31 protein-coding genes are annotated in these 42552 nt (G+C 36.3%); 19 read left to right on the top strand and 12 right to left on the bottom strand.

Annotated features, from left to right (window positions below; genetic code table 11):
• Positions 1 to 1127 precede the first annotated feature (1127 nt).
• The 4 genes from ACP6PM_RS34330 to ACP6PM_RS34315 all read right to left on the bottom strand — a co-directional run bounded on the left by ACP6PM_RS34330 (position 1128) and on the right by ACP6PM_RS34315 (position 3354).
• Positions 1128 to 1313, bottom strand: a complete 186-nt coding sequence (locus ACP6PM_RS34330; RefSeq protein WP_426591333.1) for a hypothetical protein — start codon at positions 1311 to 1313, stop codon at positions 1128 to 1130.
• A gap of 24 nt (positions 1314 to 1337) precedes the next feature.
• The gene (locus tag ACP6PM_RS34325; protein ID WP_426591341.1) at positions 1338 to 1817 is read right to left on the bottom strand and encodes a BsuBI/PstI family type II restriction endonuclease; all 480 of its coding nucleotides are present in this window, start codon (positions 1815 to 1817) and stop codon (positions 1338 to 1340) included.
• 253 nt (positions 1818 to 2070) lie between these two features.
• On the bottom strand, positions 2071 to 2331 hold the full coding sequence (locus ACP6PM_RS34320; RefSeq protein WP_426591331.1) for a hypothetical protein: 261 nt from the start codon (positions 2329 to 2331) through the stop codon (positions 2071 to 2073).
• Between the two features lie 9 nt (positions 2332 to 2340).
• Positions 2341 to 3354, bottom strand: coding sequence for a DNA cytosine methyltransferase (locus tag ACP6PM_RS34315; protein WP_426591330.1), 1014 nt, complete (start codon positions 3352 to 3354; stop codon positions 2341 to 2343).
• Between the two features lie 905 nt (positions 3355 to 4259).
• Between ACP6PM_RS34315 and nblD the strand changes: the two genes are divergently transcribed.
• From nblD to ctpC, 7 genes are all read left to right on the top strand, one after another.
• Positions 4260 to 4472 (top strand): NblD family protein, encoded by a 213-nt coding sequence (gene nblD / locus ACP6PM_RS34310; protein ID WP_426591328.1) that lies wholly within the window; start codon positions 4260 to 4262, stop codon positions 4470 to 4472.
• 340 nt (positions 4473 to 4812) lie between these two features.
• Positions 4813 to 5592, top strand: a complete 780-nt coding sequence (locus ACP6PM_RS34305; RefSeq protein ID WP_426591326.1) for a hypothetical protein — start codon at positions 4813 to 4815, stop codon at positions 5590 to 5592.
• A 1936-nt stretch (positions 5593 to 7528) separates the two neighbouring features.
• Positions 7529 to 8410, top strand: coding sequence for an alpha/beta fold hydrolase (locus ACP6PM_RS34300; RefSeq protein ID WP_426591325.1), 882 nt, complete (start codon positions 7529 to 7531; stop codon positions 8408 to 8410).
• Between the two features lie 37 nt (positions 8411 to 8447).
• Positions 8448 to 9839 (top strand): DUF2252 domain-containing protein, encoded by a 1392-nt coding sequence (locus tag ACP6PM_RS34295; protein WP_426591324.1) that lies wholly within the window; start codon positions 8448 to 8450, stop codon positions 9837 to 9839.
• A 2518-nt stretch (positions 9840 to 12357) separates the two neighbouring features.
• Positions 12358 to 13578 carry a (E)-4-hydroxy-3-methylbut-2-enyl-diphosphate synthase gene (gene ispG, locus ACP6PM_RS34290; RefSeq protein ID WP_426591323.1) on the top strand — a complete coding sequence of 407 codons (1221 nt, stop codon included), beginning with the start codon at positions 12358 to 12360 and terminating at the stop codon, positions 13576 to 13578.
• Positions 13579 to 14962: 1384 nt separating this feature from the next.
• A complete protein-coding gene (locus ACP6PM_RS34285; protein ID WP_426591322.1) occupies positions 14963 to 15151 on the top strand; it encodes a hypothetical protein in 189 nt (62 codons plus the stop codon).
• 93 nt (positions 15152 to 15244) lie between these two features.
• Positions 15245 to 16534, top strand: a complete 1290-nt coding sequence (gene ctpC / locus ACP6PM_RS34280; protein ID WP_426591321.1) for a carboxyl-terminal processing protease CtpC — start codon at positions 15245 to 15247, stop codon at positions 16532 to 16534.
• 139 nt (positions 16535 to 16673) lie between these two features.
• Here ctpC and ACP6PM_RS34275 read toward each other — a convergent pair whose 3' ends face one another.
• A complete protein-coding gene (locus ACP6PM_RS34275) occupies positions 16674 to 16865 on the bottom strand; it encodes a DDE transposase family protein (RefSeq protein ID WP_426591320.1) in 192 nt (63 codons plus the stop codon).
• An 85-nt stretch (positions 16866 to 16950) separates the two neighbouring features.
• Between ACP6PM_RS34275 and ACP6PM_RS34270 the strand changes: the two genes are divergently transcribed.
• Both ACP6PM_RS34270 and ACP6PM_RS34265 read left to right on the top strand, forming a co-directional pair.
• Positions 16951 to 18723: an iron uptake porin gene (locus ACP6PM_RS34270; RefSeq protein ID WP_426591318.1), complete on the top strand. Its 1773-nt coding sequence runs from the start codon at positions 16951 to 16953 to the stop codon at positions 18721 to 18723.
• A gap of 320 nt (positions 18724 to 19043) precedes the next feature.
• Entirely contained in the window at positions 19044 to 20813 is a 1770-nt protein-coding gene (locus ACP6PM_RS34265) for an iron uptake porin (protein ID WP_426591317.1), read from the top strand.
• 92 nt (positions 20814 to 20905) lie between these two features.
• Here the strand turns inward: ACP6PM_RS34265 and tnpA are convergent, their stop codons facing one another.
• Complete coding sequence (gene tnpA / locus ACP6PM_RS34260) at positions 20906 to 21289, bottom strand: IS200/IS605 family transposase (protein ID WP_426591316.1); 384 nt, start codon at positions 21287 to 21289, stop codon at positions 20906 to 20908.
• 220 nt (positions 21290 to 21509) lie between these two features.
• Here tnpA and ACP6PM_RS34255 point away from each other — a divergent pair, with 220 nt between their 5' ends.
• From ACP6PM_RS34255 to ACP6PM_RS34245, 3 genes are all read left to right on the top strand, one after another.
• Entirely contained in the window at positions 21510 to 23267 is a 1758-nt protein-coding gene (locus ACP6PM_RS34255) for an iron uptake porin (protein WP_426591315.1), read from the top strand.
• Between the two features lie 11 nt (positions 23268 to 23278).
• Positions 23279 to 24145: an amino acid ABC transporter substrate-binding protein gene (locus ACP6PM_RS34250; RefSeq protein ID WP_426591314.1), complete on the top strand. Its 867-nt coding sequence runs from the start codon at positions 23279 to 23281 to the stop codon at positions 24143 to 24145.
• 174 nt (positions 24146 to 24319) lie between these two features.
• Entirely contained in the window at positions 24320 to 25099 is a 780-nt protein-coding gene (locus tag ACP6PM_RS34245; RefSeq protein ID WP_426591313.1) for a hypothetical protein, read from the top strand.
• A 221-nt stretch (positions 25100 to 25320) separates the two neighbouring features.
• Here the strand turns inward: ACP6PM_RS34245 and ACP6PM_RS34240 are convergent, their stop codons facing one another.
• Positions 25321 to 26325, bottom strand: a complete 1005-nt coding sequence (locus ACP6PM_RS34240) for a glutathione S-transferase family protein (protein ID WP_426591312.1) — start codon at positions 26323 to 26325, stop codon at positions 25321 to 25323.
• Between the two features lie 34 nt (positions 26326 to 26359).
• Positions 26360 to 26800: a tetratricopeptide repeat protein gene (locus tag ACP6PM_RS34235; protein ID WP_426591311.1), complete on the bottom strand. Its 441-nt coding sequence runs from the start codon at positions 26798 to 26800 to the stop codon at positions 26360 to 26362.
• An 800-nt stretch (positions 26801 to 27600) separates the two neighbouring features.
• On the opposite strand from ACP6PM_RS34235, the gene ACP6PM_RS34230 reads away from it, so the two are divergent.
• Together ACP6PM_RS34230 and fusA are read left to right on the top strand one after the other, a co-directional pair.
• The gene (locus tag ACP6PM_RS34230; RefSeq protein WP_426591310.1) at positions 27601 to 27795 is read left to right on the top strand and encodes a zinc ribbon domain-containing protein; all 195 of its coding nucleotides are present in this window, start codon (positions 27601 to 27603) and stop codon (positions 27793 to 27795) included.
• Between the two features lie 736 nt (positions 27796 to 28531).
• Complete coding sequence (gene fusA / locus ACP6PM_RS34225) at positions 28532 to 30625, top strand: elongation factor G (RefSeq protein ID WP_426591309.1); 2094 nt, start codon at positions 28532 to 28534, stop codon at positions 30623 to 30625.
• A 556-nt stretch (positions 30626 to 31181) separates the two neighbouring features.
• On the opposite strand, the gene ACP6PM_RS34220 is transcribed toward fusA, so the two are convergent.
• Positions 31182 to 31466, bottom strand: coding sequence for a GTPase family protein (locus ACP6PM_RS34220; RefSeq protein ID WP_426591308.1), 285 nt, complete (start codon positions 31464 to 31466; stop codon positions 31182 to 31184).
• Here ACP6PM_RS34220 and ACP6PM_RS34215 point away from each other — a divergent pair.
• Complete coding sequence (locus ACP6PM_RS34215; RefSeq protein WP_426591306.1) at positions 31465 to 31695, top strand: helix-turn-helix domain-containing protein; 231 nt, start codon at positions 31465 to 31467, stop codon at positions 31693 to 31695. The two genes, ACP6PM_RS34220 and ACP6PM_RS34215, sit on opposite strands and share 2 nt — an antisense overlap.
• A gap of 593 nt (positions 31696 to 32288) precedes the next feature.
• On the opposite strand, the gene ACP6PM_RS34210 is transcribed toward ACP6PM_RS34215, so the two are convergent.
• Complete coding sequence (locus ACP6PM_RS34210; protein ID WP_426591305.1) at positions 32289 to 32573, bottom strand: hypothetical protein; 285 nt, start codon at positions 32571 to 32573, stop codon at positions 32289 to 32291.
• A 363-nt stretch (positions 32574 to 32936) separates the two neighbouring features.
• Between ACP6PM_RS34210 and ACP6PM_RS34205 the strand changes: the two genes are divergently transcribed.
• Positions 32937 to 35915, top strand: coding sequence for a Tn3 family transposase (locus ACP6PM_RS34205; protein ID WP_426591304.1), 2979 nt, complete (start codon positions 32937 to 32939; stop codon positions 35913 to 35915).
• Positions 35916 to 36148: 233 nt separating this feature from the next.
• Here the strand turns inward: ACP6PM_RS34205 and ACP6PM_RS34200 are convergent, their stop codons facing one another.
• Positions 36149 to 37042: a tyrosine-type recombinase/integrase gene (locus tag ACP6PM_RS34200; protein ID WP_426591303.1), complete on the bottom strand. Its 894-nt coding sequence runs from the start codon at positions 37040 to 37042 to the stop codon at positions 36149 to 36151.
• Positions 37043 to 37118: 76 nt separating this feature from the next.
• Between ACP6PM_RS34200 and ACP6PM_RS34195 the strand changes: the two genes are divergently transcribed.
• On the top strand, positions 37119 to 37580 hold the full coding sequence (locus ACP6PM_RS34195; protein ID WP_426591302.1) for a helix-turn-helix domain-containing protein: 462 nt from the start codon (positions 37119 to 37121) through the stop codon (positions 37578 to 37580).
• Between the two features lie 736 nt (positions 37581 to 38316).
• On the opposite strand, the gene ACP6PM_RS34190 is transcribed toward ACP6PM_RS34195, so the two are convergent.
• Positions 38317 to 39291, bottom strand: a complete 975-nt coding sequence (locus ACP6PM_RS34190; RefSeq protein WP_426591301.1) for a helix-turn-helix transcriptional regulator — start codon at positions 39289 to 39291, stop codon at positions 38317 to 38319.
• Between the two features lie 1072 nt (positions 39292 to 40363).
• Here ACP6PM_RS34190 and ACP6PM_RS34185 point away from each other — a divergent pair.
• Positions 40364 to 41707, top strand: a complete 1344-nt coding sequence (locus ACP6PM_RS34185; protein WP_426591300.1) for a TIGR03279 family radical SAM protein — start codon at positions 40364 to 40366, stop codon at positions 41705 to 41707.
• Between the two features lie 244 nt (positions 41708 to 41951).
• Positions 41952 to 42552: hypothetical protein (locus ACP6PM_RS34180; RefSeq protein WP_426591299.1), on the top strand; the 601-nt coding region annotated here is incomplete at its 3' end.

Genomic DNA, 42552 nt, shown 5'->3' with positions numbered 1-42552 from the left:
AATCGTTAGTGGTAAAAATATTACCAGGCAAAGTTTACTTGGTAGACTACTAGAGGGAAGTAAATATTTTCTGAAGTAGAGCGTTCGCGATAGCGTTGTGTCAGCAAATCGCCTTTGATCTTCCCTCGACTTTTAGCCAGTTTTCTGAGGAGATGAAAATTGCACTTCCATAATATAGATAGTCGAAAATTTGCCAGATAATTTTCCCAGATATTTGCTTTACCTAGAAGTAAGTAGATATTTTCTCAAATTGAGCAACTGCCTCTTGTATCCCTTCGACTATTTCCTAGTTTTCTGAAGATATAGAAATTCTACTCTAGATATATAGATACTCGAAAATTTGTCAGAGAATTTTCCAGAATATCTGCTTTACCTAGAAGTAAGTAGATATTTTCTCAAATTGAGCAAATGCCTCTTGTATCCCTTCGACTGTTTCCTAATTTTCTAAGGAGATGGAAATTTTACTTCCATCCATATATCCATATATAGGTAGTGGAAAATTTGTCAGAGACTTTTTCAGATATTTGCTTTAGCTAGAAGTAAGTAGATAATTTTCTGAAGTTGAGCGATCGCCTCTTGTATCCCTTCGACTTTTTACCAGTTTTCCTCAGCGATGAAAATTTTACTTTCATATATATAGGTAGGTGAAAGTTTGTCAGAGATTTTTCCAGAATATCTAGTCTATCTACAGGTTAAGTAGATATTTTTTGAAATTTTCATCCTGTGAAGCTCTAGTAAAGATATATGCTTGTTTTTCCCTCATCAAATCTTTCCATCCATCTCCTCAGTGGAAAACCATAAAGATTTTCATTCTCTTAAGCTCCAAAAAAATCGCGCCTCAAAGGATTTTCGGTTGCATCTCCACAAAAATTGTGATATTATAATTCCTATAATGGGCTTCTTGCCCCTACGCATGACTTTTTATTCAACAAGTTTCTTGGCTAAATATTATAATTACTTCAGCAAATTGCTTTCTAGTTTATCTGACTTATTCCATCTCTCAAAATATTAAAGCCATTCCAAAGCAGACAAATTTTTATAGGTAAGCCAAGAGTAATATCTCTCAACTTTCCTCTCTGTCTATCCCTACATAGATTTCTCTAATTTTCGGCTAATTAATTTCCTTTTTAATCTAGATTTTTAGCAGGCATCAAAAATGCAGTTATCAAAGCAATAGTACCCCCCAATAAACCCCAACCTAGCCAAATATTAAAATTCCCACCTCTGCTTTTTGCGACAAAAGCAGCAGCAGTACCAATAACACAATGTAAAATCATTAATATCCAGAATAATTGCCAGTTAATTTCATTCATAATTTTATTTCAAGTATTAGTTATTTAAGAATAAGGACCTAAAAATTTTTCACCGTCAAAATGAATTATATGGTCTGGTGCATCAACTATCCAAACTTCTGTTTCCCAAGCAATATCAGCAGCAAATTTGCGAAAAGTATGATGGTCTAGAAAAGCGGTGATAAAAATTATGTCAGCCTTACATTTTTCTGTCAATTTTTTCAGCTCTAATAAACGTACATTAGAAATTACACCTGAACTATGAACAGCTTCTATCAAATAAAGCCAATTTTTCTGCTGTGAGTAAGCTACTATATCGGGTAATTCACCATCAGATAATTCAAAAAAATTTAGTTCTGTCAGTTTAGTTTTTTGTAAATGTAAAAACTTCTTAGCCATATCGGCGACATATAAGACTTCTGCACCATAACCATATCTAGGTAAAAAACTTTCAATAATTGCTTTCTGTAATTCATTATGTTTGCCAGGGCTGAAATTTAAGACTTTACCAGAAGAAAATTTTATGGGAATTAAACTTATTTCTCGTTGACTAGAAAGTTGTTCTTCTAGAGTAACTTGATTAGATAAAAAAAATTCTACTTCTTCTTCCCAATTATCCGAACCAAAATTTTTAATTAAGTTTGCAAAATTATGACAAGGATAATAAGATTTCAGAGTTAATAACTAGAATAAAACAAATATCTATTAATATTAGTGAGTAGTTTTTAAACCTGTATCATAAAAAATATTTTTGTATAAAAGAATTTTAAATAGCTATCTATAAGGTACGAAAATGAATATTCGAGTACCTAATAATTTCTCTAGTTCTTAAAGCATGAGAATTATCAATTTTTGCCCATTCATTAGTTTTCTTAACGTTGGCTACAGCTAAAAAAGCCATAGCCATTCTTTCCAATCGTCTTTGAGTCATCCCCTCAAGAGGTACACCCAGTTTAGAAATAATATGCAAGGCTTCATTGATTAGCTTTTGCAGTTGTTTAGGTTTATCTGACTTAACATACTGGGGAATTTCAGACATTTTTATCTCTTAAAAAGGTAATGACAATTGTAAGGGAAGAATTTTTTGTGAAATTTCCTCTGGCGACAGTCTTTTACCTGATTCTAAATAACTCCTAATACTCCCTGCCAAATGAAAAGCAAATAAAGGAGGAACTGCATTTCCAATCTGATTAAAACAACTGGTTTCTTTTCCTACAAATTCAAACCAGTCAGGAAAACTTTGTAATCTTGCCGCTTCCCTTAACAACAACCGTCTTCTTCTCCCATCAGGCAATTTTATTCGGTGCATATCGCTAGTAGGAGCGGAAATATTTCGACAAGTTAAAGTTCTAGCAGGTTTGTCTAAATATAAATCGCGAGGTTGTTTACAACTAGAAGCTTTTTCATATTTTTCTACATATTTATCCATGCTTGGAGTCAGAAATTTTGACTCCGGAGGTGCGTCGAATGCCATTTCTCCTAATGCTTCTCCAACAGTTATTTTTTTATCTAAAACTTGAGGAAATTTAAACTCACTTTTATGCCCAACAACTATTACTCGTTGACGATTTTGAGGCACGCCAAAATCAACAGCATTTAACAATTTAACCTCAATAATATAACCCAAAGATTGAAGTGCTTGAGTAATTTCATCCAAATACCATTTATTCCGATAAAGCAACCCTCGTACATTTTCAAATAACCAAATTTCCGGCTTTAATCTTGCCACTGCATTAATAAAAATAGGAAAACCATCTCGCGAATCTTGTAAACCTTTTTGCTTTCCACCAACACTAAAAGGTTGACAAGGAGGACCGCCAATTATTACATTTCCAGGAGGTAATTCTGTTTCTGAAGTTAGAGTAATTTTAGTACAATTACCTTTTAAATTTTTATTATAAGTTGCACAAAAATCAGCATCTATTTCAAAACCATGAGTTGTAAAACCTTGGGCTTCAAAACCTAGAGATAAACCACCACATCCGGCAAATAAATCGATAACTGAATAATTAGCAAAAATAGCTGGTTTAAGTAAATTATTGATTTTATCTATATAGTTCATGTATGGAATTTACATTTTATTAAAGAAAAGGCAATAGAGAAAAGGTGTATTGAAACAGTTAACAGTTATCAGACATAGTAGTGGGGAATTCAAACTAACTAAAATCCGCACACCACTAATTTTAAAAATATAGTGAATATTCGGAAATTTGGGGATTGAAACAGTTAAAATTTAACTGATAATTCCTAATTTGATAGGTTTTATCTCTTTGTTTATTTTGCCAAAATTCTGCATATATCATCATATTTTATGTTTTTTTTTGTATAAAATAATCTAAAAAATCATGCTGATATTAGCTATAGCAATCCTAAATAGGTTGTAACAATTCAAAAACTAAAAATAAACTCTGAAACTCTTGCCCGTTCCCTATTCCCTATTCCCTAATTACAAAAAAGTTACAATATTTTTGACACGAATAAAATAGGATTGCTATATATAAACGCATCAAAATCTTTAGAGAAAATAGCTAACAAAATGGAAATAGCAAAATAACTTTATAGCGTTTCTCAATCTTTGTGAGGTACAATAGTTTTTTTTATTTTCTGTTGCCTGTAAAAGTTTTCCATAAAAACTCTAATTTTAGAACTAATACCAAATTCATGGATAGATAGTTACACTAAAATTCTCTGCCAAACTATGAAGATATTTGTGTTTCTCCTAATACATACCACCTACTACCTAGCAAGATTGTATGAAATTAGCATAACTCCCGATCAAAATGAGTATATCTCTAGATTGTTATGATTTTTATGTCCAACCACTTCTTTAAAATTTGAGATTTCTTTAACAATCTAAAATGCGCTTCCCTAAAATCTCACATTTGCGCTTAGACAAGATTTGCAAAATTGAGGAAAAAACGCTATATACTTAGAAGTTCATTGAGCCTTAAACAATAAATAATCACCATGTCAGAAAATCAGCAAGAGATTTGCCCAGTGTGTCAAGTCAAAATCGTGGGTGGAGATAAGGTATTATTTTCTTCTGGACCACCTGGTACTAGAGCCAAGCTATGGGCTCGTGTCTGTCAATATGTCCAGAAACATGGTTGTATAAATCAAGAACCAGATGCAGTTGGAAATGTGGAACCCGAAGATTACTATAATCCTGATATTTCCTAGTATCATTTCATCTTTACTTCTAACTCTTTTGCTTCTGGGGAAATAGGTCAAACTAACAAAAATTTTAATTTTAACATATTCATGGTAGGGATAAAATATCTTAATAGATAAAGTCCTGAGTTTTTTATAGGTTTAAGCAACCTTAACCTTTGATTTTTTGTTTTTGACTTCTGAGTTCCATTTTGGTGCGAAAAAGTAGTGGTATTTTGGATTTTTGTTGCATGAGTTTAGTTATGATATTAAATGGCTTCAGAAAATAGATACTCAATATTGTTCTTAATATGATGCCCTATATATTTTTTTAAATAGTGCTGATTTAATCATACAGTGAAATTAAATAATGAATCAGACTCTAGCGTTTATAGTAGGATGTATTCTAACGGGGGTCTTAATTGTCCTCTTACTTATGGGTTGGATTGTTTTTGGCAAGTCATCTCCTGATGAGCAGATGAAATTGTCAATACCATCTCCTTCACCCTCAGTAACATTTTCTTCTCCTCCTAAAGTTTCTCCTCTAGTAACTCCCCTACCTCAGCCACTACCATTAACACCCCCACCTATTTCAGTTCCTTCTGCTCCTGACTTCAAGGATTATAAGTTGGAACAACAAATTAGAAATCAATCTGAACAACAACGTTCAGCTTACGACCAACTGAAAACTCAACTACAACAGCAATTACTAGATACACGACAGTTGAAAACTCAGTTAGAACAACAGTGGGGAGAAATACAACAACTCAGACTCCAACAAGATCAACTAAGGCTGGAAAATGACAGACTATTGGTTCAAGTCCAACAGCAAGAACGTTTGATTTCTGGCTTAAGTCTACAGCAAGGTATAGATAATTATAATAAAAGGTCGTCAAATAGTTCTGCAAGTTATTTAGAAAAAGGTTTACTATGGTTTATTGGTGGAATAATCCTAGCTATTTTAGTTTTAGGTGGTGGCATTATTTTAATCGGGATAATTATTTTATTTGCCCAGCCTCAACGACGAGCTTCTTACAGTAGTAAGACTACGACCCAAAATATTAATGTTCCTTGGGAGTATACAATTTATGAGCAGGAGCCAACTAAATTTTTACCTCCTTATATTGATAGGAATAAACGGATGAAATAATCAAATGAAGTTGTGATTATTTGATGAATTATAAAATATCATACATACATAAATATATAGGTTAGGTTGCTATAATATCCAGTTTATAGAATATTTTATATAAGACATTCTTGCTTGCTACCCAATATTTTCCCCTTTTCTAGCAAATTAATTTTAATAGCTGTTTAAAACAATTTTTATGGGTAATAACATAGCTATAAAAATTATGTTAAATTGCTTAAATATCAAACCATTCATTTATGTTATACACAATCTCAGAAATTTTGCTCAGTAACTGCTGTAAATTAAATTTCCCAGAAAGAGGGAAGAAGACTGTATTTAGCAATAAAAAATAGATATAGCGTTTCTCAAGGAGCGTGAGGTACAGTTGTTTGTTTTATTTTCTTTGTTGGTGTGCGTTCCGCAAGTGAGCTGTCGTCGTTGCGGGGTCGCACCGCTATTCCCTGCTTCCGAAATTACCGAAAAATTAAGGTTTAAAGCCTCTCTTTCAAGGAGAAAAAAGCGGTCGTTTGCGGAGCAGTCCGTTAGGATGGGATGGAGAGGTCTCCTCGCCATATCCAATCGACCAAGAAAACAAAAAAATTCCTTTTAACCAATCCTCTTCTTTTAAAGAAGAGGTAATTATTAATTATTAGACATCTCCGGTAATCAAAAATCAAATCAATTATCCCGCATAAATCATCAATTATTTCTTCCTACTCCCTATTCCCTACTCCCTCTTTTCCGGATATCTCTATATAATAATTAATAATTAATTATTGAATACCCCCTACTCCCTAAAACCAAGGAATGTGCGTACCTCACCAGCATAGAAAATGATATATAGAGATAGGGATTATCATATTTAATGAGGTACAGCATTTTTTTCTATTCCCTATTACCTTCACTATTCTCCATTCCCTAAAATCCAAAACCTGCGTATTTCACCAAGGAGAAGAATTGCTATGTAGCAATCAACTAAGTGCCTAGACAAAATTAATTACCTAATTTTATTCCCTATGATTTTTACAATCTAGGCTTTTTAGTATTATAATATCTTTAATATATTGTGCATAACTACTTTATTAGGGTAAGCATTCAGCTATTAGCATTCAGCATTTCCTACCGAATGCGCTAGCATTCAGCTTTTGAACGTAATAACTTACCTGTACTTTGAGATTTTTTACACCGAAAATAGCTTCAAACCTAGTATTAGCAAGGGAAATACCTCACCGTGCTAAAAATAGCTAAAACCTAGATATATCAAGAAAACAGTTAATTCTAGATTAAAACATTACTGTATAAACTTTTGAACTGATTTTTAACCTATTTTTTTCCAAAGTCCAGTTACTAAGGTTAGCTGATGAACTTTTTTTCCTTCGGAATGCTGCGCAAATATAAGTTTGAATTCTCCTTAGAGACTAATTCTTCCTTTGGTCTGATAATGAGCTAATAACTTATAGCTGTTTTCGGCTTTTGCCTACATAAAACGCTATGCGACATGAAAAAGGTAGTTACCGAAAAATTTTGGTTTAAAGCCTCCCCTTGGATAGGGGATAATAAATAAAAATTTTCATGATTAGTCAATCCTATCCGTTTTCAAGGAGGGGTAATTATTAATTATTCATTAGACTTCTTGCAGAAGTCAGGGAATAGGGAATAGGGAATAGGCAATAGGGAGATGAAATTGTTGATTTTAGATCTTGAATTGATATAATTAAAACTTTTGCAAGAGGTCTATTATTAATTATTAATTATTAATTCTTGAAGACCTAGGAAGCTATCTGACGACTGAATGCTTACTTATCGGCAGAAAAGTAGTTACTACCAAATTAATCTTGAATTTAATTATAAATAGAAAGGGATTCAATCCACCAAAAATATATTCCCATTTCCTATTTTCTTCTTCCTTTGAGTATAGCAAGTTAAAATTTAAGCGATTATTTCGGAGGTATCAATGTCAATCAAAGAGAATCTTTTTCCAAGCAATTTTATCCTAGCAAATGGTATTAATCTCCATTATGTTACTCAAGGCTATGGCCCATTAATGTTAATGTTACATGGATTTCCTGGATTTTGGTATTCTTGGAAACATCAAATCCCTGAATTTGCTCAAAATTATAAAGTAGTTGCCCTAGATTTGAGAGGGTACAATGAAAGTGATAAACCTGAAAAAAAATCTGCTTATATCATGGCAGAATTTATCAAAGATATAGAGGGAGTAATTAAAGGATTAGGTTATGAAAATTGTGTTTTAGTAGGACATGATTGGGGTGGAGCAATAGCTTGGTGTTTTACTTATGCACATCCAGAAATGGTCGAAAAATTAATTGTAATGAATATTCCTCATCCTGCAAAATTTATGGAAGGATTAGGTACTCCAGAGCAACTTTTAAGAAGTTGGTATATATTTTTCTTTCAATTGCCTTTTTTACCTGAATTGATGTTTGAATTTGATGATTATCAGGCTATTGCTTCAGCATTTAAAAATATGTCGATTAATAAATCTGCCTTTACTGACGTTGACTTAGAAGCATATAAAGATGCAGCAGCTAAACGAGGAGCTTTAACTGCAATGATTAATTATTATCGTAATATTTTTCCTGGTTTTTTTAATCGGCAAGAGTGGGGAGTGCTACGAATTCCTACTTTAATGATTTGGGGAAAAAATGATACTGCTTTAGGAACAGAATTAACTTATGGTACGGAAGAATATGTGGAGAGTTTTCAACTTCGTTATATTCCTAACTGTAACCATTGGGTACAACAAGAACAACCTGAATTAGTGAATCAATATATGCGAGAATTTTTAAGTAATAATGATGAATCAGTTGAATAAAATTTTCCGAACTGGGTTGATAGTAATAATTTTAATTTTGACAATAAATGTTTTTTTTGTATTTAACCAAACTTTAGCTCAATCTATTAATAATAGTCAGCGGACTCAAAAAGTTTTGGAGTCTATTGAATTAGATACAGACTTAATTTTATCAGGTGCTAATCCCCAGAAACGCCAAGATTTAAAAGCTGAAAAATATGCTCGAATGTCTCGATCGTCATTTAAATTTTATCGAGCAACAAATTCTTTATTTTGGCAAGACTTTGTGCATGATAGTAGACTTAGTAAATTTGGTAATGCTAAAACAAAAACTTGGATTTTAGGTGATTGTCACGTTGATAATTTTGGCGCTTATAATAACGATAAAGGAGAAATTATTTTTGACCTAAATGACTTTGATGAGTCAATAATTGCTGATTATCAATATGATTTGTGGCGTTTAGCAACCAGTATTATTTTAGTGGCTGAAGATAATTATATTATCTCTAAATCTGACCAGAAAGAAATCATTGATAGCTTCAGTGAAAGCTATCTAGATGCCCTAGAATCTTATGTAGGTAATGATGATGAGACTCAGATATATTTTACTGAAAAAAATACCAGTGGAGAGGTGAAAAAGACTATAGAAAAAGCTGCTGAAAAAACACGACAAGGAATGTTATATAAGTGGACTAAAATTGTAGAAGAGAAACGATTATTTGACTTTGAAAATGAAGATTTAGGGATAGCATCTGATGCCAAAAAAGTTATTGAATCAGAAATGCTAGTTTATGGTGAAACCCTTTCTGGAAATCTAAGTTATGACTCAAAATATTTTAAAGTTAAAGATGTAGCTCAAAGATTAAATGCTGGATTAGGGTCATTAGGAACGCCACGTTATTACTTGTTAATAGAAGGAGAAACTGATGATTTAGATGATGACCATATTCTCGATATTAAACGTCAGTATCAACCTCCTGCTTATGAATTATTTAGCTTATATGATCGCTTAAATTATGACAGTATATTTGATAATACTGCCCAACGTCATGCCAAAGCTTATAAAGCTTTAATTAAACACGCTGATGATTTTTTAGGATGGATGGAACTTGTGGATAATAATCCTGCTGATGGAGATTTTTCTGGTGATTATTCTGTCCGAGAAATATCTCCTTATAAAAAGTCTCTTAAAACTAAAAGATTAAAGGATAAAGATAGTTTTATAGAAGTTGCTCAACAATGGGGAAAAATTCTGGCAACTGACCATGCTAGAGCAGATAAGGATTTTGATCAAAAATTAGTTCCTAATTCCTTAGAAAAACAAGTGACAAAAATCACCGATGGTAAGCATAAGAAATTTCGAGAATTAGTCGATGAAGTAGCTTTTCAATATGCGGAGCAAGTCAAAATTGATTATAGTAATTTTGTAGGTTTTGTAAATAGATATTAGTAGGAAGGAGGAAGGCTTTAGTTATCTAGGAGAGAAGGAGTAAATGCAGTCGAAACAAAGATTAGAAAATTTATAAATACTGAAACTCACTTAGAGATTACTTTTTACCGAATAATTATTAATTATTAATTAAATAATTCAGCTTTATTAGCCTCCCCTTTCAAGGGGAAAAAGCGGTCGGAAAGCGGAGCATGACCTTAGGATGGGATGGCGAGGAAACCTCGGCATATCCAATCTCCCCTCGAGAAAAGAAATAATATTTCTTTATATTCAATTTCCGTAGGGTTAAAACCCGAGGTAATTATCCACTATCCATTATCCATTATCCATTAATGAATTTTGCCTTTTGAATTCCCCGTAGCGCTATATTTCTTTTTTTTCTGTCTTCTTTCGAGTAAAGTATCTAGCTATTAAACTGAATATAGTTACAATATGATTGCAAGTGTATCTAAAATTATGAAAATATTTAAGTAGTCGTGCCAAATAAAATTCTTAGTTGAAAAAGGCAATAGACAATAGGCAATAATAGATTAACAAGATGTTTAATTAGGGTTTGCTGAATTAAAGATAGAATCCTGATGTATCATCAGTTTAAGTGGTGCTAAACCTGGAAAAAAGTGCTAAAGATTATGCAATTAATATTCATAAAGTTGAGATTTTCCGAGTCAGGTCAGGGAAAAATGCAGAAAAATTAACAACTGTAACTATTGCCTATTGCCTATTCCCCATTCCCCATTTCTTTCCTTTTTACCTATATAGTTATCAGTAAGCTTTCTAGTTTTTAATAAATAACAAATGCTCCCTGACTATAAAATCTAGCTCCTAAACACTTCAAAAACTTTTCTTCTCTTCTGCCTTCCTTCCTGCAAAGTGTAATACCAAATTCAGGCATATAGCAATCCTAAATAGGTTGTGACAAATCAAAAAGTAAATAAAAAAACTGAAACTCTTACCTTTTCCCTGTTTAATGTTCCCTATTCCCTAAAAAGCAGTAAAACTTTTGACACGAATAAAATAGGATTGCTATAGGTAGTTACAGTAAGTTGCTATAGGTAGTTACAGTAAAATGATGACAAAAGTGTTAGTAAATTTACTGCCGACGTAGAGGGTAAAAATCAAATTATTTCTTGGTGACAAAAAACAAATTTTTATAGTTATAAAACTATTTTTAGTCAATCGTGGAACAGTTGTACTCTCAAAAAAAATAAATATTATGAATTCTTACCGACTGAGTTACCCTCCAGGGAAAGGTTAGGGGTGGATTGACTCCTAAAAACAGAGCTAATGTAGCAATATTTGATTAAATTGGTATCAGTATTCAATCCAATTATAGCACTACAAAAAAGTATGAAAAAATTGATAAAATTAAAATCATTTATAGCCAATAGTTTTGACTTCAGCTAATAGCTGAATGCTATCCAGCAACAACCTTCCGAATCGTCCCCCCTACTTCTTATACCGTTTCACGGAAGTTATAAGTCAAAAGTCAAAAGTCATACATTATGATTTTATAAGCTTAAAACTTTGATGCTACAGTAATTTTAGGAAATTATTTAACTTTTAAAGTTAAAAACTATTTGTGACATCTTTAAAGTGAATTGGTATTAGCTTTATAGAAGCCATTTAGTATCTCCAAAAAAGAGGGAATAGGGAGAAGTAATTGATAATTTATGGGCAATAAGTGATTGAATTTAGAATTTTGGGAGAAGTCTAATACCAGTTTGATAAATGTTTACTACAATTTCTGGAGTAGGGGAGTAGGGGAGTAGGGGAGAAGTAAATATAAGAATAATTAATACTAACTGGTAAAAAAAATATAAAAGTTATTTACTTGTGTTAATTATTTAATAATTGAAGTTTCACTCAAGCATAGCATTCTTTTTTCACGCTTGGTATAATACACGCCATCTACCCACACTCCCCACACTCCCCACACTCCCCACCCCCCCATTTAAGCACACAATATAGATACCAAATGGGTTCTATAAAGCGCAGCATCCGCTTTTTTGTAGTAGCTAATATCTGGGTTACTCACCCGTCACAGATACTATTTCTCACAAACATTCATCAATTTGGGATTTTAATAGATGAGATTATCAAAAAAATTGGGTCATTTACCCCGCCTTGATCGGCGAAATGTTTTTGGAGAGTTGCTCACCCATCCCCGTTACAAAAACAACTTCTGAGTTCTGAGTTCTGAGTTCTGACTTCGTTAAACTGGCACACATCTAGCTACAACCAGGGTATCTGGCCATTAGCCAAGCGATCGCTACCTTGTCCAAATTGAGAAACCAAATTCAAAATCCAAAAATCATCTTATAAATAACTTGTATTTAGGAAATAATAGCCATAAATTATTGTCAGTTAAAGTTTTCAGCCCATATAATCAAAATTATTGACTTTTGACTTTTGAGTTTTGACTTTCGTGAAAGAGTATAAGTGACAATTATATGGCAACCTGAAAGATAGAAAACAATAGACTACTAAGCCGTTCGCTACAGAAAAATAACGATATATTATGCAAACCCTAGCAAACCCAACTAAAACTCCTATAAAGCAATCAGCCTTTGACACGACTATCCATCGGCGAAAAACCCGTTCTGTCAAAGTAGGTGACATAACCATCGGTGGTGGCAATCCAGTCGTTGTCCAGTCAATGATCAATGAAGATACCCTTGACATTGACGGTTCCGTAGCTGCTATTCGACGTTTACATGAAATAGGTTGCGAAATTGTCCGTGTTACTGTTCCTAGTATGGCCCATGCTAAATCTCTGGCAGATATCAAACAGAAATTAGCAGAAACCTACAAACCTGTACCACTGGTTGCCGACGTTCATCATAACGGCATGAAAATAGCCCTGGAAGTGGCAAAACACGTTGATAAAGTCCGAATTAATCCTGGTTTATATGTATTTGAAAAGCCACAAACTGGCAGAAATGAATATACCCAAGCAGAATTTGAAGAAATAGGTAATAAAATTCGCCAAACCCTAGAACCTCTGGTAGTCTCCCTCAGAGACCAGAATAAAGCCATGCGCATTGGAGTTAATCATGGTTCCCTAGCGGAAAGGATGCTATTTACTTATGGGGACACTCCAGAAGGTATGGTAGAGTCTGCCCTAGAATTTCTCAAAATTTGTGAATCTTTAGACTACTATAATCTAGTAATTTCTCTGAAAGCTTCACGGGTGCCAGTAATGCTCGCTGCTTATCGGTTGATGGTCAAGCGGATGGATGAACTAGGTATGGCCTACCCCCTACATTTGGGTGTGACGGAAGCGGGGGATGGAGAGTATGGTCGAATTAAGTCTACTGCTGGTATTGCCACACTTTTAGCAGAAGGAATAGGCGATACAATTCGCGTATCTTTAACTGAAGCACCCGAAAAAGAGATTCCAGTTTGTTATGGTATTCTCCAAGCCTTGGGTCTGCGGAAAACAATGGTAGAGTATGTAGCTTGTCCCTCCTGTGGTCGTACTTTATTCAATCTTGAGGATGTTCTGCATCAAGTGCGGGAAGCAACAAAACACCTGACAGGATTGGATATTGCTGTTATGGGTTGTATTGTTAATGGTCCAGGAGAAATGGCTGATGCAGATTATGGTTATGTAGGCAAGCAAGCTGGTTATATCTCATTATATCGTGGGCGGGAAGAAATTAAGAAAGTCCCCGAATCTCAAGGAGTGGAAGAATTAATTAATTTAATTAAAGCTGATGGCCGTTGGGTTGAACCCTAGTTTATAATTGAGATGTTTATGGTGGGAGTGTATTTTTACTGCACTCCTAAATTAATTATCTAATAGATTAAGCTAAACTTTTATTCCTATCAGTTATCCGAAATCTAAATCGGTTAGTTTGGATACAGATAACATGACAATTTATTAGTTTGATTGAATCAGATAAAAGGTTGTAATTGATATTTTGATATTTATATAGCAATCCGCGCATAGGTTGCAGGTAATCAAAAAGTAAATAAAAAAACTGAAACTCTTACCTGTTCCCTGTTAAGTGTTCCCTGTTTCCTGAAAAGCAGTAAGATTTTTGACATGAATAAAATAGGATTACTATAGTGACTTCGATATCATTTTCATTATTAAGAATTAGGGTTGGTTCAAGAAAGGGTTTGTTAAATGAAAATTCAATCCTTTATTTACTATAGTTGGAAACTGTATGTCTTAACCTACCGATATTAAATATTCTATATCCTATATCCTATATCTCTTAATCTTTAGTTTGATCGAGAGTCTCTAAATATAAATAAGCAGGGAAACAAAATTAATTACACATTTTAGAGGATAAAACCTTGGCTATATAGGCATTATTTGTATAAATAATTCTGTGTAGGTGCTTAGTTAGTTTAGATAGTTAAAAAAATATTCAATAACTTGAAAAACAAATCATAATTTTAGATACCTAAAACAAAGTTGAAAACAACTAAACCAAATTAAGATAATCAGGATAGGAAAAAAATCAACTCACGACTCACACAGAAACCGGGCGATTCGAGGAAATTTCACACCCATAGCAGAAAACAATAATTAGGGCAATAAACCTAGTTTCTTGTTTGGGTCGTAAGTCCTGAAATTGTCAAATTTCTATCCCCTAATATTTATCAATAGATTATTAGAATAGAAATTTGACTTGAAACTTACCGAAAAGGGTGAATCTGGGTAATAGTTATATATGCTAAATTGAATATAGCTATTGATGTAGTAATTATTGTTTGACATACCCCCGACCTTGCACTTACCGAAAAATTAAGGTATAAAGCCTCTCCATTAATGGAGAAAAAGCGGTCGTTATTGGATATAGCTATTGATGTAGTAATTATTGTTTGACATACCCCCGACCTTGCACTTACCGAAAAATTAAGGTATAAAGCCTCTCCATTAATGGAGAAAAAGCGGTCGAGGGATGGCGAGGTCTCCTCGCCATATCCAATCGACCAAGACAGCGGTCGGAAAGCGGAGCAGTCCGTAGGATGGGATGGCGAGGTCTCCTCGCCATATCCAATCGACCAAGAAAAGAAAAAAATTCCTTTTAGCCCAATCCTCTTCTTTATAATAATTGTTAATTATTAATTTTTGAAGGGACAACACGGGATTATTCAGCCTGAAAAATTTGGCCGCTGTTTATACAGAGGTGATGTCCTCCGTCTGTGTTGATAATAATATATATATATCATATTCTGGCTTTCATCCCAATGCTGAATTGAAAATTACAGCGCCGGACTTCGCGCCAGAAAAGTTAAATAGGCAATCAGCAATAGCACAGCCAGCAGTCAGCAGTAAACGTTTAGAAGGGGATTAACCCATCCTAGAACTTTCCGGTTTATAGAAACCGGAGATTTAAACCCAGAGCTGCTAAAAGCTAATAGCTAGTTAAATTCATTCAACAAACAAAATGGTTATAGCAAAACGTGGTCTTATCCTTGGTGCAACAGCATTAATGTTAACAGGCGTCACTGTGATTGGCGCTGGTATTCATCTTTCTTCTCAAGCATCATTAAATAATAACAATCCTAAAGAATTAATCGACCAAGTTTGGCAGATTATTGATAAAACTTATGTAGATGGTACTTTCAATCAGATAGACTGGAAAGCGACTCGCAGTGAGTATCTCGATCAAACTTATACCAGTGACGAACAAGCTTATGATGCAATTCGGGAAATGCTAGAAAAGCTAGGCGATCCTTACACTCGCTTCATGGACCCCGAAGAGTTTAAAAATATGCAAATAGACACTTCTGGGGAACTAACAGGTGTAGGTATTCAGCTAACCCAAGACCAGGATACAAAAAAATTGGTAGTAATTTCACCAATAGAAGATACTCCAGCTTTTGATGCAGGTATTCAAGCTAAAGATATTATTACCAAAATTGACGGTCAAAGCACTGAGGGAATGGATATTAATCAGGCAGTAAGTCTGATTCGCGGTCCAATTGGTAGTCAAGTAACTTTAACTATTAAACGAGAAAATCAGGAAATAGAGTTTCCTATTGTTCGGGCAAAAATTGAAATTCATCCTGTTAAGTATTCTCAGAAAGAAAGTTCTCTTGGTCAAGTTGGTTATATCCGCTTAAACCAATTTAGTGCGAATGCTGCTGGTGAGATGCGAGAGGCAATAGATGATTTGGAAACTCAAAATGTATCAGGCTATATTCTAGATTTACGTTCTAATCCTGGTGGATTGCTATATGCTAGTATCGAAATTGCTAGGATGTGGCTCGATCGCGGAGATATAGTTTCTACGGTAAATCGCAATGGTGTCACCGATCGCCAGAAAGCTAATAATAGGTCTTTGACAGATAAGCCATTAGTTATTATGGTAGATGGAGGATCTGCAAGTGCGAGTGAGATTCTTTCCGGTGCGCTGCAAGATAATAACCGAGCTACATTAGTAGGTACTAAGACTTTTGGTAAAGGGTTAGTGCAGTCAGTACGCGGTGTTGGCAAAGGTGCAGGGTTAGCGGTGACGATCGCTAAATACTTTACTCCTAGTGGTCGTGATATTAACCATGAGGGAATTGTACCAGATGTGGAAATATCTTTGACAGATGCACAAAAAGAAACTTTGCGAAAAAATCGTGACCAAATAGGTACTATTGACGATCCTCAATACGCAAAAGCATTAGATATCTTGACTCAAGAAATTGCTGGTGTGCAAAACAAGAAAGCTCAGTTTGGTAACTAGAGGACTGGGGAAGTAGGGGAGTAGGGGAGTCAGGGAGTAATTTTTTTGCCCTTGTCTGCCCAAAATTCTAACTTTTTTAGCTTTTTAGACCTAATAATAAGGTAAAAATTTAACTTCTGACTTCTGACTTCTGACTTCGTTAATGTGGTTTACACTTGCCACTTCTAATTAATCCTACACGACGGGCGATCGCTTCCTCAACAGAATTAAATGGACCCCATGTTTCTACAATATTGGGGTCTTTTTTTTGTTCCACCTCTTCAGCAGCTAAAATTTCACAGGTTTCCTCTGGTTTCTTGATTATATAGAATTTTGGTGACGAGTCGCTCATAAAACTTAATATTCAAGATAGTTTCCTTTGCGTATTAAAATCATAATGCTTTTCGTACCGCCAATAAAATTATCAAACTCAAAACATGGGATGTAAACATTATGTTCTAATATTTCCCCTAGTTTTAGGAATAGGATTTGTTTTATCTATTGCTCCCAGCAGTAAAGCTCAGAAGCAACTATCAAATAAAACTATTGACCAAACTGCCCAGATTTTAGAAAAAATACAGGAGTACAACTCACTCAACCAACCTCCGCCCAAATCTCAACCACTTGCCAACTCGAACCAGGAAACCACAACCACACTCAAGGAGCAAACTAACGATACTTTAGGACAAATAGAACAATATAATCAACTCAACCAACCTTCCGAAATATCTCCCCCATTAGAAAGAGTTAACTCTGTCAATCAACTGAGTGACGTTCTCCCTACAGATTGGGCCTACAGTGCCCTCCAAGGATTAGCAGAACGTTATGGTTGTCTATTAGCCTCCCCAAATGCTACATTTAGTGGCAATAGAGCCATCAGTCGATATGAATTTGCAGCAAATCTGAACGAATGTTTACAAGTTATTCAAAGTCTGATAGAAGAATTCGATGAGGGCTATATTTCCCAAGAAGACTTAGCAAAAAGCCAACGATTACAAGCAGATTTTGCCATAGAAATAGCCGATCTTAAGTCCCGCCTCAATGCCTTGGAAACTAGGACAGACATTCTGGAAGCTAATCAGTTTTCTACCACAACTTTGCTCAAAGGGGAAGTAATCTTAGCTCTATATGATGTTTTCAGTAGTGATGATGAAGAACAAGCAACTGTGACTACTGAAAACATTCAGACAGCTTTTGGCCATGCCGTAACCTTAAACTTTGATACTAGCTTTACAGGACAAGACTTCCTCAGAACTAGACTTAGAACAGGAAGGTTACCAGGAGTTAGTGGAGGTACACAAACAAATACGACCTTGTTTAACTTCGGTTTTGACACCAATGAGCAAGTAAGATTAACCGAAGTCTATTATATTTTTCCCCTCAATGGCAAGATGAGTCTTTATGTTGGAGCTGCTGGACTTGATTTTGATTTGATGGCTCGTGCCCTTAATCCTAAACTGGTCAGTGGTACAAAAGGTTCTCTTGCTCTATTTCCAGCTTACAACCCTACCATATATATTCAAGTAGGTGGTGCTGGTTTAGGTTATAGTTATCAAATTAACGATAACTTGAGATTAGACTTAGCCTATCTTGGAGGCGCTCCTGGTGGTGGTACGGGTAGAGTGAACGACCCGAGAGAGGGTGGTGGAATTTTTAATGGTACCTACAGTGGTTATGCTCAGTTTACTGGCTCACTCAACCAAGATTTGGATGTTTCTTTTGCTTATGTAAAAGCATATTATACAGCAGATTTAGTTAATTTAGCAGGTTTTACAGGTAGCAAAAATGCTCAACAACCTTTTGGTAAAGTAGCAACTTCAGCAGACCATTTTGGATTCCAAAGTAGCTATCGATGGGCACAGTTTACTATTGCTGGTTGGGTTGGTTATAGCAATGCTGAAGCAGAAGCAGGCGATCGCGAAGGAGATGAAGCAGATATTTGGCATTGGGCATTAACGTTAGCAGTAGATGACTTGCTATTTGAAAATGGAATGTTAGGTTTTTCTGTTGGTCAACAGCCAAAACTGACACATATTGACAATGGTGAAGATGACCCAGACACCTCTATACAATTTCAACTTTTCTACGATTATCAGATTACAAATAATATCAATATTACCAATGGTTTTTTTGTCGAGACAAAACCGGAGCATGATGATAGAAATGAGCCTCTTTGGGTAATTATTACGAGAACTACTTGGAGATTCTAAAAATTAAAACTAGCAAAAATGAACAAGTCGCTGAGGAGTCAGGAGTCAGGAGTCAGGAGTCAGGAGTCATAAGAAATAAAGGATTATGGAGCATGAATTTTTCAATTCGTATTCAATAGAACATTAGACATCTCCAGAAAAGAGGGAACAGGGAACACTTAACAGGGAACAGGGGGGAGTAATTGATAATTTATGGATAAGAATTGATTTTATTTTTCATTTTTGGAGATGTCTATTAGAAGAAAAGTTTTAATAGCGTCATTTGCGTATTAGAATCGTAATGCCTTTTTTAGCATCAATAAAATTATCAAATTAAAAATATGGGACGTAAACTTTATGATGTTGTAATTTTTCCCTTAGTTCTAGGAATGGGATTTGTTTTATCTATTGCTCCCAGCAGTAAAGCTCAGAAGCAACATGCAAAAAAAGATATTGACCAAACTGCCCAAATTTTAGAAAAAATAGAGGAGTACAACTCACTCAACCAACCTCCGCCCAAATCTCAACCACTTGCCAACTCGAACCAGGAAACCACAACCACACTCAAGGAGCAAACTAACGATACTTTAGGACAAATAGAACAATATAATCAACTCAACCAACCTTCCGAAATATCTCCCCCATTAGAAAGAGTTAACTCTGTCAATCAACTGAGTGACGTTCTCCCTACAGATTGGGCCTACAGTGCCCTCCAAGGATTAGCAGAACGTTATGGTTGTCTATTAGCCTCCCCAAATGCTACATTTAGTGGCAATAGAGCCATCAGTCGATATGAATTTGCAGCAAATCTGAACGAATGTTTACAAGTTATTCAAAGTTTGATAGAAGAATTCGATGAAGGTTATATTTCCCAAGAAGACTTAGCAAAAAGCCAACGATTACAAGAAGATTTTGCCATAGAAATAGCCGACCTTAAGTCCCGCCTCAATGCCTTGGAAACAAGGACAGACATTCTAGAAGCTAATCAGTTTTCTACCACAACTTTGCTAAAAGGGCAAGTCACTATGGCCCTGTATGACGCTTTCGGTAATGATGGTGAAGACGGTGCTACAGTAAGTGCTGATGACGTCCAGACAGCTTTTGGCCATGCCGTAACATTGAACTTCGATACCAGTTTTACAGGTCTAGACTTCCTGAGAACTAGGTTAAGAGTAGGAGATTTACCAGGATTGAATACAGAGACAGCTCATACTTTCTTAAACGCAGGTTCTCCACCTGACGACGTAGCACGACTCACAGAAGTATACTATATTTTTCCTCTCAACACGAAAATGAGTCTTTATATTGGAGCTGCTGGACTTGACTTTGATTTGATGGCTCCTGCACTTAATCCTAGACTAATTAGTGGTAATACAGGAAGTCTTGCCTTGTATCCAGCTTATAACCCCACCATCTACATTCAAGTAGGAGGCGCTGGTTTGGGTTATAGTTATCAAATTAACGAAAATTTTAGGTTAGATATTGCTTATCTCGGAGGGGGTCCTGGTGGTGGTACAGGAAGAGTAAACGATCCAAGAGAGGGTGGTGGAATTTTTAACGGTACAAATAGTGCTTATGCTCAGTTAACAGTCTCACCAAACCTAAATTTTGATTTTTCTTTTGCTTATGTAAGATCATATTATACAGCAGATTTAGTTAATGTATCAGGCTTTACAGGTAGTAGAAATGCTCAACGACCTTTTGGCAGAGTAGCAACTTCAGCAGACCATTTTGGATTCCAAACTAGCTATCGCTGGGCACCGTTTACTATTTCTGGTTGGGTTGGTTATAGTAATGCTGAAGCTGAAGCAGGCGATCGCGAAGGGGATGAAGCAGATATTTGGCATTGGGCAGTGACAGTAGCTATAGATGACTTAGTATTTGAAAATGGAATGTTAGGTCTTTCCGTTGGTCAGCAACCAAAAGTAACAGATATTGATGGTGGAGAAGATGATCCAGATACTTCTATACAATTTCAAATTTTCTACAATTATAGAATTTCAAATAATATAGATATAACATCCGGTTTTTTTGTTGAAACTGAACCAGAGCATGACGACCGAAATGACCCAATTACAGTATTTGTAACTCGAGCTACTTGGAGATTCTAATGTTAAAACTAACAATTATGAACAAGAAACTATATATTCTGATTATTTCATGGCTAGTATTTTTACCAGTAAATTGGGTTTAAAGCCTCCCCCTAAAAGGGGGACTTTCCTCCTTGAATGAACTTTTTCAGAGTTTCAAGTGCTGCGCCTCCAACTGAAGCCACAAAATATGAAGGACTCCAAAGCGCGGTTTTGTGAGGCTTCTGATATCCTGCTGCTCCATATAATCTACTGGAAACACTTTTAAGATGATTAACTATTTGAGATATAGACAATTTGGGTGGGTATTCAATAGCTGCATGAACATGATTGGCTTCCCCATTAAACTCTAATATCTTGAAGTTCATCTTCTTAGCTACAGTTTCAAACGAATCCTTGATTAATTTTAATCCTTCTGCTGTAAATACACTTTTCCTATATTTAGTCACAGATACCAAATGTACTTTTAAGTCTAACACGCCAGAGGAAATAATCATTAAAAAAAAATTTGGTAGTGGTGCATAGTAATGGTAGAGAGAGTGTAGGGAGTTTGGGAGGTGTGGGAGGTGTGGGGAGTTTGGGAGGTGTGGAAAGAAATTAAAAAATATATATCTTCACCATTACTATACAGGACAACCAAAAATTTTTAATAGCGTCATTTGCGTATTAGAATCGTAATGCCTTTTTTAGCATCAATAAAATTATCAAATTAAAAATATGGGACGTAAACTTTATGATGTTGTAATTCTTCCCTTAGTTCTAGGAATAGGATTTGTTTTATCTATTGTTCCCAGCAGTAAAGCTCAAAAGCAACTATCAAATAAAACTATTGACCAAACTGCCCAGATTTTAGAAAAAATACAGGAGTACAACTCACTCAACCAACCTCCGCCCAAATCTCAACCACTTGCCAACTCGAACCAGGAAACCACAACCACACTCAAGGAGCAAACTAACGATACTTTAGGACAAATAGAACAATATAATCAACTCAACCAACCTTCCGAAATATCTCCCCCATTAGAAAGAGTTAACTCTGTCAATCAACTGAGTGACGTTCTCCCTACAGATTGGGCCTACAGTGCCCTCCAAGGATTAGCAGAACGTTATGGTTGTCTATTAGCCTCCCCAAATGCTACATTTAGTGGCAATAGAGCCATCAGTCGATATGAATTTGCAGCAAATCTGAACGAATGTTTACAAGTTATTCAAAGTCTGATAGAAGAATTCGATGAGGGCTATATTTCCCAAGAAGACTTAGCAAAAAGCCAACGATTACAAGCAGATTTTGCCATAGAAATAGCCGATCTTAAGTCCCGCCTCAATGCCTTGGAAACTAGGACAGACATTCTGGAAGCTAATCAGTTTTCTACCACAACTTTGCTCAAAGGCAGAGTAAACATGATTCTGTCTGACGCCTTTGGTGATGATGGTGGAGAAGATACTATCTTGAGTGCCGCTGATACCCAAACAGCCTTTGGGTATAGATTCGCTCTCAACTTTGATACAAGTTTTACAGGCAGAGACTTCCTCAGAACTGCTCTAAGAGCTGGAGACCAAGTAGGAATAAATACAGGTACTCCTATACCCTTTAGTGTAAATTTAGACTCTTCACGGAAAGATGTAGCGCGACTAACACAAGCATACTATATTTTTCCCCTCAACAATGAAATGAGTATTTATATAGGACCTACTGGACTAAACTTCGATTTGATGACTCCTTCTCTTAATCCTAAACTAATTAGTGGTACCACAGGTACTCTCGCTCGATTTCCAGTTTACAACCCCACCATATACAGGCAAGTAGGGAGTGCTGGTTTGGGTTATAGTTATCAAATTAACCCGAATTTTAGGTTGGATGTAGCTTATCTTGCGAGTAGTAGAACAGTGAACAATCCCAGAGAAGGTGGTGGACTTTTTAACGGTACCAATAGCACTTACGCTCAGTTAACAATCTCACCAAACCTATATTTTGATTTTTCTTTTGCTTATGTCAGAGCATATTATACGGCAGATTTAGTTAATGTAACAGGTTCTACAGGGAGTCGCAATGCTCGACGACCTTTTGGCAGAGTGGCAACTTCAGCAGACCATTTTGGATTCCAAACTAGCTATCGCTGGGCGCCGTTTACTATTTCAGGTTGGGTTGGTTATAGCAATGCTGAAGCAGAAGCAGGCGATCGTGAAGGAGATGAAGCGGATATTTGGAATTGGGCAGTGACGGTAGCTATAGATGACTTAGTGTTTAAAAATGGAAGTTTAGGTTTTTCGGTTGGTCAACAGCCAAAATTGACTGATATTGACAATGGTGAAGATGACCCAGACACTTCTATACAACTTCAACTTTTCTACAATTATCGAATTTCTAATAATATAGATGTAACGTCTGGTTTTTTTGTTGAAACTAAACCGGAACATGACGAGAGAAATGACTCTATTTGGGTATTTGTGACTCGAAGCACTTTGAGATTTTAATTTTAAAATATATGAACAAGAAACTGAAAATTATTATTGCTTCATCCCTAGCATTCCTGGGGACTATTTTCCCGGCAAAAATAAGTCACGCACAAACAGAGGAAACTATCATTAGAAGAGAGTTGATCTTCGTAGGAATTAGAGAAGATGCCTATTGGTTTGGCTCCAGGAACGAGGACGGAAAACGGACAGGATATTGTAGAGATATTGCTTATGCTTTAGCTGAACGTCTCAGCGCCAATCAACTCGATCCTATCAGGGTAAGGTTTGTGACATCAACTGTCCAAAGTCGTTGGGATATGGTAACAAGTGGTAGGGTAGATTTAGAATGTGGTCCTAATACTATTAGTGCTGAACGTGAAGAAAAATATGGTGTGAATTTTTCTGCGCCTTTTTTTATCACAGCAACACAAGTTTTAGCTCAAAGAGGTAGGAAAGAAGAAGATGTGAATGCAGGTAATGCTATGGTTGGCGTAATTAGGAATACTAGCACTGAAATGGATCTAAAAAGCACTTATCCTGAAGAACAAATTGAGAATAAATTTTTAACTGAACAGCAAGGTGTTAAAGCTTTGTTGGATGGTGAAATTAGTGGTTTTGCTAGTGATGGAACTCTGTTGTTAGGTATAGCGGAGACAATGAACTTTGATATGGAAAAAGATTACACTTTTATTACTATCAATCAGGAAAATGGTCGTCCATTTTGTGCGGGTTATGGGTTCATACTTCCTGGAGGAGAAGAAAATTCTAGTTGGCAAAGGTATGTTAATGACTTTCTTGCTAACAATAAAAAAGCTCAAAGAATTCAAAGAAAATGGTTGGTGGATGACTTAAGTGAAAATAGTCAAATGCTTTATGATGCTTGTACTCAGGAATAGGGGATTTAGAATTCAGAATTTAGAATTTAGAATTTAGAAAATTGATTAGGGTGTGTTAATTAACAGGAATTTTTTCTATTGGTTGCATAGAAGTCAAAACCTTAGACAAAGAGATTAATAGAGGGAAAAAATAAAACCCCTCTATGTCAACTTTGTGTTTTTGACCGAATAATTATGACTACAATCAAACAAATATTGATGGGTATTGCGGTAGCAACTTCCGTGTGTGTATTACCCAATCATTCAGTTAATGCAGCATCTCTGATTAACTTTGAACCTCTAGATGGTAAACTTCCTGATGGAAGTGTGGCTATAGATAATATGGCAATTACAAATCAGTTTTCATCCTTGGGTGTAACTTTTGGTATTGACCGTAATTTGGATGGTTTACCCGATGCCGGACTTTTCCCAAGGTTGGAGGCGGTTGGCTATTCAGATCCTGTACCAGCTTTTGAATCAATAAAGGGAGGAGTATATGATATAGCTGCTCCTGGTTTTGAGAATAGGTTAGGTAGTTTTTTCCTACGAGGAGTTGGCTCACTAACCAAAGGTGAATCTCTTCTAATTTCTTACACTTCTCCAACAAATGCTGCATCGGCTGAAATTTGGGATATTGATGGTCATCCAGTAATAGGAGCTGAACAATGGGAAGTTCAAGCACTAGGATCTGATTTATCTGTGATTGATTCTATTGTCAGTCCTGCTGGTACTACTTTTGCCTTAGATGGTTCTCCTTGGCTTTGGTCTTTTGACCGCCCAGAAAAAGATATTTATGCTATTCGCGTAAACTATACGGGAGATACAAGAAATGTTGGACTTGCATTTGATAATTTTTCTCCACTGGCAGTAGAAGGTTCTGAACCCGAACCTAAGACCTCAGTTCCCGAAGCAACTTCTGCAATAGGTTTATTAATATTTGGTACTTTTGCTTATCGTTTGAGGAAAGCCAAATAATATCAAACCCCTAAATTTAGTAGGGGCGATTCGCGAATCGCCCCTACTGGCGGTAGAATAAATATTCTAGCATTTCTCTGTTTAAGGAAAAAAGAAAGAGTACAAAGTTTCTATCTTAACATCTGTCTTTTTCCTTCTTTCCTATTCACTTAGATCGTAAGAATTCAGAGATTAATAGCTGAACCCTTACCTTAAATTAGACCTCTCCAAAAATGCCAATTCTAGAAGGGCGCGGTAATAGTTTCAGAATCTTTTCCGGAGATGTCTATTGATGCGCGGTTATGAGGAGAATCTAAATCTATCTCTGGCCCAACTGGCACAATTTTAGTAGGATTAACCTTAGGATGACTCATGTAATAATGCCGTTTAATATGGTCAAAATTACAAGTTTCTTTTACCCCTGGATGTTGATAAATATCTTTCAGATAATTCCCCAGATTTGGATATTCCCAAATATGGCGTAAATTACACTTGAAATGAACATAATAAACCGGATCGAAACGAACCAAAGTAGTAAACAAACAAATATCAGCTTCAGTTAAGCGATCGCCACACAAATAACGTTGTTTTGACAAGACATCTTCCCAATAATCTAAAGCTGCAAATAAATCTTTTACCCCTTCTTCATAAGCTAACTGAGAACTAGCAAAACCTGCTCGATAAACACCATTATTAATAGGTTGGTAAATCTTATCAATAGTTTCTTCAATGTTATCGTACAAATCTTCAGGACATAAATTTACATCATTTTTAGTAATGCCATTAAACTCAGTATCAAACATCCGAATAATTTCACGAGATTCATTATTAACTATTGTACCTGTTTGTTTATCCCAAAGTACAGGTACAGTCACCCTACCACTATAATTTGAGTCTGCCTGAAGATAAAGTTGCCAAAGATAACTATTATTATTAACAGTATCAGGAATAGAGCCTGGTTCATTAGTAAATTCCCAACTATTTTGGTCAATTACAGCACCTACAACCGACAAACCAATAGCATCTTCCAACCCCTTAAGTTTCCGCATAATAGCAGTTCGATGTGCCCAAGGACAAGCCCAAGAAATGTATAGATGATAACGTCCTGCTTCTGCCTTAAAGTCACTAGAACCATCTGCTGTAATTTTATTCCGAAAAGTGGTTTGAGGGCGAATAAATCTACCTTGAGAATCTTCTTGTTCCCGTTCAGAGACCCACTTACCATCAATTAAAATACCTAAGCCCATTATTACCCCCTAAAAAATAATCACATCATATCAATTAAGTGTCAGTTTTCCTAGATTCTTTTCTCGCCTTTAATAACTCTAGATTTTTTTTGACAATAGTGATAGCTTCTTGGTTTCCCTCTTGGAGATATAATTCTCCTGCCTGTAATAAATTTGCTACACTTTCATCATCTTGACGTAGATTAGCAAAAGCCAAACCTCGATTATGATAAGCTTCAGCAATATTAGAATTAGTCTGTATAGCTTCAGTAAACTTATTGATAGCTTGTTGATAATTTCCTACTTGAAAAGCCTCACTTCCTTGTTGAAAGTTTACTGCTGTTTCTGGTGGTCTTAATGAAGATATTGATATGGGTTCTGTAAATAGGACAGAAATACTTCCTTGTCCACGATAAGCATATATCATGGCACCAATAGCAATGCTAGTTATTAATCCAAAAAATATTAACCAAGTCAGAAAATTTTCGATCTCCATATAGATAATGATATAGTTCTAAGTACATTAAAGCATAACTATTCAAACTTTAATTATCAATAACTCGATCTAGGAACGATCGCTCTTGCTGAGATACAGATTTAGAATTTTCGGGAAAAGGTAATTAGGGAACAGAAAAAAATACTGTACCTCATTCATAAGAGAACTACTATAACTTTGTTAACTTCTTCTGGAAGAAGTTAACATTTTTTATTCGATCGTCATAAATTGGTTACTAGGAATTTAGAATGCTTAAAATTAACAGCAAAAAATTGTCAATTATCTACCTTATGAAAGTTTCATAATTTTATTGAGCAGGGGAGTAGGGGAGTGGTGGAGAAGTAAAAATAAGAATAATTGAAATTAACCAGCTAGTAATTATCAAAAAAGTTATTCGGGCTGCCTAAATTACTTAATAATTGAATTTCTACCCAAGTAGAGCATTACTTTTGGTAATTGGTATTATTGAATGGTTAAAAAGCCAAAAAGAAGTAAAACCAGAAAAATCATAGAGCTATGATAGAGTCAAAATATGGAGTTAAATTTCGTTATTTAAAAAGTCACTATAATCTTTATAATTCAGGATAAATGAGTTGGTAAAAAGACAAAAAAATCTCCCAAACGAGATGGTAAACTTGTGAAAAATCAACATCAATAAATCGGCGTTGGTAATTGGTGGGATGATTTTATACTAGGGGTGATACCCACCAGTTACTCTGGTTAAATATTTAGAGGTATTAAAACAGATTACTTTTAAAGTTTCATCTCTTGATTTACCAACGCCAATAAATCTGTCATTTATGAGCATAAAGTTGAGAATAAATATAAACTGGAAAGCTAAGTATTATAGATGGGAGCCAACTACAAGTAAATGCTCTTGTTGTGGTTTCAAGGGTGGTAAGTTAGACCTTCAGGTGCGAGAATGGGAGTGTCTAAACTGTGGCAGGAAGCACGATAGAGATGAAAACGCAGCGATAAATATATTAGACATCTAGTGAAAATTAAAAATAGAATCAATTCTTATCCAGAAATTATCAATTACTCCCCTCCTGGGAGGGGTTACGGGTGGGTTAAGTGTTCCCTGTTCCCTCTTTTCCGGAGAGGTCTATTAGTCGCCGGAGGGCATCTCTCCTGCCTCCTGCGGAGGAGCTGCGCTAACGGAGGAGCTTCGCTAACGGAGACAAAAAACGGACGTGGAGATAAGCGTAAGACTAGCGCCAAGGTAGTAGCAGCCTGTGAAACGTCAACCCACTGAAGAGCTACGGCTCGGTAGGAATCCCCGTGCCTTTAGGCTGGGGAGGATGTCAAAGTAACTAATTAAGGGATGTGCCATGGTACTCCCTACAATCTTTAATAGTGGCCAATACTTCCCTTCTAGCTATAGCACTACACATTTAAGGCACGGACATTGGTAAATCCTAAAACTCAGTCATAGATAACTTTTGAATTTTGACTTTTGAATTTTGACTTGCATGTAGCGCTATAGAATGGTCAAATCTTTGCCCACCCAACGCTAATTTTTGGTCAAGATACTTTACAATCAGCAATATAGCTAAGGGCATAAAACAGGATTTCAAACAGTATCTTTGGAAATCCAACCTCAGCTAGGGGCCAGCCTACCAGCAGAAATCTATAAGTACTGATTTTTCCCCTAGCTACCAAGGTCAAATAAACCCCCTATGTGTAATACTAAAAGAACACAGTTTGTAACATCTAACAAGAGAGTTAAATATGGCAAAAGACCTCACTCGTTATCGCAACTTCGGCATCTTCGCCCACGTTGATGCGGGCAAAACCACCACAACAGAAAGAATACTAAAACTAACCGGAAAAATCCATAAAATCGGTGAGGTCCACGAAGGTGCTGCGACAACAGACTTTATGGAACAGGAGCAAGAGCGGGGTATTACGATTCAGTCCGCCGCCACAAGCTGCTTCTGGAATGACCATCAATTAAATATTATTGATACCCCTGGCCACGTTGACTTTACCATCGAGGTATATCGTTCTCTCAAGGTACTTGATGGTGGTGTAGGTGTATTCTGTGGCTCTGGTGGTGTGGAACCCCAATCTGAAACTAACTGGCGTTATGCTAATGATTCTAAAGTTGCTCGGATTATCTATGTAAATAAGCTCGACCGTACAGGAGCTGATTTCTACAGAGTTGTGAAACAGGTTGAAGATATACTCGCGGCCAAGCCATTAGTAATGGTATTACCTATTGGTATTGAGAATGATTTTGTGGGAGTTGTGGATCTCCTCACCCGCAAGGCTTGGGTCTGGGATGATTCTGGAGACCCAACCAAATATGAAATTAAAGACGTTCCAGAGAATATGGTTGATGATGTCGAGAAATATCGGGAAATGTTGGTTGAAACTGCTGTTGAGCAAGACGACGACGTAATGGAAAAATATCTGGAAGGAGAAGAGCCAGATATTGATACCCTCAAAGGTTGTATCCGTAAGGGAACTAAGGAACTGGCTTTCTTCCCCACCTACTGTGGCTCATCTTTCAAAAATAAGGGCGTGCAGTTGGTACTTGATGCAGTTGTAGATTATCTCCCTAACCCTACTGAAATTAAACCACAACCAGAGATTGACCTAGAGGGTCACGAGACTGGTAAATTTGCCTACGTTGACCCAGAAAAGCCCCTGCGTGCTTTGGCATTCAAGATTATGGACGACAAATATGGTGCTTTGACCTTTACTCGCATATATTCTGGTACGTTGTCCAAGGGTGACACAGTATTGAATACTTTTACAGGCAAAACTGAGAGAGTTGGACGTTTGGTGGAAATGCACGCTGACTCCCGCGAAGAAATTGAGTCTGCTCAAGCAGGGGACATTGTTGCTATTGTGGGGATGAAGAATGTCCAAACTGGCCATACTCTCTGCGACCCGAAAGAACCTGCTACTTTGGAACCGATGGTGTTCCCTGACCCAGTAATTTCTATTGCTGTGGCAGCTAAGGACAAAGGTTCTGTGGAAAAACTGGGCATGGCATTGAGTAAAATGGTTCAGGAAGACCCTTCTTTCAGAGTTGAGACAGATGCTGAAAGTAATGAAACCATCATTAAGGGTATGGGTGAATTACATTTGGATATTAAGGTTGATATTCTGAAGCGGACTTATGGGGTAGATGTGGAAGTTGGTAAGCCACAGGTAGCTTATCGCGAGTCTATTACTAAGCGTCTTGAAGATAGCTATACTCACAAGAAGCAGTCTGGTGGTTCCGGTCAATTTGCTAAGATTGACTATGTGATAGAACCTGCTGAAACAGGTGATGGTTTCCAGTTTGAGTCAAAGGTGACTGGTGGAAATGTGCCCAGAGAATTTTGGCCTGCTGTGCAAAAAGGCTTTGAAAGTAGCTTTGAAAAGGGTATGTTAGCTGGTTACCCTTGTGTGGATATGAAGTTCACATTAACAGATGGTTCTTATCACCCGGTTGACTCCTCGGCGATCGCTTTTGAAATTGCTGCAAAAGCTGCTTATCGTCAGTCTTTTTCTAAAGCTTCTCCTCAGCTACTTGAACCAATAATGAAGGTTGATGTGTTTACCCCTGACGATCATGTTGGTGATGTTATTGGAGATATTAACCGTCGTCGGGGAATGATTAAGTCTCAAGACTCGACGGCAACTGGTAGTCGCATTAAAGCAGATGTGGCATTGAGTGAGATGTTTGGTTATATTGGTGACTTGCGGACTATGACTTCTGGAAGAGGTCAGTTCTCAATGGAGTTTTCTCATTATGCACCTTGTCCTGCTAATGTAGCGGAAGTGGTAATTAAGGAAGCTAAAGAACGTCAGGAAGCTAAAGCTAAATAGGTAATAAGCATTCAGCGGTCAGCGATCGGCTTTTGCTGTGGAAATAGCTGAATGCTTAGGTTAATTTGAACATATACAGGGCTAAAAATTTAGGCGTTGGTCAATGCGTAATGCTTTTGTCTCAAATATCTATGAAAAAAATATAGTTGTACGGTTCATAAATATTGAAGAGCATTACCTAATAACCAACCCCAAAATTTAAGTATTGATGCCCTGTATTTTTGTATTTTTGACTAAAAGACATCTCCGAAAATTAAAAATAGAATCAATTCTTATCCAGAAATTATCAATTACTCCCCTCCTGGGAGGGGTTAGGGGTGGGTTAAGTGTTCCCAGTTAAGTGTTCCCAGTTCCCTCTTTTCCGGAGAGGTCTAAAGAAATGTAAGCATGGCGATCGCTATCAGTTTCAAGTAGCTTTTATATCAAATCTGCTGGCAATGGAAGTATTATAAGAAACCTGGTTTATCGGAGGTAGATGTTTATCTGGTCAAGCATTTAATATAAAGCCGGTTTCTACGCTTTTTACATTGATACTACCGGATTTGATATTATTTAATCATCGTGTATATGCTGATTCAGATTCCTCAATTTTGGGCAAATTATAGTACCATAATTCCCTTTTATTTCTCTTCATAACAACTTTTTCAACAGTCATCGTACAAGGTTTAACTAAATTAGTTGATTGATTAATATTGAACACAACATTAATCAATGAACTTTTAGCAATACCAGCTTGACTAATAACAACAGCAACAATAAATGTTGTATTTACAGTTTTAACAAAAGTTTCAATTACCTGTTTGTTCAGCAGCTCAATTTGTTCTTGAGACAAAGGTTGCATGATGTTTTTATCCCGTTCTAAGAGAAATTGGCTAGCTGAAAATTTAGAGTCTAGCAGTTCCGCGTTATCCTATGGTTTTCAGGACTTATTTGGCTTGAGTCCTATGCGTTATCTCAAGGTACGACGACTTCATGCAGTGCGACAACACCTGAAGGCAAGCGAACCCGAAAGTTTTAGCATCGCCATCCTCGCCAGTAAATTTTGGTTCTGTAATTCCGGCGTTGCATAGTTGTGGGATGATAATTAAATTTGCACGCATCTGAAACTTTTGATTGATCGGGCTAAATTTTTGGATACATATCAAAATCATCCCTTGATAATGCAACGCCGTAATTCCGGTCATTTTGCTAAACCCATATTCCGCACGTCAAGTTGTAATATTAAAAGTAGTATAAAAAATGGTAGCGCGGGTTCGTATTTATACTCTATAAATCCTATTCATTGACCTTTCTCAGGAGTCAGATTCTCAGGAAAATATTAAGCATAAATACTCAATTACTTACTCCTATTGACCACTTTGATTGCCTCCTGTCTCCTGTCTCCTGTCTCCTGTCTCCGTTTTTCATGCTACATTTTGTCGTGCGGAATGTAGGCTAAAGATTACAAAACCATGTTTGGAGAGTTGCCTTCAGAGACTTTGCAAAAGACTGGAAAAAGTTAGTTTGGGTGTGGATGGATAAAATATCTCTGGAAGTTATATCATTGAAGATAAAGAGGCGATCGCCATTGCCAATGAGGAAGGGCGATCGCCTATTTGTAATCCAGATTCAGACTAAAACGCGATTCAAATGCAAATCATGTAAGAATCTCAGGGATTGCGAGTTAGTCGTGAGGACTAATCAATTGAGTTGGAGCTTGGACAGCGATCGGATTTTCTGGTTCCCGATGAGGATACTTTTCGATCATCTTCAGATGCTCGTCCAGCATATTTTGGATGGGGGTGACTGTCCAGAGATAAGGGTACAACTCGCCGTACTTCTCTCCTGGATCTCGTATGACGTTGTAAACTTCCATTTCAGGTAAGCCACCAGAACTCTCCCCTGTGGGGAAAAACTTCAAGTCTTCATAGCGGATCGCCCCTACTTGCGAGCCATTGTAGTGGAACATATAGTTCCGGCGGGAATTATCTTCACCCAACAGTAACAGTGCAGTTTGATCTACACCGTCGGTGATGCGATCGCCCTCGATGTAGTCCATAGCCCCACCAATTCTTGCTGCAGTTGTGTAGAGGCGTAGATCGAAGGTTCGTGCAACCAGGGGCAATCGCAGCTCAAAACACTTGACTTGTATGGATTTCAGATTTGGGAATCTCAACTGTTGTTAGTCTTGATTCATAAGGAACCCAAATTTATGTTTTTTCTTTGATAAACCATTTCAAATCTGCATTTTTTCTAAATTTCTCAAATTCTGACCATCTCTTCACTTATCCTTTTAGGCCACTGATATTAGCTTATGTGGAGAAAATAGTGAATGGTCAAATCACATTGGAAGACAGAAGAACTGGTTGAAAACTGGACAATTATTCCCCAAGAATTAGAACTAATTCAGAAGAAAAAAATTGGTTCTAATCAGATTAGTTTTGCCATTTTACTAAAATATTTTCAACTCATGGCTCGTTTTCCTGACAAGAGTGAAGAAATACCAGACATTATTATTTATTACATTGCATCCCAACTGAAAAAATCCCCTCAATTGTATTCAAAATACGATTGGCTAGGACGTACTATTAAAAATCATCGTGCAGAAATTCGTCAGTTATTCGGATTTCGGACAGCTACTCTTAACGATGCGTCAGATATCTTTAACTGGTTAATCGAAACAATCTTACCCCACGAACAAAGATTTGACCCCCTACTAACTTCAGTCTATCAAAGATTTCGGGAACTTCATATTGAACCTCCTACTCCTAAACAAGTTGAGCGTTTAATTCGCAGTGCCATTACTCAGCATGAAACCAACTTTTGTCATCAAATTTTCTCTCAACTATCCCAGAAAGTAATCTCTCAAATTGATCTACTCTTAACCACAGAAGAATCAGATGAAAAAGAAGATAACACCGACCCCAAAAAATTTAAAACATCAGATTTTGCTTTTCTCAAAACTGACCCAGGCCCAGTAGGTTTAGGGAGTTTTCTAACTGAAATAGAAAAACTCAGACTAATTCAGAAAATAGGCTTACCCACTGATTTATTAACCGGAATTTCACCAAAGCTAGTAAAAACCTATCGTCAACGAGCAGCAACAGAAACCCCATACCTTTTACGCCAACATCCCCCCACTATTCGCTACACACTCATGGCAGCTTTCTGCATTCAACGTAGTCAAGAAATTACGGATAATCTAATAGAATTACTCATTCAAATTATCCATCGTATTAGCGTCAGAGCCGAAAAACGTATACATACTCAACTAATAGAAGACTTCAAGCAAGTTACAGGAAAACAGAATATACTCTTCCGTATAGCAGAAGTAGCAGTAGCTAAACCTACTGGAGTCATTGAAAAAGTTATTTATCCAATAGTACCCCAACAAACCCTCCAAAATTTAGTCAAAGAATATAAATCTACAGGCATAGCTTATCGTCAAAAGGTTCACACCGTCATCCGTGCATCCTTTGCCAACCACTACCGCCGGATGATTCCCCTACTCCTAGAGACCTTAGAATTTCGCTCCAACAATGACATTCATCGTCCAGTAATTCAGGCAATAGAGCTACTCAAGAAATACGCTCAAAGTAGAGCTAGATACTATGAAAATGGAGAAAACATACCCATTGATGGAGTACTAAAAAGTGGTTGGAAAGAAATCCTTTTAGAAAAAGACTCCGATGGAAAAGAACGCATTAACCGCATCAATTATGAAATCAGTGTTTTACAAACCCTTCGAGAAAGATTATCCTGTAAAGAAATCTGGGTAACAGGAGCATATCGCTATCGAAATCCCGATGAAGATTTACCCACAGATTTTGAACAACACCGTCAAATATATTATCAAGCTTTAACCTTGCCAGAAAATGTAGAAACTTTTGTCTGTAACCTACAACAAAAAATGGTTGACTCCTTAGAAAAATTAGACAAAGGAATGCCTGATAATCCAGATGTTAATATTGTCAGAACAAATCAAAGTTTAATTAGAGTTAGTCCATTTCCACCAGTAAATGAACCCCTAAATCTCAAACAACTAAAAGGAGAAATTAATCGCATTTGGCATCAAACCAGCTTATTAGACATTCTCAAAGAGACAGATTTAAGGGTTAACTTTACTCGGAACTTCAAGAGTATGGGAACACGGGAAATTATAGATAGAGAAACGCTACAAAAAAGATTACTACTTTGTCTCTACGGCATGGGAACAAATACAGGACTAAAACGCATTAATACAGGCATCAATGGCGAAAACTATCAAGACTTACTCTATGTCCGCCGTCGCTATATTCATAAAGAACAATTACGCAGTGCCATTACTGAAGTTATTAATAGTATCTTTGAGATTCGTTTACCACAGATTTGGGGAGAAGGAACCACAACTTGTGCCAGTGACAGTAAACATTTTGGAGCATGGGAACAGAATTTAATGAACCAATATCACCTCCGTTATAGAGGTCGAGGAGTGATGATTTATTGGCACGTAGAGAAAAACTCAGCCTGCATTTATTCTCAACTCAAAACTTGTTCTTCAAGCGAGGTGACTGCAATGATTGAGGGTGTTTTACGTCATTGTTCTAGTATGGAAGTTGAGAAAAACTATGTAGATAGTCACGGACAAAGTGAGATAGCTTTTGCTTTTACTCATTTGTTAGGATTTCAATTAATGCCTCGGTTAAAGCGAATTAAGGTACAAAAGTTGTATCGTCCTCATGTTGGCCAGCCAGAAGCTTATCCTAATTTACAACCAATTCTGACTCGTCCTATTAATTGGGATTTAATTCGTACTCAGTATGACCAAATGGTAAAATATGCCACAGCCTTGAGATTAGGAACGGCAGAAACAGAAGCTATTTTAAAACGTTTTAGAAAAAATTCTTTCAAACATCCAACTTATTTAGCTTTAATAGAATTAGGAAGAGCTATTAAAACAATTTTTCTGTGTGAATATCTTGAAAAAGAAGCAGTACGAAGGGAAATAAATGAAGGTTTAAATGTTGTGGAAAGATGGAATGGGGTGAATGATTTTATTTTCTACGGCAAAGGAGGTGAATTTGCTTCTAATCGTTTAGAAACTCAGGAATTATCAGTATTATCTTTGCATTTATTACAAAATTGTTTGGTGTATGTGAATACCTTGATGATTCAGAGTGTATTGGCAGAGCCACATTGGGAAAAAAGGTTGACGGAGACAGATTTACGGGCTATTACACCTTTGATTTTTAGTCATGTTAATCCTTATGGTACATTCAAGCTAGATCTCAAAGAAAGGATTGCTCAATTAAGCCCACAGAATGTGGCGTAAGGAAACTAGAGATAATAATGGGCCTGACGGTACTTTGCAACACAGACTGAATAGTTTTTAAGGGAACTATGGGCTGACGAACTTGGTTATAACCTATACGAAATAAGACTTGTAGCCACATCTATACAGTAAATACACGCGCCCAACACTCACTTTTCAGAGCAAGAGTATTATCAATACTCTTTTATTATGGGAATTTTTTTTCGCATTAATATATATTAAATATATACTTATCAGTCATTTTTTAATAGTATTTTTAAAGCGTTTTGAGCAACTTTTTCTGCCCTTAATGATGTAACTTTTTGATACTTTAGAGTAGTTTGAATGTGAGAATGACCCATTAAAGCTCGTAACTCTTCAATTCCCATTAAACCCACTCTTTCTGTGGCAAAAGTATGACGTAAATCATGGAGTCTTACTCCTGTTAATATAGGACTTTGATTGGTTACTTCTCTCCATAAGCTATAAACTCGATGGTAGGATAATCGGGTCACAATTTTGGTTAATGGATGTCTTGCTGTAAATAGAGCTTGATGAGGGTTGTAGCGATAATATTGGATATATTTTTCTAAGTGGGTAGCAGCATCTTTACTATAAAAACACCAGCGTTTTTTATTACCTTTACCTATGACTTGAAATTTACAATTATCTCGGTCAATATCTTCTAAATTTAAGGACAATAATTCACTGATTCTTGCTCCTGTGCGATGCAGAAGTCTCACAATAGTATGTAGACGAATATCCGGTTCAACTAATTGATATAAGGTTTCTAGTTGTTCATTAGTTAAATAACGAATTACACTATCATCTTGATGTTCGCCTTTGGAGCGATTCGGTTTTTGTTGTTGTATCCCTGTGGCCGGATTTACTTTTATATAACTTTTTTGTACAGCAAAATTGAATAAAGATTGTATAATTATTTGATGACGGTTATGGGTTGTATAAGATAAATGAGTTAAGGAGGTTAAATAATCTTCAATTAGTTTTCTATTAATAATTTCAATGGAGTAACTACCAAACTTTTCTAGTAAGGGCATTAAAGTTACTTCATAAGATAATTTGGTAGAGTTAGATAGGCTGTCTCTATAAATAAATTCAGTAGCAACTAGAGCGAGAGTTTTAGTCACACAAAAAGAGTTATTATATTGTTCTTTTTCTTGTTCTCTGTAAGTGACTATTAAACAGGATTATTATTATATTTTTATGTATATTATTGATTCATCAAAAACCCCAAAACCAGAAGAAACCGTGGGCGAGTATTTGAGGAGACTGAGGGAAAGTGCTAATATCTCTCAGCAAGAGTTGGCAGAAGCTGCTGGTATTCATCTACAAAGTTTAGGTAAGTTGGAAAGGGGTTTAACTAAACGTTTAAATAGTAAAACCAAGAAAGGATTAGCTGTTGCTTTAAATATTCCAGAAGAATATCTAGAAGCGGTATTAAATGGAACATCTGTTGAAGGGGTAATCAAAAAGCAGTTTTGTCCTCGTTGTTGGAAAGGTGGTACTACTCCAGACCCAGTTTGGACTCTTTCTCGTGCTAAATATTGTTTAATTTGTGGCAATAGTTTATTAAATTCTTGTCAAAAATGCCAGGAACCTTTAATGTCTTTTAAGCATAAGTTTTGTCCGAATTGTGGTACTCCATATACTAAAAAAAATAAGTAGTGGGACGAGTGAAAAATGAATGTAAAAATAGCTTCAAATCTAGACAGGGAAAACTATTGACCTGCATTTATGATATCAATTCCCAAAACTGATATCTAAGATAGGCAAAGGCTGAAACTTATACAAGTCAATAGTTTTAAGCTGCGATTGCCCCTGGTTGCACGAACCTTCGATCTACGCCATTAAGCAGGCCCTACTTCGGTCTGAAGTAAAGTTGCTGTGAGAGTAGCATCATCTTGAAAATCACCTAGACCCCAAAACTGGAATTAGATCCCAATACTATATTTCTGAAATAATTTGTAAGATCAAAGTTAAAATCTGTTAAGTAGGTAGTAGACTGACACATCTAAAATGGTGCGTTACGACGAATTGCTGAATTTCTTTCATAGTATTAATTTAAGCCGTCTAACACACCCTACAATTTTGCACTAAATTAGCTGTGTCGGTCCAGTAGGTACGAATAAACCTAACTATGTAACGAAATGTTGATGTAGTCAAAACCCTAGAGAATTGCTGTCCGTTCCGGAATGCTCCGCAAGCCTTCCACTTCGTTCCAGTCGCTGCGGACGTAGTTGTAAATTTTCCCACTTACCTAACTTATGTAGCTGGTTTGAGTTAACAACTTTAAAAATTTAATAGTTTAAATCCTTTGTTTCTACTATTAAGCATACATAAATTTTGAGATGCACCTTTTTGTGGAATTTTTTTGTTTCAAACTTGTATTAAACAAATGGGTTTATCGTCTTAAGGTTTCTGTTGGGTTTTCGTGAAAAAGCTTGCGGTACTCTGCTGCAAACCGCCCTGAGTTCCAAAAACCATAGCGCGATGCAATATCAACTACTGTTGAGGTTTGTGGATTTGCCAATAGTAAAGCTTCACGGACTTTTTGTAGTCGCTGTCTTTTGACAAATTGCATTGGTGTAATCTTAAGCTTGTCTTTAAACACTTTAAATAGAGTACTCGGCGAAACCCCTAGTGTCCCTGCGATCGCTTCAATCGTCAGAGGTTGATTCAGATTAGCTATTATATAATCCTCAGCACGACTGAGGGTCAATAATGAGGATCTGGATGTGGAGCGAGGAAGATCGGCAACGCCATCTTCTAGATAGAATAATTGACTCAAGAGAAATCTCTCATACTCAGAGATTGCTAAGGGAGAGTTCAACAGTGGACTGACTTGCTCAAATTGCTGCCAAAGAAAAGAAAGGCTTTGATATAAGCTGCGACCATGGGGAGAGGCAAGGTTAATTTTGATCGGTATTTTGACAGGCTGTATTTTTGCCCACTCTCCCAGACTCTGCGCATAAGCATCAAGGAAAGCTAAATCAAACATGGCTACTAGCATTTCCGAATGCTTACATCTCATCTTAAGCAAATCTGTTGGGTTATGACCGATAGCAAGTTTATGGTCATATTTATAGACTTGGCTACCTTGAACTAATTCAACCAGTCCCCCAGTGACAAAAGAGATAGCTATATAAGACCTATTTTGTTCAGGGATAACTTGCACACCCTGGAAATTTACTTTAAATAGTTTTATATGGGGAGGCATCAAAGCATTTACACGACCCTTAAAATCTACAATTTTTTCTAGAGGGAGAAGTTGAATTGGCCCTGTTACTAGGGCAAGGGTATCAGCAAACTCGTCTGGATCGTTGCTTTTATAAATTACTGAAGAACTGCAAGAGCTTTGGTTAAATAATTTAGCCATGGATCTTATCGGTTAATGAGTAACAAATAGTTGACATTATTAACTTTTAATTTTTATACCTTGATTCGGCAATGCCTTAGATATAAAATTTAACCATTAAATTTTAACTTTAAAACGGTTCTGTTACAAAAAAGATTAATACCAATTTAATAAAATATTGCTACATTTACGATACAGATAACAGGATATAGGAGAAGAAAAATACAACAAAAAAAGAGGAAAAAGTATTTAATTTTTATTATTTATGGAATTTATATATTTTTTATTGTAGTAATAAATTACCAATTAAGATGTAAATGTCTATCGGGACTTTAGTGAAAAAACAGTAAAAAAAAGGGTATAATATATACCTGATATGTATTTTACGTTAATTACTGGCCGGGGGTAAGTTTGATGAAAGAAACAACTTCAGTGGCCATGCTTTCTTGTTTCCATCGATGGTGCGTTCGCGCAAGCGTTGCGTAAGCAAATCGCTTTAACGATGTATTAAAGACAAAAGCTCAAAAAACTGGGTTTAGAGACTATATAGGAGGATTACTCTTGAGAAAGTCAAAAAAAAAACTTGTCTCAAATGTCGAATAACACCGTAGGTCTGTCATACCACAAATTACGGCATTTTTTAGTTATAGCAAATTGGTCCGTAAATGCTGGTATGGGAGCGTCGTCTTCAAGTGATGTGGGAATCTCGTCAAACAAAACCTTCTCGTTCATTTTTTCCCGTGTCTAGGGGAACACTGAAGCATCGGCATATTTAACCAATCCTATCTGTTTTCAGAAGAGGTAATTATTAATTATTAATTATTGAAAGCGCTTTTCATTTCAGTAGGGACGTTGCATCCAACGTCCCTACCGGGTTATCATTTTTTTAATGTGGTTCATTTATCTGAAAACTGCTGTATGAGTTTTGGTCTGATCTGAACCGTATTGTGCTACATATAACTAAATCAGGACTTACGCAAAGGAACTATAATATAGTTTTTAACACTATATATGTGGTCTCTGCGTAAGTCCTATAAATTTTTCTTTCTTACTTCCTTACTTCCCTCTTGCTTCTTCCTTCTTCCTTCATAAAATGAGTAAAACTTCTATCAAACCTGCTCTAATAACTAAAGTAATACCCGACTCTATCGCTGCCGAAATTGGTTTTGAACCTGGAGATACGATCGCTTCTATTAACGGACAACAACCAAGAGACCTCATTGACTATCAATATATTTGCGCTGACGAATACTTAGAAATAGAAGTTATCGATGCCAAAGGTAAAACCCATCATATTGAAATAGAAAAAGACTACGACCAAGACTTGGGGTTAGAATTTGCCACCGCTCTCTTTGATGGTCTAATTCAATGTAACAACCGTTGTCCGTTTTGCTTCATCGACCAACAACCACCAGGTAAACGAGACACCCTCTACCTAAAAGATGATGACTATCGTCTGAGTTTCCTCTACGGTTCCTACCTAACTCTGACTAACCTCCCACAACGGGAATGGGAAAGAATAGAACAAATGCGACTTTCGCCTCTGTATATTTCTGTTCATGCTACCGAACCAGAATTACGATCGCGTCTTTTAAAGAATTCCCGCGCTGGTAAAATACTCGAACAAATTCAGTGGTTCCTGGAACGACGATTGCAAATACACGCTCAAGTTGTGGTTTGCCCAGGAATTAATGATGGTATTCACCTGGAACGTACATTATTAGATTTAGCTAAATTTCATACTGGAGATATACCCGCAGTCGCATCCGTAGCAGTCGTACCAGTTGGGTTGACTCGTTTTCGCCCTACAGAAAATGAACTAATACCCGTCACTACCGCAAAAGCAGAAGAAGTCATAGACCAAGTGCAGGAAATTCAGGCCAAACTCAGACAAACATCTGGGACTAATTGTATTTGGTTAGCTGACGAATGGTTTTTAATTGCCCGTCGAGAATTGCCCCCCGCTTCAGAATATGAAGATTATCCTCAAATTGGTAATGGTGTCGGTTCAATTCGCCAGTTTTTATCACAATTTGAAACTTATGTCAAAGAATTTTTTGAATCAGACATTTGCTTAAGCACCCAAAGAAAATTAACCTGGGTAGTAGGGAATGCAGTCGAGAAAGCATTCGTAGCGATCGCCAACCGACTAAATCAAATTGAAGGATTGGAAGTAAATATGGTAGCCTTATCTAGCAATTATTGGGGACAAGACATCACTGTAACTGGACTATTAACAGGCCAAGACTTGTTAGAAGGTTTACAGGGACGAGACTTGGGAGAAGGAATTTTGTTACCTTCAGTAATGCTGAAACAAGGGGATAATCTGTTTTTAGATGACATGACCCTAGAAGAATTAGCAGCCCAACTCCAGACAAATATTTGGCCAGTTGCTGGAGTAGAAGAGCTAATATTAACTGCTGTGAGCGATCGCTGAGTCAATAAAAAAGAAACAGGAGTTAGGCAAAGGTACTATATATAGATATAGAGTGCAAAAACTATAACGTTATAGTTTTTAACGCTATATATGTGGTCTGGTGCGTAAGTCCTAAGAAATTAAGGTTATGGGAAAATCTCTAATTTTTCACTAATTAATTTAACTTTTCACCTTTAATTTTAGCAAAGCAATTAACTCATTAGTTTAAAATATCTGTTGGACTTGGAGACTAATAAAAAAATCCATGAGTGTTTTTCGTAATATTGTAGTAGTAGGAGTAATTGGAGCAGTTATTTCAAATGCAGGCGAGGGTTCTTCAGCCCCACCACCTATGCATTCTCAAAGTAATACTCCTGAAAATTCGATTTTAGACCCAGAAGAGGTCAAAGAACAATCTGTTGAGGTGAAAGAAACTCAAGGAGTAAATTTAGATATTAACTCTTTGGAGAATAAAGGAATTAGTCAACTCAGATATCAAGGTAGTTTACTAGAAAAGTTAAAATCCAATTCTTCAGGTACAAAAGTACGAGTACCATCAAACAAACACTCAGAAATCAATATCAATCAACAATTATCTGAATCAAAAGCTAATCAAGAGAGAATTTCCGCATTAAAAGAACTAGAAAATATATACGAAAATACAGGTAGTTTATTAGCAGAATTAAAATCTCATAGACAAGAAGAAAATATTTCTCCTTCAGAGTTAAAATTTAAACAATCAATTATTCTGAGGTATAAAGATACTGAAAAATTCAACTTATACTCAAAAAATGTAGCAGAACTGGGCAGCAAATCAAATTCTAGTTTATTAGACTTGCTAGAGTCGAAGTCGGAAAATTCTCAGG

Origin of the sequence: Dapis brunnea BLCC-M229 (genome assembly GCF_050015995.1) — a bacterium.
Lineage (GTDB): Bacteria > Cyanobacteriota > Cyanobacteriia > Cyanobacteriales > Microcoleaceae > Trichodesmium.
The sequence above is the reverse complement of the archived record's forward strand: the minus strand, read 5'-3'. Positions and strand labels throughout refer to the sequence as shown.

Coding starts and splice junctions, on each gene's coding strand:
- ACP6PM_RS34330 (WP_426591333.1), bottom strand. CDS start 1,313: ATGAATGAAATTAACTGGCAATTATTCTGGATATTAATGATTTTACAT.
- ACP6PM_RS34320 (WP_426591331.1), bottom strand. CDS start 2,331: ATGTCTGAAATTCCCCAGTATGTTAAGTCAGATAAACCTAAACAACTG.
- ACP6PM_RS34315 (WP_426591330.1), bottom strand. CDS start 3,354: ATGAACTATATAGATAAAATCAATAATTTACTTAAACCAGCTATTTTT.
- nblD (WP_426591328.1), top strand. CDS start 4,260: ATGTCAGAAAATCAGCAAGAGATTTGCCCAGTGTGTCAAGTCAAAATC.
- ACP6PM_RS34305 (WP_426591326.1), top strand. CDS start 4,813: ATGAATCAGACTCTAGCGTTTATAGTAGGATGTATTCTAACGGGGGTC.
- ACP6PM_RS34300 (WP_426591325.1), top strand. CDS start 7,529: ATGTCAATCAAAGAGAATCTTTTTCCAAGCAATTTTATCCTAGCAAAT.
- ispG (WP_426591323.1), top strand. CDS start 12,358: ATGCAAACCCTAGCAAACCCAACTAAAACTCCTATAAAGCAATCAGCC.
- ctpC (WP_426591321.1), top strand. CDS start 15,245: ATGGTTATAGCAAAACGTGGTCTTATCCTTGGTGCAACAGCATTAATG.
- ACP6PM_RS34275 (WP_426591320.1), bottom strand. CDS start 16,865: ATGAGCGACTCGTCACCAAAATTCTATATAATCAAGAAACCAGAGGAA.
- ACP6PM_RS34270 (WP_426591318.1), top strand. CDS start 16,951: ATGGGATGTAAACATTATGTTCTAATATTTCCCCTAGTTTTAGGAATA.
- ACP6PM_RS34265 (WP_426591317.1), top strand. CDS start 19,044: ATGGGACGTAAACTTTATGATGTTGTAATTTTTCCCTTAGTTCTAGGA.
- tnpA (WP_426591316.1), bottom strand. CDS start 21,289: ATGATTATTTCCTCTGGCGTGTTAGACTTAAAAGTACATTTGGTATCT.
- ACP6PM_RS34255 (WP_426591315.1), top strand. CDS start 21,510: ATGGGACGTAAACTTTATGATGTTGTAATTCTTCCCTTAGTTCTAGGA.
- ACP6PM_RS34250 (WP_426591314.1), top strand. CDS start 23,279: ATGAACAAGAAACTGAAAATTATTATTGCTTCATCCCTAGCATTCCTG.
- ACP6PM_RS34245 (WP_426591313.1), top strand. CDS start 24,320: ATGACTACAATCAAACAAATATTGATGGGTATTGCGGTAGCAACTTCC.
- ACP6PM_RS34240 (WP_426591312.1), bottom strand. CDS start 26,325: ATGGGCTTAGGTATTTTAATTGATGGTAAGTGGGTCTCTGAACGGGAA.
- ACP6PM_RS34235 (WP_426591311.1), bottom strand. CDS start 26,800: ATGGAGATCGAAAATTTTCTGACTTGGTTAATATTTTTTGGATTAATA.
- ACP6PM_RS34230 (WP_426591310.1), top strand. CDS start 27,601: ATGAGCATAAAGTTGAGAATAAATATAAACTGGAAAGCTAAGTATTAT.
- fusA (WP_426591309.1), top strand. CDS start 28,532: ATGGCAAAAGACCTCACTCGTTATCGCAACTTCGGCATCTTCGCCCAC.
- ACP6PM_RS34215 (WP_426591306.1), top strand. CDS start 31,465: ATGATGTTTTTATCCCGTTCTAAGAGAAATTGGCTAGCTGAAAATTTA.
- ACP6PM_RS34220 (WP_426591308.1), bottom strand. CDS start 31,466: ATGCAACCTTTGTCTCAAGAACAAATTGAGCTGCTGAACAAACAGGTA.
- ACP6PM_RS34210 (WP_426591305.1), bottom strand. CDS start 32,573: ATGTTCCACTACAATGGCTCGCAAGTAGGGGCGATCCGCTATGAAGAC.
- ACP6PM_RS34205 (WP_426591304.1), top strand. CDS start 32,937: ATGGTCAAATCACATTGGAAGACAGAAGAACTGGTTGAAAACTGGACA.
- ACP6PM_RS34195 (WP_426591302.1), top strand. CDS start 37,119: ATGTATATTATTGATTCATCAAAAACCCCAAAACCAGAAGAAACCGTG.
- ACP6PM_RS34190 (WP_426591301.1), bottom strand. CDS start 39,291: ATGGCTAAATTATTTAACCAAAGCTCTTGCAGTTCTTCAGTAATTTAT.
- ACP6PM_RS34185 (WP_426591300.1), top strand. CDS start 40,364: ATGAGTAAAACTTCTATCAAACCTGCTCTAATAACTAAAGTAATACCC.